This is a genomic window from Curtobacterium sp. ME-Dv--P-122a, from assembly GCF_030209645.1.
Lineage (GTDB): Bacteria > Actinomycetota > Actinomycetes > Actinomycetales > Microbacteriaceae > Curtobacterium > Curtobacterium flaccumfaciens.
The window spans coordinates 1-54,325 of the sequence record NZ_JARVRO010000019.1; the positions used below are offsets into that span (position 1 = coordinate 1).

Annotated in this window: 62 protein-coding genes; 26 read left to right on the top strand and 36 right to left on the bottom strand. The window is 72.2% G+C overall.

The features are described 5' to 3' along the window. Positions 1-250 precede the first annotated feature (250 nt). Positions 251-1,234 (bottom strand): aldo/keto reductase, encoded by a 984-nt coding sequence (locus QRN49_RS17440; protein WP_284756914.1) that lies wholly within the window; start codon positions 1,232-1,234, stop codon positions 251-253. Positions 1,235-1,325: 91 nt separating this feature from the next. On the opposite strand from QRN49_RS17440, the gene QRN49_RS17445 reads away from it, so the two are divergent. Continuing rightward, positions 1,326-1,745 (top strand): MerR family transcriptional regulator, encoded by a 420-nt coding sequence (locus QRN49_RS17445; protein ID WP_181440506.1) that lies wholly within the window; start codon positions 1,326-1,328, stop codon positions 1,743-1,745. Here the strand turns inward: QRN49_RS17445 and QRN49_RS17450 are convergent. Beyond that, positions 1,702-2,874 carry an acyltransferase family protein gene (locus QRN49_RS17450; RefSeq protein WP_284756917.1) on the bottom strand — a complete coding sequence of 391 codons (1,173 nt, stop codon included), beginning with the start codon at positions 2,872-2,874 and terminating at the stop codon, positions 1,702-1,704. The genes QRN49_RS17445 and QRN49_RS17450 overlap by 44 nt on opposite strands. Positions 2,875-2,991: 117 nt before the next feature. Between QRN49_RS17450 and QRN49_RS17455 the strand changes: the two genes are divergently transcribed. The 6 genes from QRN49_RS17455 (at position 2,992) to QRN49_RS17480 (ending at position 7,214) form a co-directional block, all read left to right on the top strand. Further along, complete coding sequence (locus QRN49_RS17455; protein WP_284756919.1) at positions 2,992-3,726, top strand: response regulator transcription factor; 735 nt, start codon at positions 2,992-2,994, stop codon at positions 3,724-3,726. Next, positions 3,675-4,838: a sensor histidine kinase gene (locus tag QRN49_RS17460; RefSeq protein WP_284756921.1), complete on the top strand. Its 1,164-nt coding sequence runs from the start codon at positions 3,675-3,677 to the stop codon at positions 4,836-4,838. Before QRN49_RS17455 ends, QRN49_RS17460 begins: the two co-directional genes overlap by 52 nt. A 10-nt stretch (positions 4,839-4,848) precedes the next feature. After that, a complete protein-coding gene (locus QRN49_RS17465) occupies positions 4,849-5,091 on the top strand; it encodes a hypothetical protein (RefSeq protein ID WP_194653868.1) in 243 nt (80 codons plus the stop codon). Positions 5,092-5,119: 28 nt separating this feature from the next. Continuing rightward, positions 5,120-5,920, top strand: a complete 801-nt coding sequence (locus QRN49_RS17470; protein ID WP_284756924.1) for a hypothetical protein — start codon at positions 5,120-5,122, stop codon at positions 5,918-5,920. 98 nt (positions 5,921-6,018) lie between these two features. Further along, entirely contained in the window at positions 6,019-6,684 is a 666-nt protein-coding gene (locus tag QRN49_RS17475) for a hypothetical protein (protein ID WP_284756926.1), read from the top strand. A 53-nt stretch (positions 6,685-6,737) separates the two neighbouring features. Beyond that, a complete protein-coding gene (locus QRN49_RS17480) occupies positions 6,738-7,214 on the top strand; it encodes a hypothetical protein (protein WP_284756927.1) in 477 nt (158 codons plus the stop codon). Positions 7,215-7,358: 144 nt separating this feature from the next. Here the strand turns inward: QRN49_RS17480 and QRN49_RS17485 are convergent, their stop codons facing one another. Then, entirely contained in the window at positions 7,359-9,530 is a 2,172-nt protein-coding gene (locus tag QRN49_RS17485) for a phosphocholine-specific phospholipase C (RefSeq protein ID WP_284756929.1), read from the bottom strand. A gap of 239 nt (positions 9,531-9,769) precedes the next feature. On the opposite strand from QRN49_RS17485, the gene QRN49_RS17490 reads away from it, so the two are divergent. Further along, entirely contained in the window at positions 9,770-10,519 is a 750-nt protein-coding gene (locus QRN49_RS17490; protein WP_284756931.1) for a GntR family transcriptional regulator, read from the top strand. A gap of 84 nt (positions 10,520-10,603) precedes the next feature. On the opposite strand, the gene QRN49_RS17495 is transcribed toward QRN49_RS17490, so the two are convergent. The 5 genes from QRN49_RS17495 to QRN49_RS17515 all read right to left on the bottom strand — a co-directional run bounded on the left by QRN49_RS17495 (position 10,604) and on the right by QRN49_RS17515 (position 15,234). Then, entirely contained in the window at positions 10,604-11,932 is a 1,329-nt protein-coding gene (locus tag QRN49_RS17495; RefSeq protein ID WP_284756933.1) for a nucleotide disphospho-sugar-binding domain-containing protein, read from the bottom strand. 221 nt (positions 11,933-12,153) lie between these two features. Continuing rightward, positions 12,154-12,906 carry an ABC transporter permease gene (locus tag QRN49_RS17500; RefSeq protein ID WP_284756935.1) on the bottom strand — a complete coding sequence of 251 codons (753 nt, stop codon included), beginning with the start codon at positions 12,904-12,906 and terminating at the stop codon, positions 12,154-12,156. A 44-nt stretch (positions 12,907-12,950) separates the two neighbouring features. Further along, complete coding sequence (locus QRN49_RS17505; protein ID WP_284756936.1) at positions 12,951-13,721, bottom strand: COG4705 family protein; 771 nt, start codon at positions 13,719-13,721, stop codon at positions 12,951-12,953. Next, positions 13,718-14,383 carry a DedA family protein gene (locus QRN49_RS17510; RefSeq protein WP_284756937.1) on the bottom strand — a complete coding sequence of 222 codons (666 nt, stop codon included), beginning with the start codon at positions 14,381-14,383 and terminating at the stop codon, positions 13,718-13,720. The genes QRN49_RS17505 and QRN49_RS17510 overlap by 4 nt, the downstream gene beginning before the upstream one ends. Before the next feature lie 56 nt (positions 14,384-14,439). Further along, entirely contained in the window at positions 14,440-15,234 is a 795-nt protein-coding gene (locus tag QRN49_RS17515) for a COG4705 family protein (RefSeq protein WP_284756939.1), read from the bottom strand. Positions 15,235-15,369: 135 nt separating this feature from the next. Between QRN49_RS17515 and QRN49_RS17520 the strand changes: the two genes are divergently transcribed. From QRN49_RS17520 to QRN49_RS17540, 5 genes are all read left to right on the top strand, one after another. Beyond that, positions 15,370-16,452, top strand: coding sequence for a sensor histidine kinase (locus QRN49_RS17520; protein WP_284756941.1), 1,083 nt, complete (start codon positions 15,370-15,372; stop codon positions 16,450-16,452). Between the two features lie 5 nt (positions 16,453-16,457). Next, positions 16,458-17,117 carry a response regulator transcription factor gene (locus tag QRN49_RS17525; protein ID WP_231495656.1) on the top strand — a complete coding sequence of 220 codons (660 nt, stop codon included), beginning with the start codon at positions 16,458-16,460 and terminating at the stop codon, positions 17,115-17,117. Between the two features lie 101 nt (positions 17,118-17,218). After that, complete coding sequence (locus tag QRN49_RS17530) at positions 17,219-17,905, top strand: hypothetical protein (RefSeq protein WP_284756945.1); 687 nt, start codon at positions 17,219-17,221, stop codon at positions 17,903-17,905. Positions 17,906-18,154: 249 nt separating this feature from the next. Beyond that, entirely contained in the window at positions 18,155-19,156 is a 1,002-nt protein-coding gene (locus tag QRN49_RS17535) for an endonuclease/exonuclease/phosphatase family protein (RefSeq protein WP_284756947.1), read from the top strand. Positions 19,157-19,305: 149 nt separating this feature from the next. Continuing rightward, entirely contained in the window at positions 19,306-20,646 is a 1,341-nt protein-coding gene (locus tag QRN49_RS17540) for a cation:dicarboxylate symporter family transporter (protein ID WP_284756949.1), read from the top strand. A gap of 26 nt (positions 20,647-20,672) precedes the next feature. Here the strand turns inward: QRN49_RS17540 and QRN49_RS17545 are convergent, their stop codons facing one another. Further along, positions 20,673-21,185 carry a hypothetical protein gene (locus tag QRN49_RS17545; protein WP_209082020.1) on the bottom strand — a complete coding sequence of 171 codons (513 nt, stop codon included), beginning with the start codon at positions 21,183-21,185 and terminating at the stop codon, positions 20,673-20,675. Positions 21,186-21,316: 131 nt separating this feature from the next. On the opposite strand from QRN49_RS17545, the gene QRN49_RS17550 reads away from it, so the two are divergent. Further along, positions 21,317-22,159: a hypothetical protein gene (locus QRN49_RS17550; protein WP_284756950.1), complete on the top strand. Its 843-nt coding sequence runs from the start codon at positions 21,317-21,319 to the stop codon at positions 22,157-22,159. A gap of 31 nt (positions 22,160-22,190) precedes the next feature. Here the strand turns inward: QRN49_RS17550 and QRN49_RS17555 are convergent, their stop codons facing one another. The 4 genes from QRN49_RS17555 to QRN49_RS17570 form a co-directional block, all read right to left on the bottom strand. Further along, positions 22,191-23,408 carry a glycosyltransferase gene (locus tag QRN49_RS17555; RefSeq protein WP_284756951.1) on the bottom strand — a complete coding sequence of 406 codons (1,218 nt, stop codon included), beginning with the start codon at positions 23,406-23,408 and terminating at the stop codon, positions 22,191-22,193. A 122-nt stretch (positions 23,409-23,530) separates the two neighbouring features. Beyond that, a complete protein-coding gene (locus tag QRN49_RS17560; RefSeq protein ID WP_284756952.1) occupies positions 23,531-24,868 on the bottom strand; it encodes an ABC transporter substrate-binding protein in 1,338 nt (445 codons plus the stop codon). A gap of 56 nt (positions 24,869-24,924) precedes the next feature. Further along, a complete protein-coding gene (locus tag QRN49_RS17565) occupies positions 24,925-25,755 on the bottom strand; it encodes a carbohydrate ABC transporter permease (RefSeq protein WP_284756953.1) in 831 nt (276 codons plus the stop codon). Further along, positions 25,755-26,600, bottom strand: a complete 846-nt coding sequence (locus QRN49_RS17570) for a carbohydrate ABC transporter permease (RefSeq protein ID WP_231495659.1) — start codon at positions 26,598-26,600, stop codon at positions 25,755-25,757. The genes QRN49_RS17565 and QRN49_RS17570 overlap by 1 nt, the downstream gene beginning before the upstream one ends. Before the next feature lie 382 nt (positions 26,601-26,982). Here QRN49_RS17570 and QRN49_RS17575 point away from each other — a divergent pair, with 382 nt between their 5' ends. Further along, a complete protein-coding gene (locus tag QRN49_RS17575; RefSeq protein ID WP_284756955.1) occupies positions 26,983-27,837 on the top strand; it encodes an inositol monophosphatase family protein in 855 nt (284 codons plus the stop codon). An 83-nt stretch (positions 27,838-27,920) separates the two neighbouring features. On the opposite strand, the gene QRN49_RS17580 is transcribed toward QRN49_RS17575, so the two are convergent. The 6 genes from QRN49_RS17580 to QRN49_RS17605 form a co-directional block, all read right to left on the bottom strand. Continuing rightward, a complete protein-coding gene (locus tag QRN49_RS17580) occupies positions 27,921-28,940 on the bottom strand; it encodes a LacI family DNA-binding transcriptional regulator (RefSeq protein WP_284756958.1) in 1,020 nt (339 codons plus the stop codon). Positions 28,941-28,942: 2 nt separating this feature from the next. Next, positions 28,943-29,593 (bottom strand): 2'-5' RNA ligase family protein, encoded by a 651-nt coding sequence (locus QRN49_RS17585; protein WP_071244405.1) that lies wholly within the window; start codon positions 29,591-29,593, stop codon positions 28,943-28,945. A 167-nt stretch (positions 29,594-29,760) separates the two neighbouring features. Further along, positions 29,761-30,780, bottom strand: a complete 1,020-nt coding sequence (locus tag QRN49_RS17590) for a LacI family DNA-binding transcriptional regulator (RefSeq protein WP_284756959.1) — start codon at positions 30,778-30,780, stop codon at positions 29,761-29,763. Positions 30,781-30,918: 138 nt separating this feature from the next. Continuing rightward, the gene (locus QRN49_RS17595) at positions 30,919-32,025 is read right to left on the bottom strand and encodes a tyrosine-protein phosphatase (RefSeq protein ID WP_284756961.1); all 1,107 of its coding nucleotides are present in this window, start codon (positions 32,023-32,025) and stop codon (positions 30,919-30,921) included. A 169-nt stretch (positions 32,026-32,194) separates the two neighbouring features. Then, the gene (locus tag QRN49_RS17600; protein ID WP_284756962.1) at positions 32,195-33,004 is read right to left on the bottom strand and encodes a trypsin-like serine protease; all 810 of its coding nucleotides are present in this window, start codon (positions 33,002-33,004) and stop codon (positions 32,195-32,197) included. A 3-nt stretch (positions 33,005-33,007) separates the two neighbouring features. Next, positions 33,008-33,505, bottom strand: a complete 498-nt coding sequence (locus QRN49_RS17605; RefSeq protein WP_284756963.1) for a hypothetical protein — start codon at positions 33,503-33,505, stop codon at positions 33,008-33,010. 188 nt (positions 33,506-33,693) lie between these two features. Between QRN49_RS17605 and QRN49_RS17610 the strand changes: the two genes are divergently transcribed. Further along, positions 33,694-34,347, top strand: coding sequence for a TetR family transcriptional regulator (locus QRN49_RS17610; RefSeq protein WP_111054644.1), 654 nt, complete (start codon positions 33,694-33,696; stop codon positions 34,345-34,347). A gap of 45 nt (positions 34,348-34,392) precedes the next feature. Here the strand turns inward: QRN49_RS17610 and QRN49_RS17615 are convergent, their stop codons facing one another. From QRN49_RS17615 to QRN49_RS17645, 7 genes are all read right to left on the bottom strand, one after another. Continuing rightward, the gene (locus tag QRN49_RS17615) at positions 34,393-34,920 is read right to left on the bottom strand and encodes a COG4315 family predicted lipoprotein (protein ID WP_284756965.1); all 528 of its coding nucleotides are present in this window, start codon (positions 34,918-34,920) and stop codon (positions 34,393-34,395) included. Positions 34,921-35,051: 131 nt separating this feature from the next. Continuing rightward, positions 35,052-35,564, bottom strand: coding sequence for a hypothetical protein (locus tag QRN49_RS17620; RefSeq protein WP_284756967.1), 513 nt, complete (start codon positions 35,562-35,564; stop codon positions 35,052-35,054). A 138-nt stretch (positions 35,565-35,702) separates the two neighbouring features. Further along, the gene (gene arr / locus QRN49_RS17625; protein WP_284756968.1) at positions 35,703-36,125 is read right to left on the bottom strand and encodes an NAD(+)--rifampin ADP-ribosyltransferase; all 423 of its coding nucleotides are present in this window, start codon (positions 36,123-36,125) and stop codon (positions 35,703-35,705) included. 20 nt (positions 36,126-36,145) lie between these two features. Next, complete coding sequence (locus QRN49_RS17630; protein ID WP_284756969.1) at positions 36,146-36,538, bottom strand: hypothetical protein; 393 nt, start codon at positions 36,536-36,538, stop codon at positions 36,146-36,148. Further along, positions 36,535-37,107: a TetR/AcrR family transcriptional regulator gene (locus QRN49_RS17635; RefSeq protein ID WP_284756970.1), complete on the bottom strand. Its 573-nt coding sequence runs from the start codon at positions 37,105-37,107 to the stop codon at positions 36,535-36,537. Before QRN49_RS17635 ends, QRN49_RS17630 begins: the two co-directional genes overlap by 4 nt. Beyond that, positions 37,100-37,948, bottom strand: coding sequence for an alpha/beta fold hydrolase (locus QRN49_RS17640; protein ID WP_284756972.1), 849 nt, complete (start codon positions 37,946-37,948; stop codon positions 37,100-37,102). Before QRN49_RS17640 ends, QRN49_RS17635 begins: the two co-directional genes overlap by 8 nt. A 73-nt stretch (positions 37,949-38,021) precedes the next feature. Beyond that, on the bottom strand, positions 38,022-38,864 hold the full coding sequence (locus QRN49_RS17645) for an SDR family NAD(P)-dependent oxidoreductase (protein WP_284756973.1): 843 nt from the start codon (positions 38,862-38,864) through the stop codon (positions 38,022-38,024). A 124-nt stretch (positions 38,865-38,988) separates the two neighbouring features. Between QRN49_RS17645 and QRN49_RS17650 the strand changes: the two genes are divergently transcribed. Beyond that, complete coding sequence (locus tag QRN49_RS17650) at positions 38,989-40,188, top strand: MFS transporter (protein ID WP_259476238.1); 1,200 nt, start codon at positions 38,989-38,991, stop codon at positions 40,186-40,188. A gap of 47 nt (positions 40,189-40,235) precedes the next feature. Further along, positions 40,236-40,811 carry a GrpB family protein gene (locus tag QRN49_RS17655; protein ID WP_284756975.1) on the top strand — a complete coding sequence of 192 codons (576 nt, stop codon included), beginning with the start codon at positions 40,236-40,238 and terminating at the stop codon, positions 40,809-40,811. Positions 40,812-40,836: 25 nt separating this feature from the next. Here QRN49_RS17655 and QRN49_RS17660 read toward each other — a convergent pair whose 3' ends face one another. Together QRN49_RS17660 and QRN49_RS17665 are read right to left on the bottom strand one after the other, a co-directional pair. Continuing rightward, complete coding sequence (locus QRN49_RS17660; protein ID WP_194622095.1) at positions 40,837-41,787, bottom strand: nuclear transport factor 2 family protein; 951 nt, start codon at positions 41,785-41,787, stop codon at positions 40,837-40,839. A 240-nt stretch (positions 41,788-42,027) separates the two neighbouring features. Then, positions 42,028-42,498, bottom strand: a complete 471-nt coding sequence (locus tag QRN49_RS17665) for a MarR family winged helix-turn-helix transcriptional regulator (protein WP_209050138.1) — start codon at positions 42,496-42,498, stop codon at positions 42,028-42,030. 63 nt (positions 42,499-42,561) lie between these two features. Between QRN49_RS17665 and QRN49_RS17670 the strand changes: the two genes are divergently transcribed. Together QRN49_RS17670 and QRN49_RS17675 are read left to right on the top strand one after the other, a co-directional pair. After that, the gene (locus tag QRN49_RS17670; protein WP_017885669.1) at positions 42,562-43,089 is read left to right on the top strand and encodes a phenolic acid decarboxylase; all 528 of its coding nucleotides are present in this window, start codon (positions 42,562-42,564) and stop codon (positions 43,087-43,089) included. A gap of 2 nt (positions 43,090-43,091) precedes the next feature. Then, positions 43,092-43,892: an alpha/beta hydrolase gene (locus QRN49_RS17675; protein ID WP_259476242.1), complete on the top strand. Its 801-nt coding sequence runs from the start codon at positions 43,092-43,094 to the stop codon at positions 43,890-43,892. Here QRN49_RS17675 and QRN49_RS17680 read toward each other — a convergent pair. Beyond that, complete coding sequence (locus QRN49_RS17680) at positions 43,870-44,262, bottom strand: arsenate reductase ArsC (protein ID WP_111030197.1); 393 nt, start codon at positions 44,260-44,262, stop codon at positions 43,870-43,872. The two genes, QRN49_RS17675 and QRN49_RS17680, sit on opposite strands and share 23 nt — an antisense overlap. Before the next feature lie 14 nt (positions 44,263-44,276). Further along, positions 44,277-45,482 carry a chromate efflux transporter gene (chrA, locus tag QRN49_RS17685; RefSeq protein WP_284756976.1) on the bottom strand — a complete coding sequence of 402 codons (1,206 nt, stop codon included), beginning with the start codon at positions 45,480-45,482 and terminating at the stop codon, positions 44,277-44,279. Between the two features lie 45 nt (positions 45,483-45,527). Between chrA and QRN49_RS17690 the strand changes: the two genes are divergently transcribed. Beyond that, complete coding sequence (locus QRN49_RS17690) at positions 45,528-46,196, top strand: arsenate reductase/protein-tyrosine-phosphatase family protein (RefSeq protein WP_284756977.1); 669 nt, start codon at positions 45,528-45,530, stop codon at positions 46,194-46,196. Positions 46,197-46,369: 173 nt separating this feature from the next. Here QRN49_RS17690 and QRN49_RS17695 read toward each other — a convergent pair whose 3' ends face one another. Beyond that, positions 46,370-47,527: a glycosyltransferase family 4 protein gene (locus QRN49_RS17695; RefSeq protein WP_284756978.1), complete on the bottom strand. Its 1,158-nt coding sequence runs from the start codon at positions 47,525-47,527 to the stop codon at positions 46,370-46,372. Positions 47,528-48,030: 503 nt separating this feature from the next. On the opposite strand from QRN49_RS17695, the gene QRN49_RS17700 reads away from it, so the two are divergent. After that, positions 48,031-48,378 carry a hypothetical protein gene (locus QRN49_RS17700; protein ID WP_259492415.1) on the top strand — a complete coding sequence of 116 codons (348 nt, stop codon included), beginning with the start codon at positions 48,031-48,033 and terminating at the stop codon, positions 48,376-48,378. A 25-nt stretch (positions 48,379-48,403) separates the two neighbouring features. Here QRN49_RS17700 and QRN49_RS17705 read toward each other — a convergent pair whose 3' ends face one another. Beyond that, the gene (locus QRN49_RS17705) at positions 48,404-48,901 is read right to left on the bottom strand and encodes a hypothetical protein (protein ID WP_284756979.1); all 498 of its coding nucleotides are present in this window, start codon (positions 48,899-48,901) and stop codon (positions 48,404-48,406) included. Positions 48,902-49,055: 154 nt separating this feature from the next. Beyond that, complete coding sequence (locus QRN49_RS17710; RefSeq protein WP_111100596.1) at positions 49,056-49,889, bottom strand: SDR family oxidoreductase; 834 nt, start codon at positions 49,887-49,889, stop codon at positions 49,056-49,058. 189 nt (positions 49,890-50,078) lie between these two features. Here QRN49_RS17710 and QRN49_RS17715 point away from each other — a divergent pair, with 189 nt between their 5' ends. Then, on the top strand, positions 50,079-50,393 hold the full coding sequence (locus QRN49_RS17715) for a hypothetical protein (protein ID WP_284756982.1): 315 nt from the start codon (positions 50,079-50,081) through the stop codon (positions 50,391-50,393). A gap of 24 nt (positions 50,394-50,417) precedes the next feature. Here the strand turns inward: QRN49_RS17715 and QRN49_RS17720 are convergent, their stop codons facing one another. After that, positions 50,418-50,747, bottom strand: coding sequence for a hypothetical protein (locus QRN49_RS17720; RefSeq protein ID WP_128779785.1), 330 nt, complete (start codon positions 50,745-50,747; stop codon positions 50,418-50,420). Positions 50,748-50,853: 106 nt separating this feature from the next. Between QRN49_RS17720 and QRN49_RS17725 the strand changes: the two genes are divergently transcribed. The 3 genes from QRN49_RS17725 (at position 50,854) to QRN49_RS17735 (ending at position 53,136) form a co-directional block, all read left to right on the top strand. Then, entirely contained in the window at positions 50,854-51,810 is a 957-nt protein-coding gene (locus tag QRN49_RS17725) for an AraC family transcriptional regulator (protein WP_181440501.1), read from the top strand. A gap of 118 nt (positions 51,811-51,928) precedes the next feature. Further along, on the top strand, positions 51,929-52,543 hold the full coding sequence (locus QRN49_RS17730; protein ID WP_284756984.1) for a DapH/DapD/GlmU-related protein: 615 nt from the start codon (positions 51,929-51,931) through the stop codon (positions 52,541-52,543). Positions 52,544-52,719: 176 nt separating this feature from the next. Beyond that, the gene (locus QRN49_RS17735) at positions 52,720-53,136 is read left to right on the top strand and encodes a VOC family protein (protein WP_110863892.1); all 417 of its coding nucleotides are present in this window, start codon (positions 52,720-52,722) and stop codon (positions 53,134-53,136) included. On the opposite strand, the gene QRN49_RS17740 is transcribed toward QRN49_RS17735, so the two are convergent. Together QRN49_RS17740 and QRN49_RS17745 are read right to left on the bottom strand one after the other, a co-directional pair. Beyond that, positions 53,117-54,064 carry a methyltransferase family protein gene (locus QRN49_RS17740; RefSeq protein ID WP_284756986.1) on the bottom strand — a complete coding sequence of 316 codons (948 nt, stop codon included), beginning with the start codon at positions 54,062-54,064 and terminating at the stop codon, positions 53,117-53,119. The genes QRN49_RS17735 and QRN49_RS17740 overlap by 20 nt on opposite strands. Before the next feature lie 66 nt (positions 54,065-54,130). Then, positions 54,131-54,277, bottom strand: a complete 147-nt coding sequence (locus QRN49_RS17745; RefSeq protein ID WP_259570423.1) for a hypothetical protein — start codon at positions 54,275-54,277, stop codon at positions 54,131-54,133. Between the last annotated feature and the right edge of the window lie 48 nt (positions 54,278-54,325).

Consider the following 54,325-nt stretch of genomic DNA (forward strand, 5'->3'; position numbering starts at 1 on the left):
GCACCCCGGCCGCGTCAACAAGATCCCACCACTCGTCCACACCGCCAGCGTAGGAGCCGGCACGCGGAACCTCGAGACGCGGTGTCCGGCAGCGGATCGCTACCGGCCGCCGGAACGACGCGCTGCTCGGGCTCGCCGTCGCTCATTCACGCCGTGCACGCCACTCGGCGTCCTGCTGATCCTGCAGTGGGCTCCGGCCCGTGCTTCCGCGAGCGGCGAGGAAGACGAGCACGACGACGACAACCCTCGGTCAGCCGCGGTCTCGCGCCATCCCGACCTCGGTGTTGCGGGCGCCGACGACGACACCGTGCGGTGCGGCCGCCTCGATGCGATCCAGGTCGCCGGCGGTGAGCACCACGTCGGCAGCGGCGACGTTCTCCTCGACACGCGATGCCCTCGTGGTGCCGGGGATCGGCACGGTACCGGCCTGGATCAGCCACGCGAGGGCGAGCTGCGCCGTGGTGACGCCCTTCTCGTCTGCGATGACCTTGAGCGCGTCGACGATGCGGAGGTTCGCGTCGATGGCTTCGTCGGAGAACCGGGGGAGGTTCCGTCGGGCGTCGCCGGCGGGCAGGCCGTCCTTCCGGGTGATGTTGCCGGACAGGAACCCCCGACCGAGCGGCGAGAAGGGCACGAACCCGATGCCGAGCTCCCTGGCGGTGTCGAGGACGCCGTTGTGTTCGGCGTCACGCTCGAACAGGCTGTACTCCGACTGGATCGCGGTGATCGGGAACGTCGCGTGCGCACGGCGGAGGGTCTCGGCGGAGGTCTCCGAGACGCCGATGGCACGGGCCTTGCCCGCGGCGACCGCTTCACCCATCGCGCCGATGGTCTCCTCGATCGGCACGTTCGGGTCGGCGCGGTGCAGGTACCAGAGGTCGACGTGGTCGGTGCCGAGGTGGCTGAGGGAGCGGTCGATCGCGCGGCGTGCGTGCTCCGGGGACCCGTCGAGTCCGATCGGGGTGCCGTCGTCGGCGAAGTCGGTGGCGAACTTCGAGGCGACGACCACGCGGCCCCGGTCGGCGCCGAGGGCCCGGCCGAGCAGCTCTTCGTTCGCGAACGGCCCGTACGCCTCTGCCGTGTCGAACAGGGTGATCCCGGTGTCGAGTGCGCGGCGGATGGTATCGACGGACCCGGCTTCGGTGGCACCACCGTAGAAGGCGCTCATCCCCATGCACCCGAGCCCGAGTGCGGACGTGACGAGGCCTTGCGAGCCGAGGGGGAGTTGCTGCACGGGAGTTCTCCGTTCTTCTCCGGGGAGGACCCGGGCGAGGACGACGATCCACCCTGGTGCGCACACCATGTCAAGTGCGAGACTGCGCCCTGTGCTGCTTCCCGAGGTCCACGTCGTCGAACCGGTGACGATCGGCGTCGCGGCGGACGTGCTGGGCATCACCATCGACACGATCCGCTACTACGAGAAGGAAGGCATCGCGCCCGCGCCCGACCGTGGTCCGGATGGCTGGCGGCGGTACGACACGGCGGCGCTGCGCTGGCTCGCCGGGACGGTGATGCTCCGCGGTACGGGGATGAACGTGCAGGAGATGCGTGAGTACGCGGCCGCGTACCGAGCCGGTGCCGATGACGCCGAACGACTCGCGCTCCTCGAGCGCCACCACGCGGTCGTGCTGGAGCGACAGGGGGAACTGCTCCGTCACCTGGCCGCATTGGAACGGAAGATCGACGCCTACCGCCAGTCGATCACCGACGGGAACGTGCGACCGTCGGGCGGATCGGCTGCCTGAAGACCTCGTCCGGTCGCCGGGCCTCCGGCCCAGGCCGAACAGCGGGCCGCAGGCCGCGGAGCAGGAGTCGGCGGACCGGAACCTCGACCGCGTCGTGCAGGACGGTCGCGACGGCCATCGCGACCACCAACGCGAGCAGGGCCAGGAGTGTGCTGGTGACGGCTCCGGCGGCCGCGCCCCGGGGTCGGAAGGCCAGCACGGCGTCGATCGTCAGGAGATGGACGAGGTAGAACGCGAACGACCTGGTCCCCAGTCGCACCAGCAGTGGAGACGACAGACCGGTGGAGCGTCCTTCGGCGTCCGCCCTGGCGAGCGCGGGCAGCAGCAGGGAGAACCCCACGACCGTGCAACCGCTCAGTGCGAACCCCGAGCTGGGGTGCAGGTCTGCGGAGAGGAGTCCTGCGACCGTCAGCAGGACGGGGACCGCGAGTCGTGGTCCCCGCCAGGCGCCCGAGCGCACCAGGGCAGCGCTCAGGACGCCGAGCAGGAACTCCGGGAACCGTGCCGGTGGCCAGCTCGCCGGGACGGGAGAACCGGGCAGGTGCGGCACGAGCACCGGTGCGACCAGGACGAGGACGGCTGCGAGCACGGCGAGGGCCGTGAGCACGGCAGGGTGAGCGCGTCGGATCGGTCGGATGAGGAACGGGAACGTCAGGTAGAAGAACGCTTCGCAGGCGAGGGACCACGACACCGGGTTCCCGGCTTGCCACCACGGGGCGTGCCAGGCGTTGACGAGCAGGACGTTCGCCACGAGGGCTGCCGGCGACGCCGTCCGGATGCTCGGCATCAGTGTCGCTCCCACGACGATCGCGGCGAGGACGGCGACCAGGTGCAGCGGCCAGATCCGCGCGGCACGGCGGTACCAGAAGTGCAGTGCCGCTCGCAGTGGTCCTGCGCGCTCCCCGTCGGTGCGGTCCGACCAGGCCAGCACGAAGCCGGAGAGCATGAAGAACAGCGAGACGCCGGTGTCGCCGCTGCCGACCACGGTGCTCAGGGTGCTCTGCGCGTTCCCGTCGAAGTACCCGAGGTTCCGCACGTGGTAGGCGAAGACCCCGAACGCAGCGACCCAGCGCAGGCCGGTCAACGACGGCAGGACAGGGTTCTCGAGCGCGGGGTCGGTTCTGGACATGCCCACATCGGAACAGTCGGCACGTCAGCCGAGCGTCTGGTCGAGCGCATACGCTCCGCATACATCCGATCTGCTGTGCTGACCGGGTCCGGATCGGCCGGGGCAGCGAGGAGCGACGTGCGGGTACTGGTGGTGGAGGACGAGCCGTTCCTGGCGGAGGCGATCCGCGCGGGCCTGCGGCTCGAAGCGATCGCCGCCGACACGGTGGGCGAGGGCTTCGCCGCGCTCGATCAGCTGGCCGTCCACGCGTACGACGTGGTCGTGCTCGACCGGGACATCCCCGGTCTGCACGGCGACGAGGTCTGTGCCCGGATCGTTGCTGATCCGGAAGCGCCGAGCGTCCTCATGTTGACGGCGTCGACGACACTCGCGGAGCGGGTCCACGGCCTCCAGCTCGGGGCCGACGACTACCTGGGGAAGCCCTTCGACTTCGAGGAGCTCGTGGCACGGCTCCGCGCGCTCAACCGGCGAGCACGTCGCGCGGTCACCCCGGTCCTCGAGACGGCTGGCCTCCGGCTCGACCCCTTCCGACGCGAGGCCTACCGCGACGGTCGCTACCTGCGCCTGGGGCGGAAGGAGTTCGCGGTCCTCGAGGTCCTGCTGCGAGCCGACGGTGGCGTCGTGAGTGCCGAGCAGCTGCTCGAGCAGGTGTGGGACGAGCACGCTGACCCGTTCACCAACGCGGTCCGGCTGACCATCTCGACCCTGCGGAAGAAGCTCGGCAGTCCCGACGCCATCCGGACGCTGCCCGGTGTCGGGTACGCGATCGCACAGGGTCCTGTCCGCGAGGGTCACGACGCATGGGGATCCCTGCGCTGCACCGTCCGTCGATCCGGGCGCGGCTCACCCTGACCTACACGGCCCTGATCCTGCTCACCGGCGCCGTCATGCTCGCGGTCGTCTTCGCAGTCCTCGCCATCGTCCCCGGCTACGCGTTCACGGCAGGCCCGTTCCCCTACGGGTCGACGCACGACGTGTACGAGATCACCGGCCGCGACGACGTCCTCCGCCTCTTCGTCATCGTCTCGATCCCGGCGCTGCTCGTGGTCGGGGGCATCGGTGGTGTCGTCAGCTGGCTCGTCGCGGGCAGACTCCTCCGCCCGCTGCGCGACATCATCACGACCGCCGACCGGCTCGGTGCCGGGACGCTGGACGCCCGGGTGGACGTCTCTGGTCCACCGGACGAGATCCGCGACGTCGGTGCGACGCTGAACCGGATGCTCGGCCGCCTGGAGACCGCCTTCGTCAGTCGGTCGCGGTTCGCGGCGAACGCCTCGCACGAACTCCGGACCCCGCTCGCCACGATGAAGACGATGCTCCAGGTCGCCCTCCGCACACCCGACGGGCCGGACCGGACGCAGACCCTCGAACGGCTGCTCGTCACCACGGACCAGATGATCCGGATGACGACGGCGCTGCTCGACCTGGCACGGGGGGACGAACCCATCGACGCGCGCCCGGTGTCGCTCCGCGACGAGGTCGCGGCCGCGCTGCTGGCAGTGGACGCGGAACGCCTCGCCCGGCGGATCGTCGTGTCGGTCCAACTCGACGACGTCGTCGTGCTGGGCAACCGACCGCTGCTCGGGCAACTCGTCGGCAACCTGATCCGGAACGCCGTGGTCCACAACGTCTCCGGCGGGAGCCTGCGGGTGGTCCTCGACGATCGGTCGTCCGAGCTCCGGGTCGAGAACGACGGCGAGGTGATCCCGGCCGACGAGGCGCACGAGCTGACGGAGCCGTTCCGCCGCCGCCACCGCACGCGGACGAACGGGAGCGGGCACGGACTCGGCCTGCCGCTCGTGGCGATGATCGCGACCGTGCACGGTGCGGAGCTGAGCCTGACGCCGCGCGCTGCCGGCGGGTTGACCGCTTCGGCCCGCTTTCCGGAACGGCAGCCACCAGATCCGGAAGGATCTGACCGATCGTCGCCCCGGGTCCTCGGCGATCACCCTGGCGTCCGGTAGCGTCAGCGCCATGACCGAGATGCAGCGACGCAGTCTGCTCGAACGGCTGATCGGCCGGCCCCTGCCGTGGCTCGTCTGGGTGTGGGCGGTCATCGCGCTGGTCTGGCTCGTCCTGGCCGTCGTCGAACCGTCCCGGTTCCACACGCAGATGGCGGTCATCTGGATCATCCTCGCCGCCGTGCAGATCGGCTCCGTGCTCGTTGCCCGTGCGCACAGCCGCAAGCGTGCTCGGGGCGCAAGCAGGGACTCGTGACCGCTCCAGGGCCGGGGCGACCAGTGCGATGAACCCGACCGAGGACGCCGACGCCGAACGGGCACGGTTGGAACGCATCGCCTGGGGAGCCGCGTCCACGTCGGCCGACGCGGCCGACGCGCGGAGTGCCCTCGCCGCCCGCTCCGGGCCCGATCCGCACAACGCCGATTCGCACGACGCCGACCCGCACCGCGTCGACAGCGCACCCGCAGCCGACGCGCACGGAACGCGAGCCGCCGACCGCGGAACGGATGCGGACGACCGCGGCAGGGGCCTCCTGGCCGGCGTCCGCCAGCGAGCCGGTCGCATCCGACGCTCCGGCCACCGCGTCCTCTGGACCCTCGGCGCAGCCGCTGTCGTGATCGGTTTCGTCGCGGGGACCGGGGTCGGACTGTCGCTGGGGGCGCGCCCCGTCGACCCCACGACCACCGTCACGCCGCCAGCCGGAACGGTGACGATCGACCGGCGGCTCGAGCAGCCGCAGACCGTCGCGGACCGGCCGCCAGCGGGGATCGCGACGCCGATGGAACCCTCGAGCACCCGTCTGGTGTTCACGAACCGATCGCTGTCGGGCGACGACGCGGCGACACCGTGGAACGTCTGGGCCGGGGTCGGTCGGGACGGTTCGACGATCTGCCTCGTCGCGTCGGCCGACCAGCTCGAGGGCACGAGCGCCTGCTGGCCGCGCGGGGCGGCGCTGCACGGACGGGTGTCGCTGTCGGCGACGGCGCTCAGCGGGACGCTGACGGTCCGTCTGGTCGGCGGCGGGGTGCGGGCATCGGTGACGACCGGCGCCGAACCGATGTACACCGCCGGTCCGGTCGGCTGATACGCGAGCCCGAGCGGCGCGCCGCTGCCGGGACCCGTAGGCTCCGATTCGGACCGACCGGTGCACGGGGCGCACGGCGGGATCCGAGGGGGAACCACATGTCCATCACATCCAGGATGACCACGGCGGGGACGGCGACCGTGATCGCCGTGCTCGCACTCTCCGGCTGCGCCGGGACCGGCACCACGGCACCGGGGACGGAGCGGGCCACACCGCGGTCGTCGGCACCGACACAAGCGCCGACCCAGGCACCGACGGAGACGCCGACCGCGCCGGCCACCGTCGACTCGGCCACGAAGGACCTCACGTTCGAAGACGGCGACGCGCTCTCGGCGAGCACGCTGCCCGCGTTCGGGCTCGAGGTCTCGGCACTCGACGGCTGGGAGCAGACCGGTGAGGACCCGACCACCGGGTCGCGTGAGTACACGAACGCCGACGGCTCCGTGGCGACCATCACGCAGCAGCGGCTGACCGACCTCGACCCGACGATCGGGGACCGTGCCGCCACCGAGCAGCTGTTCACGGCCGCGGGGCTGCCGGCCGACCGACTCGAGGAGCAGCTGCTGCCGACGATCACCGGCGGCACCGCGCAGTTCCTGTCGATCGCCGGGCACAACACGGACGGGTCGTGGTCGGCGACGGTCGCGCGCGCCTTCGCGAAGCCGGGAGCGGCGCTCATCGTGAAGGTCCGGACGACCTCACAGGATGCGCTCCGTCCCGACCTGCACGACATCCTGGTCAACGCGCAGGTGGTCGTCGCCTAGCGAGTCGAGCCGGTGCGTCGGGGCGCCGCGTCGGGTCTCTATGCTGAGTCCTCGTGCGCCGCTCCGTCCGTCTCCTGACCGTCCTCGTGATCGTCGCCCTGTTCGCCGTCGGGGTCCTGGCAGCGGTGGTCTTCATCCAGCGTGTGCTGGCGGATCCGGCAAGCGACGTCGCCTGGGTCGGCATCGTCCGGGCGATGGGGTTCATCGTCATCGGGGTCATGCTGACACTGCTCGGACGGCGAGGGCTGCCCGCGGCCGTCGACGCGATCAACCTGCTCGCCGACGCCGGTCCGGTGCGGCCGCTCACGGTCGTGGTGTGGGTCGTCCTCGGCGCCACCATCTACTCGATCCTGCGCGGCTGGACGGTGAACGTCCCCGTCGCGGCCGTCGTCGGTGCGATCGTGGTGGCGTTGCCGTTCGTCGAACGCCTCCTGGACGCGGCGCTGGCCCGGCAGGCTGCGCGAGCCGACGCCGACGCCGCGAGCCCGGTCACACCGGTGGCACCCGCCGGGACCGCCGCCGACGCGTGAGACGGCAAGCGAGACGGCACGCGGGACGGACGTGAGACGGTCACGAGACGAGACGGGAGGCCCGGTGCCAGCTGGCACCGGGCCTCCCGTTTCGTCGTCGACGCGGCCTGACCGCCCCTGCCGACCCACGTGGGTCGGCCCGCCTCAGCGCTCCGCGCGCCCGGCGAAGCGGTACCGGAACCCGGGCACACCGTCCGCGGTGACGACCACGTCGTAGTACCCCCACTCGTCGAGCGGCCAGTGCATCGTCTTGTGCCCGGAACCGCGGACGTGCGCGGTCTCGCGGTGCTCCACGAAGTCGTTGGCCACGAGCACGAAGCGGAGCTCTGCCCCGCCGGTGTTCTCGAGCAGGAGCTGCAGGGTGCGCCGACCGCGGGTGTCCCGGACGACCGAGACGTGCGGGACCCCGCCGGTCGACCGACCACCGACCGCGACGGTGCCGGCGAAGCGCCGGAGGAACCGGTCGGGTCCGTAGACGCTGACGTCGTAGGCGCCGTCGGTCGTCGTGGTGTCCCACGCCCAGTCGGCGGTCGCACCCACGGGGACGGTCTTCGGGTGCGCGGCGAACGGCATCGCGGTGTTCGGGTACACGAGGAAGTTGACCCCCTGGCGACCGTCGTTCGCGAGCGTCACGGTGACCCGACCGGTGCTCCGGTCGACGGTCGCGTCCGCGTGCTGCCGGTAGGGCAGGCTCCGACGGCGGACGGTGCCGGGCTCCTGGACGGGCACGGTCTGCGCGCCGATCGCGGGTTCCTCGATGGGCGGCTTCGCCTGGTCGGCGTCGGCGGCCGCGACCAGCGCGCGGGTCTGCTCGATGCCGGGGACCACGTCGGCGCCGGGGATGCTCGCGTCGGGGGTGCTGAAGTCGAAGCAGCTCGTCAGGTCCCCGGAGACGGTCCGTCGCCAGTCGGAGATGTTCGGCTCGCGGACGCCCGTGACGTGTTCGAGGAACTGGATCACGGACGTGTGGTCCGCCACCTGCGAGTTGACCCACCCGCCACGGCTCCACGGGGACACCACGGTCATCGGCACGCGGGCGCCCATGCCGATGGGCAGGCCGTCGACGTACTCGTCGGGGGTGCCGGGTTCGGCGAACGGGGGGACGACGTGGTCGAAGTACCCGTCGTTCTCGTCGTAGTTGACGAGCAGGACGGTGGAGGCCCAGGTGTCCGGGTTGCTGAAGAGCGCCTGCACCACGGCGTTCGTGTAGTGGGCGCCGTAGTCCGGGCTGGCGGCCGGGTGTTCGCTCCAGCCGTAGGGGGCGACGACGTACGACACGGTCGGCAGGCTGTTGGTCGCGCAGTCCTGCCCGAACTGGCTGAGCAGGTGGGTGACGTCGAGGCCCTTGCCGGAGTTCGGCTTCCACCCGTCGTGCAGCCCGGCACGCGCGGCGAGTTCCTGCTGGGCGGGGTCGGAGGACGCGAGCGCGCGGTGGTACTGCTCGAACAGCCAGAGCGGGTTGTCGCCGTAGTCGCCGACGTACGGGTCGGCGGAGCTGTCGCCGACCTCGTCGTTGGCGTAGGTCTTCCAGGTGACCCCGGCCGCCTGCAGTCGTTCGGCGTAGGTGGTCCAGGCGAACACCGGTTCGTAGTCCGCCGGGTTGTCGGTCGCCGGTCCGCCCTGGGCGCCGCGGGGGTCGATGGTGCCGGACCACTGGTACAGGCGGTTCGGCGTCGTCGGACCGTTGAGCGAGCAGTGGTAGTCGTCACAGACCGTGAACGCTCCGGCGAGTGCGCGCTGGTACGGGATGTCCTCGCTCGTGAAGTAGCCCATCGTCTGGGCGCTCTTCGCGTCGACCCACCGGTTCCAGGCCCCGCCGTTCCACGCGGTGTGCCCACCGCCCCAGGAGTGGTCGAGGCCGTCGGCGTTCTGCGCGTTGAACCGGGTGGTGTCGAGCCGGAACGGCAGCATCGCGCCTCCGTCGGTGCGGGCCGCCGCCGGCTGGTGGAAGACGTCGTGTCCGGTCGGCAGCTCGAGCGCCTGCTTGTCCGAGAACCCGCGGACCCCGGGCATCGTGCCGTAGTAGTGGTCGAACGACCGGTTCTCCTGCATGAGCACGACGACGTGCTTCACGTCGGCGATCGTGCCGGTGGGGACGGCACGGGCGGTCGCGGCGCTGGCGCGGTCGGCCGCGCCCGGTCCGAACGCGGACCCTGCCGCGACGCCGGCCATGATCGCTGCTGCGCCGCCGACCAGGACCGTCCGGCGGCTCAGGCCGGGGCGGACCGCTGCGGTGTACGCCGCGTCCGGGGTCAGCGGTGGTGCGGCGTCCAGGCTGACGTCGGGTGCGCCGTGTTCGGGCTTCCTCGTGCTCATCGCAGGCCTTCCAGGTCGTGGGAGTGCGGGCGCTGCGGGGGAGGAGCGCCCGTCAGCATGACAACGAGGTGCGCTGAACCGTGCCTTGCCCGGCCGTGGCGGCGGGGTGAACGCGTCCGGTGGAGTCGGGATCGACCTGTCCAGGTGCGCCGTGGCTCGGCCCTGCGGTTCCGGTGTCGATCCCAGGAGGACTCCCACACACCTGGACAGCTCGAGCCGCGGCGGGGGAGGATCACCGGGTGCGACCACTGTTCCGCGACATCGCCGAGGACCTCGCCGACCGGGTGCTCCGCGGTGAGTTCGACGCCACGGGCGTCCTGCCGGCCGAGCACGACCTGGCGGCCGACTACGCCGTCGCGCGGGGCACCGTGCGGAACGCGCTCGAGATGCTCCGCGAGCGGCAGGTCCTGACGGCACGTGCCGGCTCCCGCTGGCGCGTGCGCACCACGACGCTCGGTCACGACGCGGGTGTGCTCGAGTCCTTCGGTCAACTGGCCAGGGCCCGGGGGCACGAGCCCGGCGGGCGGGTCGTGGCGGTCGAGGAACGGCCGGCCACCGTGCGCGAGCGGCGCCTGTTCCGCGCCGCGCACGACGAGCCCGTCCTGCACGTCGTGCGGGTGCGCTCCCTCGACGGTGTCGACGTCATGCTCGAGCGCACCGCCTACGCGCCGTGGGTCGCCGCCGTCATCCGGACGATCCCCGGCGGGCAGACGTCGGTGTCGGCGACCCTGGAGGACCGGTTCGGCATCCGGGTCGGTGCCGCCGTCACCACCGTGGACGCGCTGCTGGCCGACGACGCCGACGCCGCGCTCCTCGGGGTCCGGCCCGGCGCGGCGCTCCTGCAGGTGCGCCGGTCCAGCACCGCCGAGGACGGCCGCCCGCTCGAGGCGGGCGACGACCGGTACGTCGCCGGGACCGTGCCGCTCCGGATCCGGACGGCGTCCGCGACGGCACCGCGGACCGGCACCGGGCACGACGACCCGGGATGAGCCGGACGGGAGGCCCGGTGCCAGCTGGCACCGGGCCTCCCGTCCGTCTCATCTCGACCCCACGACGTGGGCCGGCAGGCGGGGTCAGCGTCGCGGGGTGCCGTCCGCGGCGACGGCCGCCGCCAGCCCGGCCTCGATGTCGTCGACGGGGTCCGGCAGGGCCGCGATCGACGCCGCGACCTGACGGCTGCGGGCGCGGTGGGTCGGCGTCGCCAGGACCTCGCGGACCGCCCGACGGATCGCCGCCGGTCGTGGCGTCCCGGAACGCAGGTTCTGCCCGCACCCGGCCCACGCGACCCGGGTGGCGACCTCCGGCTTGTCCTCGGTCGACCCGGCGACCACGAGCGGCACGCCGTGTGCGAGGGCACGCTGCACGCCGCCGAACCCGCCGTTCGTGACGACGACGCTGCACCGCGGCAGGAGCTGGTCGTAGGGCAGGAAGGTCGCCACCCGGGCGTTGGCGGGCAGTGCCGTGCCGAGCGCGCGGAGAACCTGGTCGACGGGGCGGCCACCGGTGGTCGCGACGACGAGGACGTCCTCGTCCGCCAGGGCGCGGAGCGTCGGCGCGATGAGCCGGCCGAGGTCGACGGTGTCGATCGTGCCCTGGGTCACGAGCACCACCGGGGTGTCGGTGTCCAGGTCGTCCCACCACGCGGGCAGGTCGGCCCCGGGCGTCGGTGCCGCGCGGGCCCCGACCGGACCGAGGAACCGGACCGAGTCGGGGAGCTCCCGGCGCGGGTACTCGAGCTCCGCGACGCTCAGCTGGAACAGGGTGTCGAACGCGCGGTACGCGAAGTCGAAGGTGTCGATCGTCGACGGCGGTGCCCCCACCTCGGCGAGCACGGCGTCCACCGCTCGACGCAGCGGCCGGGTGAGCAGGGGGTGGATCGCGGCGGTGAGCAGTCGGTTGCGCGCGCGAGCCACCGGCCCGCGTCCCGGGGAGAGCGCAGTGCCGAAGGGTGCCGCGTCGACGCTGGTGAGCGTCACCGGGGTGGTCGCGATCCCGAGCACGGGCAGACGCTCCGCGGACGGCAGGGCCAGGTACGGCGCGAGCCCGGTGAACGACGCCTCGCCGAGCACCGCGTCGAAGCGCCCCGCTGACAGCAGCGCCGTCAGCGCGCGGTACTGGGACGGGATCGCGCGGACGAACATGGCGATGATGCCCTCGCGGACGACGGCGATCCCGCGTGCCGCACTGGCGTCGGCGAGCCGCTCCTGCAGATCGGCGTCGTCGAAGTCGACGTCGGCGGGCAGCGGCACGAACCGGAGCCCGGCGCCGACGACGAGCTCGCGGTACTTGGACCCCGTCAGCACGGTGATCTCGTGGCCGCGTTCGGCGAGGTCGCGGCCCACGTCGACGAGCGGCGCGAGGTGGCCGTAGACGGGCGGGGCGCAGAGCAGGTACGAGGACACGGGGGCCGCTTCCGTCGGGGGATGGCCGGACGTTCGGAGCGTAGGCGCGGCGAGCAGGCGCGTGGCGCGGCACGGACTGGGAGTGGGTGAGAGTCCTCGAGCACACGACGGCACACACGTCGGCGCCTGGCTCACGTACTGCGTCCGCAGTAGTCGGGGCGCTCCCGCTGCAGTACCGCTCGCGCTCCGGATCGGCGCACGCTGCCGGCCTCGCGAAGCGGTCAGCGGGTCGTCTCGACGGCCGGCCTGGTCCGTACCGGGGCGAGCCAACGGGTCAGCAGCACGGCGGTGATGCTGCCGGTCGCCATGATCGCGGCGAGCACCACGATCTGGAAGCGCCCGGCCTCGAGCGGGGACACGCCACCGAACACGGCCCCCACGAATGCGCCGGGCAGGGTGACGAGCCCGGTCGTCCTCGTCTGGTCGACCGTCGGCACCAGGGCGGCACTCACGGCGCGTCGGACCAGGTCCGCGGTGGCGCGGCCGGGTGTCGCTCCGAGCGCGAGCCACCCCTCGATCTCGTCCCACCGATCGTCGACGAGTTCGCGGAAGCGACGACCGGCGATGGTCGCGATCGACATCGCGTTGCCGATGACGATGCCGCCGAGCGCGAGTGCGTAGCGGGGCGAGAGTGCGATGGCTCCGCTCCCGAAGACGACGACCGCGCTGACCAGGATGCCGGACGCCATGGCTCCGGCGACCGGCAGCACCATCGTCCGGAGGTCCCCGAGCCGACGGGCCGACGTGCACGTCGCCACGATGAACATCACCCCGAGCGCAAGACTGATCAGGACGGGCGATCGGATGACACCGGTGAGCACGAGGCTGACGGCAGCGAGTTGCAGGACACCTCGCGCGATCGCCGCTGCCGGAGCCCAGGGTGCCGACGCGCGAGCAGCGAGCAGGACGACGGTCGCCGTCGCGACGAGCGCAAGGACGCCGAGCACCGTGCGCACCAGGACGTCTTCGGTCATGTCAGCTGCTCGGTCATCTGGTGCACTGTACGGCCGGAACGGTGTCAGCCGTCAGACGCCGTGCGTGGACCGGAGCGTCGGCGGTCGCTCGTGATCGCGATGACGACGAGGATCGCGAGCAACGCGATCACGCTGACCATGCCGGCGCCGTAGCCGAGTCCACCTCGGAGCGGGGAGACGGCCAGCCAGTCCGCGACCGATGCGCCGAGCGGTCTGGTCAGGACGTACGCGGTCCAGAACGCCGCGACCGGGCCGAGGGTCCTCGTCCGCCGCAGCACGACGACCACCGCCATCCCGCCCAGGAAGACGCCGGCACCGAGCAGGTACCCGAGGTGCAGCGTCGAGGCGATGAGGTCACCCGCCGCAGTGCCCATGGCGAACGTCACGATCACGGTTGCCCAGTAGAACTCCTGACGTCGGGTGGTGGTGACGGTGTGCACGTCGAGGGTCCCCTCGGTTCGTCGCCACGCGGCGAACACGATGACGAGGACTGCGAGGAACACCGGTGTGGAGACGAGGTAGGGAATCCCTGCCACCACGTGCGCGACATCGGCGATCATGGTGCCGAAGACTGCGACCATCGCCACCGCCGACCAGTACTTCCACGGCGAGAAGCGGCGAGACCGGAACTGGACAGCGAGCACCACGACGAACACGACCCCGGTGATCAGGACCGTGGGGGCCGGGGCGAAGCGGGTCACGAGCCGATCCGACAGCGCCTCACCCATCCCCGTGGTGAGGATCTTGATCACCCAGAACGACCCGGACGGTTCGGCGACCCGGTTCGGGAGTGTCCGGGTGCCGGTCACGCTCATCGGTCGCTCGCCACGGGCTGCTCGTCCGGGCGGCTCCGGTCGGTCCGGCTGCGCGCTCGCTTCCGGACCACCCCGATCAGGATGGGCAGGATCGAGACGATGACGACGACGATCATGAGGACGTCGATGTTGTGCGCCACGAACGGGATCCCGCCGAGCAGCACCCCGACCACCGTGAGTCCGCAGGCCCAGCCCACCGCACCGACGACGTTCCACAGGATGAACCTGCGGTAGTGCATGTCCGCTGTTCCCGCCGCGACCGGGACGTAGGTCCGGACCACCGGAACGAACCGACCGAGGACCAGGGAGAGCCCGCCCCACCTGGTGAAGAACGCTTCGGCCTCGTCCAACCGAGCGGTCGTGAGTACCCGTGCACCCGCACGGAAGAGCCGGCGGCCGAAGCGTCGACCGGCCCAGTAGCCGACCTGGTCCCCGGCGACGGCAGCGATCGACGCGACGACCGCGACCTGCCATGGCGCGATGCCCAGTGCAGCACTCGTGATCGCTGCGGTGACCAGGAGCGAATCACCGGGCAGGAACGGGAACAGCACCCCGGACTCGATGAAGATGAGGACTGCGATCCCCGCAAGGACGGCGGGGCCGAACGCGTGCAGGACGGATCCGGCGTCGAACAGGTGGACGGCGAGCGGGACGGTGAGCATCGTGGCCTTTCCGGCTGGGTGCGGGCGAAGTGGACTCGGTCAGCGGGACCGGGCGATCACGACGACAGCTGCTCGTGGGCGCCGGTCCGCACGCGTTCGTGGAGGCCGACGGAGATCCATGCGATGAGCGCTGCGATGACGGCGAGGAAGACGATGCTCGTGGTGATGGTCCCGATGCCGAGCCCGCCGTCGTGTGTCGGCTGGGAGAGCAGGTCCCCGGTCGACGCACCGAGCGGACGGGTGAGGATGTACGCGATCCAGAAGCAGGTGACGGCACCGCGACGGCCGATGAACCAGACGGCCGTGACCGCGGCGATCGCTGCGGCGAACAACAGCAGGGACGGCAGGTAGCCGAGGCCGGTCTGCTCGGCGATGAGGTCACCGGCCGCGGTGCCGAGCGCGAAGGTGAACAGGATCGCCAGCCAGTAGAACGCTTCCCGCCTGGTGGTGTCGATCTCGTGGATCGAGAGCGTGCGCTCGGTCCGGTACCAGGCGATGAACACCACGGCGAGAGCGACCGCGAACACGGTCGTGCTCACACCCAGTGGAACGCCGAGCCCGTCGGTGAGGTTGTCGGTGATGCAGGTCCCGACGATGCTGATCAGCACGACCGTGACCCAGTAGGTGACCGGCCGGTAGGCCCGCGTCCGGAACTGCAGCACCAGGAACACGACGAGCACTGCGGCCATCACGGCCGTCGTCAGCGGGAGACCGAACCCGAGGGTGTCGCTGAGCAGATCGGCTGCGGTTTCACCGACGGTCGTGGCGAGGACCTTGATGATCCAGAACGACGGGGTCGGGTCGGGGACCTTGTTGCGCAGCGGGCGGGGCCTGGCGGTCAGATGGGTCATGGCGTGCTCCTCGTCGTGCCGTGGGCCTGCTGCCCGGTTCGGTTTGACGACGGTACGAAGGGGCCTGCAAGACTTCACCAAGAAATCCCGGTGGACCGATCTGGTCGGCTTCGCGGGAAGGGACGGAGCGACCGCATGATCGGCACCACATGGCATCGACTCGTCGATGCCGTTGCACGTTGGTCGCTCCGTCGCGAGCCGGACCAGGACGCGGATCGCCTCGCCTCTCGACGCTCGGTCATCGGGATCGCCGTGCGCGTCGCGGCAGTGTCAGCCGCGTTGGTCGTCGGGATCATCGCCCTGGTCGTCGCGTACGTGGTCTGGCAGCTCACCCCCGGCCAGCAGCGGGAGCAGGCCGGCCCGCTCGACGTGCACATCACCCTGGACACCGTCGATCTCACGGTCGCGATCGCAGGGGTCGGCGGGCTCGCGATCGTCTTCGCGGGAGTCGCGTCCTGGTTGATCGCGCGCCGCGCGGTCCGCCCGCTGACCGAGGCGCTGCGTGTGCAGCGGACCTTCGTCGCGGACGCCAGTCACGAACTGCGCACACCGCTCGCCGTCCTCCATGCCCGCGTGCAACGACTCCGCATGCAGACACCCGCCGACGATCCGCGCCGCGGCATCGTGGACGAGGTCACCGGCGACACGCGGATCCTGATCGACATCGTCGACGACCTCCTCGGAGCCGCTGCCGGGACACCCACCGAACCGGGCGTCACACGTCTGGAGGACGGGTTGGCGGTGCTCCGCCGCGACATGAGCGTGCTGGCCGCCGAACGGCAGGTGCGCCTCCGCGTGGCCGACCACAGCGCCACCGTGGCCCTGACGCCGACACAGCTGCACCGGTGTCTCGTCGCCCTCACCGACAACGCCATCGGCCACACCCCACCGGGCGGCACCGTCACCGTGACCACCACATCGGAGCCCGACCGAGTGTGCGTCCGCGTGCAGGACGACGGCACGGGCATCACCGGGATCGCGCCGGCGCGGGTGTTCGAACGTTTCGCGCACGGCACCGGGCCCGGCCCGGAACGCGCCGCGACGCGCACGGGGTACGGCATCGGGCTCGCGCTGGTCCGGGAGATCGCGGTCCGCGCCGGAGGAGCCGTCACCGTCGAGTCCACCGGCGATCAGGGAACGGTCTTCGCCCTCCGGATCCCGACACACCGCACACCGACGGACATCCCGACCACGACACGGACGATCGCGGAAGGATGAATGCCATGGGACAGCGGCTGCTCCTCGTCGAGGACGACCCCAGGCTCGGGCCGCTCGTCGCCGAGGTGCTCCGCGACGACTGGGACGTGGTCCTCGCGCCGGACGGTGAGCAGGCGCTCGTCGCGGCGGTGGAGCAGTACTTCGACGTCATGGTCGTCGATCGCCGGCTCCCCGGCATGGACGGCACCGAGTTCGTCGGCGCGATCCGGAGCCGACGGATCAGTACCCCGGTCCTCATGCTCACCGCACTCGGCGAACTCCGCGACCGCGTTTCCGGTCTGGACGCCGGAGCGAACGACTACCTCGTGAAGCCGTTCGAGTTCGACGAACTCGCCGCCAGACTCCGAGCCCTCACCCGGGACTACACCGGCACAGGGACGGGGGTGGAGATCGGAGGCTGGACCTTCTACCCCGACGACCACAGCATCCACTCGCCGTACTCCGGGCGGATCCTGCTCACCGAGAAGGAGAGCGCCCTCCTCCGGTTCCTCGCGGCGGAGCCAGCGCGCGCGTTCTCGCGGAAGCACCTGCTCTCCGCCGTGTTCGAGAACGGCGAGCAGGAGAACACCGTCGACACGTACGTGCACTACATCCGGCGGAAGACCGACCGGGACCTCATCACGACGATCCGCGGCACCGGCTACCAGCTCGGCACTCCGACCTGATCCTCCCGCCTCCGCTCCCAGCGGGGGGCACGAGCGAGTCGACGAACGATCGGCTCGCTGCGGGTCCTCGAGCATCGGCACCCGGGCACTAGGGTCGCTGCATGACCACACCCGCGGGGGCGAGTTCGGGCAACGGCTACTGGCGCGGCCAGATCGGGGCGACGGCCCTGTTCGGCGTCGGCATGGTGGTGTGCAGCGTGGTGCTCTTCCGGGTGGACCCCGACGAGCCGGGCCGGGCGGTCCTGCTCGCGTTCGGGGGCCTGCTCTTCCTCACCACGCTCGGCTGGGCGGTCGACGCCGCGACCCGCTCGGACCCCCGACAGCGCGCGCTCTTCGCGTGGGCCATCGCCCAGCACGAGGCTGCGGGGCACGGCAACGACGCGCTCGCGCTGGCCGATGCGGCCCGTGCCCGCGACGGTGGGCTCGACGCCGAACGGATCCGGGCGCTGCAGGCGCTCCGCCCCGACAACCCGTACCCGGGCGGCCCGCTCGACGACGGCGCCGACAGCGTGGGCGGCGAGCCGGACGACGCCGGGGCGAACCGGCTCGGCATCGCCCTGCTCGCGCTGTTCCTCGCGTTGACCGGCCTGTACTGCAGCTGCTGGCCGTCGGTGTTCGTGCTCGGGTGGCCGTTCCAGTTCGTCGCGTCGATCCTCGCGGTGGTCGCGATCGTGCGGCCCGGTCGCGGACGCCGACTCGGCGTCGTCGCGGCGATCGTCTCGGTGCTCGGCACCCTCGTGACGGTCGGCATGCTCGTGTGGCACGTGGTCGCGGCGAACGGCAGCTAGCTGCCCGCGGTCGCGCGTGCGGCTCGCGACGTGGGCGGGTGACGGACTGGAGGCTCGGTGCCAGCTGGCACCGATCCTCCAGTCCGGCGTCGTGACGCCCCACGGCGTGGGCTGGTCCCCGGCGCCGCTGCGGGTGCGGTGGTGCCCCGCGCCGCTGCGGGCGCGGCGGGTGCTGGGACCCAGCAGGATCCTCAGCGCGAGGTCGCCGTTCACCGGCGGCTGCAGGCTGCCGTCCACGATGATCCGAGGGTGCCTCGTCGTCGTGCTGCCGTCCGGACCGCCGTGGCGGTCGTGATCGTGCTGCTGGTCGGTGCCGTCCTGGGTGCCGTCTTCGTCGCTGCTCCGTGGCTCGGTGTGGGGCGGGCTCCGGTGCTCGCCGCCGTGCTGCCGGCCCGGTCTCTCGTGACCGCGGGACTGGTCGCTGCCGGTCTCGCCCTGGTGCTCGTCGCCGTCGTCCTGCGACGCACGCGACTCGTGCGGCTGGTTGCAGCGTCGCTCGGTGGGCTCCTGCTCGTCGTCGCCGTGGCGAACTCGGCGGTGCTCAGCGTGCGGGGGTGGGACGTGCGGCCGGTCGACGGTGTCCGGGGTGCGCTCCGGGTGTTCGAGTGGAACACCAACGGCGGACTCGTCGGTCCGCAGGGAATCGCCCGTGCGGCACTGACCGCACGGGCGGACGTCGTCGTGCTCCCCGACGTGGGCGACCGACGGGCCGCCGCCGCTGTGGCGCGGGCGATGGGGCAGCACGGTCGGCCGGTGCGGCTGTTCATGGGTGGTGCCGGCACGCAGGTGGCGGTGCTCGTCGGGGCCGATCGCGCGTCCGGCGCCTCGATGTCGTCCGGCGTCGATCCGGTGAAGACGATGACGGTGTCCGGGCCGTCGATCCCGACGATCGTCGCCCTACACGCTCCGCAACCGATCGGGCGTGGCCTGGCGGGCTGGCGGACCGATCTGCGGTGGGTCGGCGAACAGTGCGGCCGCGGCGCTGACGTGGTCGTATCGGGGGACTTCAACGGATCGGTCGACAGCTTCGATGACGGGGGTCTCGGTTCGTGCCGGGACGCCGCGTCGACCGTGCACGCCGCGGCGCTCGGCACGTGGCCGACGTGGCTCGATCCGCGGCTGGCGATGCCGATCGACCACACCCTGGTCGGTCCGTCGGCCGGTGTCGTCCGGTCGTGGAGCGTGCTGACGAGCCAGGACGAGTCCGGTGCTCGGCACCGGCCGACCCTGACGGTCGTCGGCGGCAGCTGACCCCTGTTCCGGTGGGCGTGCGGCCCTGTTTCGGTGGGCGTGCGGCCCTGTTTCGGTGGGCGTGCGGCCCTGTTTCGGTGGACGTGCGGCGCGGCAGGTGGGAACAGACTCGCAACGTCGTCGAAACACGCGCGCGGTGGGGTGGATGCATGGACGTCACCACCACGGATCGTGCTCCCGCCCGCTGGTACCACTCGCTGTTCGTGCAGATCGCGATCGGGGTGGCCCTCGGCATCGCCGTCGGGGTCTGCTTCCCCGCGGCCGCGCCGGTGCTCAACGTGGTGGGGCAGGGGTTCATCCGGCTGATCGAGATGGTGATCGCACCGCTCGTGTTCATCGTCGTGGTGACGGGCATCGTGCACGTCGGCGACCTGCGGTCCGTGGGCCGGATCGCCGGCAAGGCGATGATCTACTTCCTGCTCGCGTCGTCGTGCGCGCTCGTGTTCGGGCTGCTGGTGGGCAATCTCGTGCGCCCCGGGGCCGGCCTGCGGATCGACCCGTCGTCGCTCGACGCCTCGGCCGTGGCGGCGAAGACCGCGGGTGGCACGGCTCCGGACGCGGGGACCTTCATCCTCGACCTCATCCCGTCGAGCGTCGTGAACGCGTTCGCGACGAACGACATCCTGCAGGTGCTCGTCTTCGCGGTGTTCGTCGGCGCGGCGATCGCCGCGATCGGCAGTGACCGTGCGCGGCCGCTCGTGCGGGGCCTCGACCTGTGCCTCGAGGTCGTCTACCGCATCCTGGGCTGGGTGATGCGTCTGTCGCCGCTCGGTGCGTTCGGGGCGATGGCGTACGTGGTCGGGCAGTACGGCATCGACACCCTGGGGTCGTACGGGCTGCTGATCGGGGCCTGCTACGGCGCAGCGGCGGTGTTCATCGTGGCGCTGCTCGTCGGCGGGCGGCTGCTGTCCGGGGTGCCGATCTGGCGGTTCGTCTGGCACACCCGCGCCGAGTTCGGGCTGGCCCTGGGCACCGCGTCGACCGAGGCCGTCCTGCCGCGGATGATCACCCGGCTCACCGATGTCGGCGTCTCACGGAGCGTCGCCGGGCTCGTCGTGCCGACGGGGTACTCGTTCAACCTCGACGGGGCGGCGATCTACCTGTCGATCTCGCTGCTGTTCCTGACCCAGGCGTTCGGGGTGCCGCTCACGCTCGAGCAGCAGGTCGCGGCACTCGGGGTGCTGCTGCTGACGTCGAAGGGCATGGCCGGGGTGCCGGGGTCGTCGTTCCTGGCGCTGTCCGCGACGGCGACGAGTCTCGGGCTGTTCCCGGTCGCGGGCGTCGCGCTGCTGCTCGGTGCCGACCGGATCATGGACGCGATGCGGGTGAGCGTCAACCTGCTCGGCAACTGCGTCGCGACGCTCGTGGTGGCGCGGTGGCAGGGCGAGCTCGACCGTGAGCGGGTGGAGGCGGTGCTCCGGCCTGGTCGAGGGGTGCGGCCGTCGTCGGAGCCGTCGCCCGCAGCGGCGGTGTCGGCGCCGGTTCGCTGAGGGGTCGGGGCGCGCTCGCGGCGCGGTCAGCGTTCGAGGACGGCGCGCTGCTGGTCGTACTGCTGGCGGGTCCGGTGTCCGCCCATCTTGCGGACGACGGCGCCCGAGGGGTCACGAGTGATCCGCCACCAGATCGCGGTGCAGAGCGCGTCGACCGGCAGGGCCGTGCCGAGTCCGACCAGGAGCTGCCTGCCGAGGTCCGTCCGCCACGGCAGACCCGAGACCTCGAGCGCGGTCACGACGAGCAGACACACCACGATGGTGATCGGGCTGAGCCAGAGCTTCCGCACGGTGCGTTGACGTGCCACGTCGATCTCCGCCAGCTGCGCCAACGGCAGCGTCGAACCGACGTGCTCGCGCGGCTCGCCACCGACGATGACGGCGGCAGGGCCGGGGGTGGTCGCTGTGTCGTCCGCGTCCGTGGCGGGTCGCCACACCACGTCGTCCAGGTGTTCCACGTCGTCGTCGATGCGGAACCAGCCGCCTTCGAAGCCGTCGGCAGCGGCGTCGGGATCGGCGCGAGGCGTGGTCGTGGTCACGTCGGTCATCTTGGCAGCAACAGGCACCGCTGGAACACCACCGCTTCGGGGGTGGGGCGGAGGCGTCGCTCGCGGCCCGGGGCGCGTTCTGCTGGCAGGATGGTCCCGACACCACGGGGGCGGGGGCCGGCATGGGAACGGAACAGCAGGACTGGCGTGACCAGGGGACGGGCCCGGCGCCGGGGCGAGGGAACGCGATCGCCATCGCGCTCGTGCTGCCGGTGCTGCTCGTCGTGAGCTGGGCGGTCCAGATCGGGGCGTACCTGGCGCGTGACTTCGGGTCGATGGACGACCGGCTCGGCCCAGGGGGCGTGCTGACCCGGCTGGTGATCGGGGCCGCGCTGGCCGTGGGGATCCCGGCGGTGGTGCTCGTCGTGCAGGTCCGGGCTCGCCGGCGCGAACGGCGGCACTCGCTGGCCGCCGTGGTCGCGGCGATCGTCGTGCTGGTCATCGCCGTGCCGTGGAACGGCCTGGTCCTGACGTCACAGGTGCGGAGCATGGTCGCCGATGCCCGACAGTGGGCGCAGCCCCCGACCGCCGCCGAGCGGCACTTCGCCGACGGTGACGCCCGGGCCACGCTCGAGCGGATCGGGGACCGCACGGTGCGGATCCTCGGCGGCGACCGGACGTCCGCCTACCGCGATGGCAAGCGAGCCGGTGGTGCGTACAGCGAGGAGTGCCAGCTGTCGAACGCGCACCAGGGGGTCAGGTGGCGGTACTGGTACCACCCGGACAACTACTCGGACGCCGACGGCAAGGAACTCCTGCCCGAGGACCACACGTTGATCGAGGGTGCGAACCGCGACGTGGACCTCGTTCGCGCGTACTGGGAGTCCGAGGGCATCGACGCACGGTCGGAGGCGGACATGGTCCCCGACCAGATCTCGCCGACCGCAGACTGGCTCGAGAGCACCTCGTCGTACACGCGGCCCGGTCCGGACGTCGACTTGAGCACGATCTGCCTGGTGCGCTGACCCGAGTGAGTTCGGGTCGCCTGGTCGCCGCTCAGCGTTCGTCAGTACGGGTCGGGGGCCGGCCGACCAGGCGCTCGACGGCGGCGAGGACGACGGCCGGGGGTTCACCTGTCGCGATCTCGGTCCGGACCCGTCCGGCTGCGACGCGGAACGACGGCTCGGTCAGGAGTCGCGACGCAGTGGTGCGGATGTCCTCCGGGGTCGCCGTCGCGGCGTCGAGGACGAGCCCGGCGCCCAGGGTCTCGACGCAGCTGCCGTTCGGCAACTGGTCCGCACCGAGCGGCAGGACCAGCAGGGGCACCCCGTGCGCGAGCGCCCCGGTCACCGATCCGGACCCGCCGTGGTTCACCACGAGGTCCACGAGCCCGAGCACCGAGTCCTGCGGGACGTACTGCTCGATCCGGATCGCTCCCGGGCCCGCCGGCACCGGGAAGGCCGTCGGGTCGACCCAGGGTCCGGTCGTCACGAGGATCCGCGCCGGCAGGGCGGCGAGCCCGTCGATGAGCCGAGCGAACAGGTCGCCGGACTTCGTGTTGAACTCGGTGCCGAGCGTGACGTAGACGCGAGGTCCGTCGCCGGCGGCCAACCACGCCGCGGCATCCGACGGTGGTGACGACCAGGCGTCCGGTCGCATCCGGATCACCGGACCATGCAGCTCGTGCCCGGATCGCATCGACGCCGGGAACGGGACGACGGTGAGCGCGCCGCCGAGCATGTGCTGCTGCGGGTCGGGCCCGAGTCCCGCGCGTCGGCGGAGCGCCTCGAGCGGCTCCCGCACCGCGTCGCGCCAGGTCCCCCCGGCCGACGCGAAGGCCAGGACCACCACGCACGGCACCCCGGCTCGTTCGGCGGCGGTCATCGCGCCGAAGTCGAACTCCCCGCAGACCACGAGGTCCGCCGTCCACCGTGTGACCAGCCGTCCGACGTCGATGACGGCCCCGGCCGCCGGGTCCGCCAGGAACACCTGGGGGACGCGGGTGAGCACCGTGCTCGGGTCGATCGGGGTCAGGGTGCCGGTGCCCGGCCTGCTCGCCGGCAGCTCCACGTCCCGCGGCTGCCGGTGCGAGAACCCGGTCTGTTCGAGGACGGCCTCGCGTGCGCCGCTCAGTGCAGTCCGGTGTCCGGCAGCGCTGGCCGCGCGGGCGAGCGGCAGCATCGGCGCGAGGTGCCCCCGCCCCCGTGGGAACGAGAACACGATGCGCAGGGGTTCCGGATCCCCGTAGCCGGGCCGGCCGTTCGCAGCAGACACCACAGGGCTCCGATCGTCGCGCGGGCTGCCTGCCCGCTTCGTCAGACAACCGTATGGCGAACGACGGTCGTGCTCCATGAACCCTTGGTCAGCCTCGCGGGGCACTCACGCACGGACCGTGCTCACTTGCCGGCGGCCTCGTTGTACGACTCGATCTGCTTGCCGGCCTGCTGCTCCGCGTCCTGCATCGTCGACTCGACGTCGGCACCCTCGACGATCCGGTTGAAGGCGCCGATGACGGTGGCGCGCACCGTCGGGAACGCGCCGGTGATGCAGCCGGCCGCGGCGACGCTCGTGGGGTCGTCGGCGAGCTGCTGGTACATCGTGGCGATGTTCGGGTCGGACAGGGAGCGCTTGCCCACGGTGGTGTCCTGGGCGTCCGTGTTCATCGCGACGTAGCCGGTCGCCTTCGCCCACTCGGCCTGCACCTCCGGCGTCTGGAGCCACTTGGCGAACGTGTACGAGGCCTGCTGCTCGGCGGACGAGTGGCCCTTGCCGGAGATCCACAGCGCGTTGCCGCCGATGACCTGGCCGGCGTCGTCGGAGGCCGACGTGGTGGGGAACCGGGCGACGACGGACTTCGAGCCGTCCGGGTCGACCGTCGTGTAGGCGCCGGACGAGGTCAGCAGCATCCCGACCTTGTTGCTCGAGAACGCCGAGTTCTGGACGGTCGAGTCGGTGCCGGGGTTCAGGGCGGCGCCGTCCTGGTAGAGCTTCTGCAGTGTGGTCATGAACTGCACCTGGGTGTCCGAGGTGAGCGAGACGCCGGTGACGGGCTTGCCCTTCCGGCCGTTGTCCGGCGTGCAGAAGGGCTGGCCGCCCGAGGCGCTGAGTTCCTCGAGCATCCACGAGTCGCCCATGTTCATGCTCATGCCGTAGCCACCGGTCGCGGCGTGGATCTTCTCGGCCCAGGTCGCGACCTGCGCCAGCGTCTTCGGCGGCTTCGTGGCGTCGAGGCCGGCCTTCGCGACGAGTGCCTTGTTCAGGTAGAGCACGGGCATCGAGACCGAGAACGGCATCGCCGCGAGTTGCTTGCCGTCGCTGTAGTACGTGGCGGCGGCCGGGGCGATCGTGTCGGTGCCTGACGTCGATCCGCTGATCTTCGCGGGGGACACCGTCTGGCCGGAGTCGATCATGAAGCCGGTCGACACGTCGTTCATCATGAGCAGGTCCGGTGTCGAGCCGGACTGCACCGCCGCCGTGTACTTCGTCTGGACGGCCGCGTAGTCGCCCTGGAACGACGACTTCACGGTGATGTGCTGGTCGTTCTCCTTGTTGAAGCGGGCGACGAGCGCGTCGAGCTCGGTCGCGGGCGGCCCGGACATGGCGTGCCAGAAGTCGACGGTGACGGGGCCGGAGCTGTCCGACGCGGAGTTCGACGTGGAGCACCCGGTCAGGGCGAGGACCGCGACGGCCCCGGTGGCGAGTGCGGTGAGGGCGGTGGAACGACGTGCGGGCATGGTGCGTCCTTCGGGTGTGGGGCGGGCGGGGGTCGGGGAGGGGCGGGAACGTGTCGTCACTTGAGCGCCCCGGCGGTGAGGCCGCCGGCGAGGAACCGCTGGGCGACGAGGACGAGGACCAGGACGGGGAGGGTCACCATGGCGGCGCCGGCGAGGACCACGCCGATGTCGGCGGCCTCGGCGTCGGACAGCTGGGCGATGCCGACCTGCACGGTGCGGTGTTCCGGCGAGTTGGTGACGAGGAGCGGCCAGAAGAACCCGTTCCAGGCGGCCGTCGCGCTCACCAGGGTGACCGAGACGAGCGTCGGGCGGGTGAGCGGCAGGAGCATGGACCGGATGAACCGGAAGTGTCCTGCGCCGTCGAGCACCGCGGCTTCGCGCAGCTCGTCGGGGAAGCTCAGGAACGCCTGGCGGAACAGGAAGATCGTCAGCGCCGAGGCCACGAACGGCAGGAAGACGACCAGGAGCGTGTCGATGAGGTGCCAGGACGCGACGGTCAGGTAGTTCGCGATCAGGGTCGTCTCGCCGGGGATCATCATGCTGGCGAGCAGGACGAGGAACAGGGCACGGGCGCCCCGGAGCTGACAGAACACCAGGGCGTAGGCGGTGATGATGCCGATGACGACCTGCAGCACCGTCTGGGCGAGGGTGACGACGACGCTGTTCAGGAACTGCTGCCCGAGCGGGACGACCTGCGTGGCGCGGACGATGTTGTCGAGCGTCAGGTGGATCGGCACGAGGCCGGCGAGGCCCTGGTCCAGGTACCGGGTCGGGGTGAGCGCGCCCTCGAAGACGTAGTAGAGCGGGAAGCAGACGACGACGACCGCGATGACGAGCCAGGCGTAGACGAAGACGCTCCGGAGCCGGCGTGCGGTGACGGGGCGCATCAGTAGTTCACCCGCTTCTCGAGCACGCCGAACTGCACGAGCGACAGCCCGAGGACCAGCAGGAACAGGACGACCCCGAGCGCGGCGGCGAGGCCGAAGTTCGCGCTGCCGGACCCGAAGGCCTGCTGGTAGATCGCGTAGACGAGGGTCTTCGAGGAGTCGGCCGGACCGCCGCCCGTGAGGATCTGGATCTGCCCGAAGGTCGTGAGTGCCTCGACGGTTCCGGTCACGACGACGAAGAAGAGCGTCGGCGTGACGAGCGGCAGGGAGATCGACCAGAGCGTCCGCACGGGCCCGGCGCCGTCCAGGTGCGCCGCCTCGATGACGTCCTGGTCGATGGCGCCGAACGCTCCGAGCAGGAGCAGCACGGTGAACCCGAGCGACCCCCAGATCGTCACGACGATGACGCTCGCCAGGGCCCACTGGGTGCTCGTGAGGAACGGCACGGGCGCGCCGCCGAACTGGGTGATCACCGTGTTCAGCAGCCCGTTGCCGGGTGCGAGCATCGCCGCGAACGCGACGGACCCCGCTGACACGGACACGACCATGGGTGCCGTCAGGAGTGCGCGGAAGACCGGCAGGCCGCGGAGCTTCACGGTCAGGGGGATCACGACGAGCAGACCGAACACGATGCGGCCGACGACCACGCCGACGCAGAAGACCGCGGTGGTCAGCATCGTCCGCCCGAACGCGGGGTCGGTGAACGTGCGGACGTAGTTCTGCAGCCCCACCGAGCCCGCCGGCTGACCGAAGATGTCGGTGCCCTGGGTGCTGAGGACGAGGACGCGGCCGAGCGGGTAGAAGACGAAGACCGCGAACGCGAGCAGCGCCGGTGCGAGGAGCACCAGACCGAGCCGTCGGTCCGAGCGCAACGAGGACCGCGTCGTCCGGGTCGCCCGGGGCGGACGCCGCGCTTGCGGCGACCGCGGCGACCCTGCGGTACGCGGGGGACCGGCGACCAGGCCGGACCTGACGGGGACCGTCATGGGGCGGACTCCTCCGAGTAGGGAACGTTCCCTAACCGGGAACGACTCCACTGTGCGGCGGGGGTCGGAGACCGGTCAAGGCACGTCGACCACCCGCCGTCACCCGTTCACGCCGCGTTCAACCCCTCCGCCGATCGGGTGCCTGCGTTCACCGTCGCACGCCGCGCGTTCACCTCGGGTTCGGCCCGTCGACCGGCGTGGTTCGCCGTCCAGGGGCCTCGACGTCGTAGAACCGGGGACCATGCGAACCGTTCCTGCTCCCCAGACACTCCGGGCGATCGCCGAGGAGGCCGCGCGCACCGTCGCGCCCGACCTGCTCGCCGTGTTCCGCGCCCCGATGACGATCAGCACGAAGCGCGATGCGCACGACGTGGTGACCCTGCACGACCGCGCGGCGGAGGAGGCGATCACGACGGTGCTCACCGCGGCCGTGCCGGGCTCCGTCGTGCTCGGCGAAGAAGGCGGCACCACCGGTGACACCGGCAGCACCGGCAGCACCGCGGACCCCGTGGTCCGGTGGATCGTGGACCCGATCGACGGCACCGCGAACTTCGCCCGCGGACTCGCGTACTGGTGCATCTCGATCGCGGCCGAGGTCGACGGCGAGGTCGTCGCCGGTGTGGTGTTCGACCCGGTCGCCGACCACGTGTTCGCGGCGGACGACGACGGCGCCTGGCTCGACGGCGCCCCGATGCACTCGTCGTCGGGGCCGGACGACGCCGCGACGGTCCTGACGAGCTTCCCCGTGCAGCAGGACCTGGACCTGCTCGGCGAAGCAGCGGCGTTCGACCTGCTCCGGGACCTGACGCTCCGGTACCGCCACCACCACAGCCTCGGCAGCGGTGCCCTCAACCTGGTGCACGTCGCCGCCGGGTGGTCGGACGTCACGATGGGCTTCGCCACGCACCCGTGGGACGTCGCCGCCGGGGCACTGGTGCTCGAGCGCGCCGGCGGGTGGTTCCGGGGCTTCCGTCGGGGCGAGGCCGTCGACCGCGCCCACCTGGCCGACGACTACGTCGCCGCCGGCGCCGGGGGATCGCACGCCGAGCTGGTGCGCCGGGTGCAGGAGCTGTCGGCCACGACCGCCGCCGACTGAGCCGCCGACCGGGCCGCCAGCTGGCCCGCCGACTGAGCCGCAGACCGGCCCGCCGACCGATTCGACGTGGGCGCCGCGAGCGGTCAGCCGAGCGGGTGCCCGGCGACCGCCCTCGCGGTGGACCCGCGCGGCAGCAGGTGCGTCGGGAGCACCTCGTGCCGGTCGCCGCGGCGACCCCGGAGCCGCTCGACCACGAGCTCGACCGCCCGCGCACCCATCCGGACGCGTGGCTGGTCGACACTCGTCAGGTCGAGTCGTTCGCCGAGACCGGTGCCGTCGAACCCGGTCACCGCCGCCATCCGGGGGAGCGCGAGCCCCGCGCCGTCGGCGATCGCCACGAGCCGCGCCGCGGTCGCGTCGTCCGTCGCGACGAACGCCGTCACCCCGTCACCCAGGTGCCGGGCGATCCGCGCCGGGTCCGCCGCCAGGGCCTCGACGTCGTCGACGCGGTGGTCGCCCGGTGCGCCGAGCTGTGCGGTGACCGCGGCGTGCGCGACGGCACGACGCGTCGTCGAGGGGTGGTCGGACTCCGCCACGAAGCACGTGCGCCGGTGCCCGAGTGCGGCGAGGTGGAGCACCAGCGCGCGCATGCCCGCCTCCTCGTCGGCGCGCACGGTGTCGAGTCCGAGACCGGCGAGTGCCGACCCGCTCGATCCGAGGACCGCGACCGGCAGGTCGCGCGCGGCCGCAGCCAGCCGTGCCGGGGCGAGCCGACTGCTCAGGACCGCGACCCCGAGGACACCGTCGGCCGATCCGTGGGAGGCGTGCAGGGCCTCCAGGCCGTCGGCCAACCGGGCAGGGTCACGGAACCCGTCCACGACCCGGAGCGCGAACCCCAGGGTCTGCGCGGTCGCGCGTGCGCTCCGGAGCGCTTCGTCGTGGAACGGGTTCGCAGCTTCTGTGACGACCACCCCGAGTACGAGCGGCGCGCCCTGCGCGCGTCGCCTGGCGAGCGAACCGACCGGGAGGCCCAGCTCGTCCGCCGTCCGCACCGCGAGTTCCCGACGTGGCCGGGACACACCGTCGTCGCCCCGCAGGGCGAGTGACACGAGCGATCGCGAGATGGCGCATCGCTCTGCGACGTCGCGGAGGGTCGCGGCCACGGTCAGGCGAGCTTCCAGGTGTGGACGTGTTCCCACGTCATCGTCTGCCACCAGCGACCGGACCAGTCCGGGCTCGCGGTGCGGTAGAGCACGACGGTGTCGCCGCGGAAGCCAGTCGGGACGTCGACGTCGAGCTCGCGGATGAACGCGCCGACCTCGTCGTGCAGGTCCGGTCGGCCGTACAGGTCGTGCGAGGCGAGGGAGAGGTGCGCGCGGTACTGCTCCGGGTCGTAGTCGTTCGCCAGCGGGACCTGCATCGGCTGCCGGAACGGTGCGACCACGGCCTCGATGTCGGCGGCGAGCCGGACGAAGTCGTCGTTGTGCGAGCCGTCCGGTCGGGTCGCGACGTCGTAGACGAACCCGATGCCCTGTTCACGGACGCCGGCGTTGTGGACGTCGAACGCCGGTCGGCCGTCGAGCAGTGCCGTGACGGCCGCGACGACCTGGTCCTCGTGGCTGCCGAACGGCTGGCTGCCGACGAGCGTGGCGTGCGGCGGGAAGGCACCGGCCGACAGCAGGCCGTACTGCGCGCGGAGCTGGTCGGTGACGACCGTGACGGCCCGGCAGGTGCGGGCGTCCGGGCGCAGGTAGATGCCGTGGCGGTACGGGTCGCTCGGGTCGCGCGGCAGCTTGGCGGTGACGTTCTGGGGCATGGGTCCGTCCGGGATCGGGGATGGGGAACGTTCCCGATGGTCGGGAACGTTCCCCATGATCAACCGGACGGGACCGGATCTCACCCGTCGGTCCGTGACGGAACGGTGAACGATGGGTGTCGGCGGCGCGGGGTCGGCCGTTCTCGTCCGTCCGTGTCGCTCGGCGCTCAGACCCGGGCGGCGGTCCGACCCGGTACCAGGGCACCGTCGACCGCGTTGTGGGTGACGCCCGTCGAGCGACCGTCGATCTGGTCGACCACGTCGTCCACGGACAGGCGGCCGATCAGGCCGAGCGGCTGTCGCCACGAGGTGATTCCGAGCAGCTCCGTGGCGAGTGGGGCGACCCCGTCGTAGCCCGTGACCGACAGGTCGTCCGGTGCACGGAGGCCGCGGCGGCGCATCGACTCGAGCACTCCGACGGCCCAGCGGTCGCTCGGTGCCATGATCGCCGTCACACCGCCGGCCCGGAGCACCTGCTCGACGAACGAGTCGAGGTCCTCGGGGTTTGCGCCGTGGTCCTCGGAGCGGATCCGGAGCACCTCGGCGCCGCGCGCACGGAGTCGACGCACCATCGCGTCGGTGCGTGCCGACTGTGTCAGCGACCCGGACGGTGTGACCGTCAGCACCGCGACGCGACGGTGTCCGAGGTCGGCGACGTGGTCGGCGAGGCCGCGTCCGCCACCGCGCTCGTCGCAGTACGCGCTGCTCACCGCGTCGTTCGTCTCGGGGCGCCCGGAGACCACGGTCGGGATGCGTCGGGCGAACGGCAGCACGTCGGCGATCGGCAGGGCCCCGCTGCAGACGATGAGCCCCTCGACGCGCAGGGAGACCAGGGTCTCGAGCGCCCGGCGTTCCTCGCTGACCGGGAACGACCCCGCACCCGTGGCGGTGACGACGCGGTACCCGCGCGCCGCGGCCTGCAGCTGGAACGCGGTCAGCAGGTGCCCGTAGAAGGGGGTGGAGGCATCGCGGACGAACACCCCGAGCGTGTGCGTGCGGTGTGCCGACATGCCCCGGGCGTTCGCGTTCGCGACGTAGCCGAGGTCGAGCGCGGCCCGCTTGACCCGCTCGGTCGTCGACGGAGCCACGCCGTACGCGCCGGCGAGGGCACGGGAGACGACCGACTTCGACACACCGGCCAGGGCGGCGACGTCGTGGATGGTCGGGACGGCGGGGTGTCCGGTCACCGCGGGCGCCGTTGTCTGGAGGACTGCACGAGTGTCACGGTAGCCGGAGGGACGCCCGGGCCGGGCGACGGTCGTGGTGAACAGTTGGTCACGCCGACCGCCCGGCGCGGGCCGCGGGCGGTCGGCGTGGGTGCCGGGCTAGCGCTTCGTGGCCGGGCGGCGGACCGTCAGGCGGTACTCCTTCGTCGTGGTGCCGTCCTGGGCGGTGACCGTGATGCGTGCCGTCCGGCCGGACACGTGCACTGCGGCGACCGCGTTCGGGTTCGTCGTGTGCACGTGGACGTCGGCGGCCCGCAGCGTCCGGACCGGGGCGGTCACCGTCGCGCCGTGCGACGAGGCAGCGGCGGGCAGGTGGACACGCACGCCCGCGACCGCGATCGAGGAGACGGTGTCGTCGTTCGACACGAGGAAACGCTCGCGCAGAGCGGCGGCCTCGTGCTCGGTCACGCCGATCGTGTCGGTCAGGTACGAGCCCATGCCGCCGTACTCGGTCGCGATGTCCTGCTCGAAGGTGCCCTGCAGCAGCTGCGGTGTCGCCCAGGTCACCCCGAGCTGCGTGTTCGAGAGCAGGTAGTCGTGCAGGATGTCCGCGCTGTCGACGCCGAGCACCCGGTCGAGCAGGTCCACGACGGTGCCGGTGCGGTCCATGCCGTGGGAGCAGTGGATCAGGACCGTGCCGCTGGTGTGCGTGGCGAGGATCCGCAGCACGCGGCGGTACGCGGTGATCATCGACCCGGGTGTCGCCTGGTCGACCCGGCCCTTGTCGACCAGGTCGTGGTACATCGCGGTGTCGTCGCTGTAGTCGCCGTCCGCGCCGAACATCGAGATGTCGACGTGGCGCGCACCCGGGATCGCGACGTCCGGCTTCGCGGCGATCTGGGACGGGGTGCGCAGGTCGACGACGAGGTCGACGTGGTACTCGTCGGCCAGGGTCGTGGCCCCGGCGGCGGTGATCTTGTCGAGTGACTCGGAGCGGATCAGGCGCGGGGCGTTCACGGTCTGCCCCGACCGTCCGTGGACCGCGGCGAGTTCGCGGCCGTTGACCAGACCGGGGACGTCGGTGATCGGGTGGTCGGCGGCGGTGAACGCCGGCTGCAGGGTGTCGTCGGCGTGGGCGGCGGTGACGGAGAACGCGGCGGACGCGACGACGGCCAGGCCGGCGAGGGCGGTCGCGGCGACGCGGGTGGTGCGCGGAGAGTGGGTGCGCGGGGAGCGGGTGCGCGGGGAGTGGCGGAGCGGGGACACGGGGCAACCTCGATCTGATCAGGACCCGGGGGTCGTGGGGAGCCGGACGTGGTGGCGTCCGGCTCCCCGCAGGATCGCGGCGCGGGTCGTCGGCGGTGTGGCGTCGAGGTTGCCGGGGCGTGTCCGGGTCATGAGGCAGCGCTCAGTCGCCCACCCGGCGGCCAGCGCCTCAGGACGCCGGGGCCAGCCGGTACCGGAACAGCTCGGTGAGGACCTGCCGGGCGGGCGTGTAGAGCAGCACCGTCGAACCCGTCGTGCTCGTCGTCGAACTGCCCGAGACGATCCCGTACAACCGGTTCGTCGTGCTGATCACCGGTCCGCCGGCGTCGCCCGGCTCGATGCCGGCGCCGGCGCGCGCGGCGGCGAGGTGCTGCGCGCCGGGATGGCTCGCTGCCGGCACGCGTGTGGCCGTCCAGGAGCAGAGCAGCCCGCTCGCCGCACCGCTGGTGCAGAAGGGATCGGCATCTGGCTTGCCGATGCCGGTGACGGCGGCGCGTGCCAGGCCCCCGTCCACCCGGTTGAACACACGGCCCGACGCCCGGGGCGTCCACGTTGCGACGGACTGGTCGCACGAGCCGGTCGCCGCCCGGGCCCGGGTGCACGCCAGGGGCGGGACGACGGCGAGTTCGAGGTCCGACTCCGGGGACTGCCAGACCACGTTGCCGACGGTCGCGCCGTCGAGCTGCACGGGTGCCTGGAGCGGCGCGCAGTGCTTCGCGAGCACGACCCACCGGGTGGCTCGCTGGTACTGCTTGCGCTGGCTCCGGAACCCCTTGGCTGTCAGCACGGCACCGACCGTGCAGGTGCCGCCGGGGACCCCGACCTCGGTGCCGGCGATGATCGGCGCTGCGACCCGGTTGGAGTCGCTCGTGGCGGCCGAGGCCGACGGAGCCCAGGTGAGAGCGGCCCCGACGACGGCCGCCAGGGACACGGCGACGGCCAGGGAGCGGGCGAGCGCCGGTTGCGCGTGGCGGGTCACGGGTCAGCCGAGCGTACGGGTGCCGTTGACGCGTCCGATCACCGACAGGGTGTCCGGGTCGGCGAGCCGGGCGTGCCAGTGCAGCGTCGTGCTGCCGCGCGGCAGGTCCGGGAACGCTGCGGTGAACCGGTAGTGGCCGCTGGCGCTGACGACGTCGTCCCCCGAGGTGACCTCGGCGATGTGCTTGTTGAACAGGCCCCGCGGCTTGCCTGGTGCGTCGTAGTAGACGATGACCAGGGTGCCGGGCTTCCCGGTCCCGGCGAAGGTGATGCCGGTGAAGCTCTTCCGGTCGGGCCCGCCGTGGGTCTTGGCGGTGAACGCCACGGACGCAGCCCGGGTCGAGGTGTGTGTTGCGTGCGCCGTGTGGGAGATCGTGGCGGCTCCGGCCTGCGCGGGAACCAGGACGCCGGCGGCGAGCGCACCGCCGAGGGTGACGCAGGTCGCGAGCACGGTCAGTCGGCGGACCGACGGGGAGCGGTGGGTGGACGGGGTCGAACGCATGGGGACTCCTCTGGTTCGTGGGGGACGGGCCGGGGTGGACCGGTGTGCGTGAACGCTAACAACGGGCTAGACGATCGTCTAGCGAAATCCTGAAGCTGAGGAGATCAGAGGCATTGCGCCCGGCGTGACCGCTGACGACTCCTGGTCAGACGTTCGTATGATGAACAAAGACCCGACCGAGGAGTGCGATGAACCAGCGGCAGCAGGCGAAGACCCGGACCCGCGAGCAGATCATCGAGGCTGCGGCGGCCGTGTTCGCGAGCCACGGCTACGCGGGGACCTCGTTCGCACGGGTCGCCGCCGCGATGGACCGCCCGAAGTCGGCGATCGGCTACCACGTGTTCTCGTCCAAGCACGAGCTCGCCTTCGCGGTCATCGAGCGGCAGCAGGCTCGCTGGGCGGCGATCGACTCGCTGATCCGCCAGCCCGAGGGGCTCGAACACCTGCTCGTCATGCTCACGTCCGCCTGTTCCGACGCCATACGGTGTCCGGTGGCTGCCGGGGCGATCCGCCTGAGTCACGAACTCCGCGGTGCGGGGGAGGTGATCCCACGGGTCTTCACGTGGGACGACTACGTCCGTCGGCACCTGTCGGCTTCGAGCGGTGGCACCGGACCGGCCACCGACCCCGAGTGGGCACGTGCGGCGGACCTCGTGCTCACGTCGACCTTCGGGGTGATGTGGGCCCGGACGAGTGCTCGTCTGACGCGGGACACCGAAGGGCAGCTCCGGGACCTGTGGGCGGCGCTCTTCACCGGGCTCGGACTGCCGGGCGTGCACGCGCTGCTCGAGCAGGTGGAGCCCGTGCGGGTGGGCGGGCACCCGGCCGAGGCCGAGGGCTGACCCCGGCGGGCGTGGCATCCCTGCCGTCCCGCCGGGGTGCCTGCCCTACTTCTTCTGCTCGGAGCCGTCCGGGTTCACGACGTACCAGACGCCCTTGTCGCCCTGACCCGTCACGTCACCGGCCTTCTTGTCCCCGACGAAGGTGTAGATCGGTCGGCCGTCGATCGTGATCTGCCGTCCGCCGTCCACGCCCGTGATGGTGCCGACCTTGCCGGTGATGCCGGACACCTTCGGCGTCGTGGTTGTCGCCTCGATCGCGGGCCACGCGGTCGCGCAGCCACCGGTGCAGGTGCTCTTGCCGGAGTCCTTGACGTCGGCGTCGAAGTAGTACGCGGTCATGCCCTTGCCGTCGACGACGACCTTGCCGAGTGTCGTCGCGGCGACGGTCACGTCGACCGACGGTGACGAGTCGGTCGTCGCGGGAGCGTCGCCCTGCGCAGCGGGGGACGGTGATGGCGAGGGTGCTGCGGATCCGGCCGTGGAACAGCCGGCGAGGCCGATGGTCAGGAGCAGCGCGGCCCCGAGTGCGATGGACGCGGGTCGGGATGACGGGGTGCGGTGGGGTGTCGACACGGGGGCTCCTCGAGGTCAGGTCTCGCCGCTGACTGCTGGCCAGACGTTCGTCTAGCGAACGTAACCGCAGGACGGAACGGGAGCCAGCACCCTGGGCGCCCTCTCATCGAGCGGGGCCGCGGAGCCGGGGGTCAGGGGGCCGTCTGCTCGACGAGGTGGACGCCCTCGACGCGGCCGATGACGTCGAGTGACTCCGGGTCGATCAGGCGGGCGCTCCAGGACGCTCCGTCGGCGTCGCGGGGCAGCTCGGGCAGCGCCGCTGTGAAGGCGAACCGGCCGGTCGAGCCGACGGCGCTGCTGCCCGGCTCGACCTCCGCGACGCGCTCGTTCCCGGAGTCGTCCCCGGGGCTGCCGTAGTGGACGACGACGACGGCACCGGGGGTGCCCAGTCCGGCGAACCGCACCCTGACCACTCCGCTGGTGCCGACCGTCCGTGGCGGGCGGATCGCGAACCGGTGCGCGCCGCTCGTCACCGGCGGTGCCCCGAGTGCGGCGCCGAGTGCGCCGGATGCGCCGAGGCCGATCGTCTCGGGTCCCGGCGTGGTCGGTGACGGCGCGGGCAGGGCGATGGCGACGGCGAGCGCAGCGATCCCCACGGCGAGGACGATCGGAGACGCCCGGACCCGATCGGTGCTCCGCGGCATGGTCGGCCCCTTCGTGGACGGTGTGCGGCAGACGCCGCCACCCCACACGCTACCGGTTCGCCAGACGATCGTCTGCGCTGGCCGGCGTCCTGATTCGGATACCGGGTCGCCCCGAACGCCATCGCGCGCGGATGCCGGTCAGTTGACGATCTCGCCGCGTTCCTCGGGCGGGAGCGCGACGAGCCGTTCCCGCCACTGGCGCAACGCCTCCGGGGTGAGCCGTGTCCACCCGGTCTCCTCGCCGACCACGCGGAGCGGGAAGGCACTGCGGTACGACCGGGTCGGGTTGCCCGGGAACTTCTTGTCCGTCACGTTCGGGTCGTCCTCGAAGGGGCCGGTCGGCTCGACACGGTACACACGCGGCTCGCGGTCGCCGGGCACGAGCTCGGCCGCGAGTTCGGCCGCGAGCCCTGCTCCGTCGCGGGTCGCCGTGAAGTAGACGTGGTTCATCACGACGTCGGGGCGGTAGTTCGAATGGAAGCCGGGGGAGAGGAACTCCCCGGGCTGCAGGGCCGCCACGGTGCCGTGCCAGAACGGACCGGTCTCGTCTGCTGCTGCCATGGCGTCAGCCTACGAACGGCTCAGCGCCCGCGTCCGACCAGCGCGCGCCACCGCGGCTGTTCCGAGACGACGACGGCGACGCACAGGGCGGTGACGACGATCGCGACCGCCGTCGGCCACAGGACCCAGGCTGCAGCGACCGCCCCCACGAGGTGCGCGAGGACCGACGCGATGGTGACCGCTCCCGGTGCCGCGACCGGCGGGTCGCCGCCGGGGCGGTCGCCCGGGGTCCCGAACACCGCCGGCGGCAAGACGAGGACCAGGACGGCGGCGATCGCGAGCACCGGCGAGTGGGGCCAGAGCGCCCAGGGAACGGCCACCCACGCGACGAGCTCCGCCAGGAACCGCAGGCCGCCACGAAGCAGGTCGTGACCGACGGGCCTCGACGGACGCGCCGCCGTGGACACGGTCACCGTGTCGTCGCGGCACGGAAGCCGCGATCCAGGAAGTCGACCATCCACGCAGCACTCGCATCGACGTCCGTGTCCATCTGGAACCCGCCGGACGCCTCGATCGTGGCGAACCCGTGCAGGACGCTGCGGAGCACCCGGAGCGCATGGACCTCGTCGGCCGGGTCGAGCGGGTAGTCGCGGAGCGCCGCGGCGAAGGACGCCAAGGTGCGGCCGAGTGCGACCGCCAGGGGGTCATCGGCACCGGTCGGCCGGACGCCGACGGCTGCCTGGTACCGCGCCGGGTGCTCCTGGACGCTCCGGCGCACGGTCTGCACCGCCGCCTCGAGCGCACTCCGACCGCTGCGGCCCTGCATGGCGTCGCGGAGTGCGTCACCGAGCTCGTTCGCACCGAGGATCGCGATCCTGCGCGTGAGGTCGCCGAGTCCGTCGACGTGCTTGTACAGCGACGGTGCCTTCACCCCGAGGCGGTCGGCGACGACGCTCATGCTCAGCTGGGCCAGGCCGATCTCGTCGGCCAGCGTCGCCGCGGCCTCGGTGACGGTCGCCGGGTCGAGCCCCGCCCTAGGCAACGGGACCTGCGACGGGCAGCGTGCGGGCGAGGAACGGCAGCAGCAGGGCGAGGAGCGCCGCCGGCGTCTCGGTGTGGGGGTAGTGGCCGGCGCCGTCGATCACGGCGAGTTCCCCGAGGCCGTCCGGCAGGTCGGCGAGGATCCGCTCGCCCTCGGCACGGGGCACGGCCCAGTCCGGGTCGGCACTGCCCTCGACGACGAGCACGGGGCACCGGACGGCACCCAGCTGCTCGCCGGCGTCGGCGGGCGACGTGCGGGTCATGGCGCGGAGGGCCGCCATCCGCTCCGGTTGCCGCAGGGTCGTCTCGATGCGGCTGCGTTCCGTCGCCCAGTCGGCGGGCTTGGTGGGCACCGCGATGTCGAGGTACGCGAGCCAGCCGGGCAGGCTGCCGCTCGTCATGACCCGCGCAAGCTGGACGGTGCCGGCGCGGTGTCGGCGGTTGCGCAGGAGTCCGCCCAGGTCGACGGACTGCTTGCGCGTGAACGGCGCCAGTTCGACGATGCCCGCGACCAGGTCCGGTGCGGTGGCCGCGGCGATGGTCGCCGCGCCCCCGCTGATGGACTGCCCGACGACCACGGCCGGGCCACCGAGGTGGCGGGCCACGGCGACGAGGTCACGTGCGATGTCGGTGCGCTGGTAGCCGTCCCACCCGGTGCTCGAGTCGCCGCAGCCGCGGAGGTCGACGTTCGCCACCCGGTAGCCGGCCGCGACGAGCTCCGGTACGACGAAACGGTAGGCGTGCCGGCTGTCGCCCATGCCGTGGGCGAGGACCACGAGCGGGCCTGTTCCGGAGAGGTTGTAGGCGATCGTGCCGCCCTCGGTGTCCAAGTGTTCGAGCATGACGTGGCTCCTTCGGCTACGGGTAGTAACTCAGAGGCTATTACCCGTAGCCAAACTTGGCAAGGGGCAGTCGTCACGCATCCAGGTCGAGCGTCGTCGACAGCTCGGGGGACGCCTGCGCCTGGTCGACGAGCTGCTGTCCCTTCTGCACGATCCCCGCCACGCTGTCCGCGCCGGCGGCGAACCGCAGCGGCGGCTCGGGCATCGCGATCAGCGTCAGCAGCACCTGCGCGAGCTTCGCGGGGTCGCCGGACTGGTTGCCCCGCATGCCGCGGAAGAACTCCTTCGACCCGGCCGAGAGCGGGGCGTAGTCGTCGATCGCGACGTCGCCCCAGAAGGTCGAGTCGCCCTCGGCCAGCAGGTCGGTGCGGAAGAAGCCGGGCTCGACCACGGTGGTGTGGATGCCGAAGGGCGCCACCTCGTCGTGCAGGGCCTCCATCCAGCCCTCGAGCGCGAACTTCGACGCCGAGTAGGCGCTCCCACCGGCGCCGGCGACGATGCCAGCGGTGGAGCTGATGCTGATGACGTGCCCGGAGCGCTGCCGTCGCATGACCGGGAGCACGGCACGCGTCACCGCGAGCGCCCCGAAGAAGTTCGTCTCCATCTGCGCGCGGAACTGCTCGGCCGAGATCTCCTCGAAGTACCCGGCCTGGAAGCTCCCGGCGTTGTTCACCAGGACGTCGACTCCGCCGAAGTGGTCGGTCGCGGCGTCGACTGCGGCTCGGACCGACTCCGGGTCGGTCACGTCGAGCGCGACGGCGAGCAGGCGCTCGTGGTCGCCGAGGACGGCGCGGACCCGCTCGGGGTCGCGTCCGGTCGCCACGACCCGGTGCCCGGCGTCGAGGGCGGTCCGGGCGAAGTCGGTGCCCATCCCGCGGCTCGTGCCGGTGATGAGGAAGGTGCTGGTTCCGGTCATGGGGTTCCCTTCGGTCGTCGACACCACCATCGAAGCCCCACCACCACCCGCCCAGTGAGGCTCCGGCGAAACGGGGTCCAGCCGAACCTCCCTCTGCGCCGGACGATGCCCCTACCGTCGGTCCGTGACCACGACGACCTCCGACCTCCCCACGACCGACCGGGCCACCGACGGCCGACTGCCCTGGTTCCCGCTCGCCCTGCTCGCCGCGATCGGGTTCCTCCTGGTCGCCATGGAGACGATGCCGGCCGGGCTGCTGCCGGCGATCGCCGACGGGATGGGCACGAGCGAGGGCACGGTCGGCCTGTTCGTCAGCGCGTACGCGATGGGGACGGTCATCGCCACGGTCCCGGCGATCGCCCTGACCCGCGGGTTCCGCCGCAAGCCGCTCATCGTCGCCGCCATCGCCGTGCTCCTCGTCGCGAACACCCTGACCGCGTTCGCCCCGAACGTCGCGGTCGCACTGGTCACGCGGTTCGTCGCCGGCGCGATGTCGGGGACGATCTGGGGCATGTTCGCCACCTACGCGCGGCGAATCAGCCCGGCCCGCTTCGCCGGGGTGTCGCTCGCGATCGTCTCGACGGGCGCGCCGGTGGGGTTCGCGCTGGGCACCCCGCTCGGGTCCTTCATCGGCAACGCCCTGGGCTGGCGGTCGTCGTTCATCGGGCTGAGCCTGGTCGGCGTGGTGGTCCTGGCGCTGATCGCGCTGTTCGTGCCGGACGCCCCGGGGCAGACGAGCGCCGCGAAGCTGTCCGTCGTGAAGGTGTTCCGGATCCGCGGCATCGCGGTCATCCTCGCGGTGATCGCGACGTGGATGGTGGCGCACAACACGATCTACACGTACATCTCGCCGTACCTGCGGGCGACCGGCACCGACCTGAGCGCCGGGCTGGTGCTGCTCGTCTACGGGATCGCCGCGATCCTCGGCGTCGTCGTGACGGGCGCGCTGCTCGACCGGCACCCCCGACCCCTGCTGCACGGCAGCGTCGGCCTGTTCGTCCTGGCGGGCGTGGTGCTGCTCGTCGGGCACACGTCGCCGGTCGCGGTCCTGGTGGCCGCGGGCCTGTGGGGCATCGGCTTCGGCGGTTCCTCCACGCAGCTGCAGGCCGCCCTGACGACCGCCGGCGGCGAGGACGCCGACGTCGCGAGCGCGTTCCTGCCGGTCGCGTTCAACATCGCGATCTTCGCGGCCGGCCTGTTCGGCGCCGCCCTGCTGACGGCCTTCGACGGGCTGGTGCTCGCCGTGGTGATGATCGTGTTCGGGGCGGTCGCGGCGCTCCTCACCGTCATCGGCCGCGGATCGGCGTTCCCCGCGAAGCTCTGACGCGATCGACGCCGGCGACCACGACCACGGGCTGCGATCATGTCCGGGTGCACCACGACGAGGACCACACCCGCCCGGACGTCACGACCGTCGAGATCATCGGCGGCCCGGAACCGGTCACCGTGACCCTGCACCCCGCCGACAGCGGGTGGGCTGCGGTCTTCGCCGACCACCGGCGACGCATCCTGGAGGCCCTCCCCGGCTCCGGCGCGGACGCCCCGGTCGTCGAGCACATCGGCTCCACGGCCGTCCCCGGCCTGGCAGCGAAACCCATCGTCGACATCGTGGTCGTCGTCGCCGACGTCACCGCCGAGGCCACGTACCTCGACCAGCTCCTCGCCGCCGGGTACGAGCTGCGCGTCCGCGAGCCGGGCCACCGCCTGGTCCGGACGCCGGCCCGCGACGTCCACGTGCACGTCTACGAGCGGGGTGCGACGGCGGTCGACGAGTACCTGCTCCTCCGTGACCACCTGCGCGCCGACGCCGACGACCGGGCGCTGTACGAACGGACCAAGCGGGAGCTGCTCGACCGGAGCTGGGACGACATGAACGCCTACGCCGAGGCGAAGACGGCCGTCATCACCGCGATCAAGGAGCGGGCGCGACGGAGCCGCGCGTCCTGAGACGCGCGGCTCCGTCGGCCGAGCCTCAGCTCGTCGGGACGACGTCCCAGTGCTCGCGGATCAGGTTGTCGTCGACCCGGAACAGGTCGGCCGCGCCGAACGGGGCGTCGGCCTTCGCCCCGACCGGCTTCGAGAACGTCCACACCAGGTCGCCGTCGGCGAGCGAGATGACGGACTCCTGCTTCGGCAGGCTCTGCGCGGCGCTGCCGGCGAAGAACTGCTTGAGCGCGGCGGTGCCGTTTGCGGCGACCGAGTTGTGCTGCAGGTACGCCGGGTCGAACTTCTCGTCCAGCACGGACACGTCGTGGTCGCGGAACAGCCGGTTGTACGCGGTCACCGCGAGCACCCGGTTGTGCTCCTCCTGCCGCTCGGTCAGGTGGTGGTCACGCTTCGCGGCCGGGTACAGGTCGCTGAACATGCTGTTCGTGTTGCCGCTGGCCGGCGTGCCCGTCGGGACCGTCTGACGGAGTGCCCACCACTCGCTGATGCGCCCGTTGCGCATGCGGAACAGGTCGACGGCAGCGTCACCGGTGCGTTCGTCCTTCGGCTTCGCGGTGATCTGCCAGTGCACGGCCACCAGGTCCGCGTCACCGGCGATGTGCTTGATCACGGCGTGGGCGCCGGGCACCCGGGAGCGGTCGGCGGTGAACTCGGCGAGCAACGCGGACGGACCCGAGGCGCTCGTCGCACCGTGGGCGACGGCACCGGTCGCGACGGCGGTCCGCGCAGCCGCACGGGCCTTCGCGGACGTGGGGGACCGGAACGCGCACCGGAACAGGTGGCGGACCGTGGCCTCGTTGCGCTGCTCGGCGCGACGGTCGAGCCGTGAGACCGCCGTGCCACCCGAGGTCGTCCGCGCCGCACGGTCCACCGTGTGGTGCGCGGAGGTGGAGGTGTCGGAGGTGGAGGTGTGGAGGGGTGCCGCCACGGCCGGGCCGGCCACGAGCGACACGGCGATGGCGACCGGAGCTGCCACCGCACACGCCTTGGCGATGATGGGGAGAAGTGATGTCGTCTGCACGGCAGAACGATGGAACCGGTCCCTGGGGGCCGCCGTGCGCCCTGGAGCCGCCACACGCTGCGACCGTGACCGGCTTCTCAGTCGCGGTGCGCGCCTCCAGGGTGGCCTGTGCGCGCGCTGCCAGGGTGACCCGCTCTCGCTGGTGATCGACGAGCCGGACCTGTGCGACGGCTCACGCGCACTGTCAGCCGATCCCTACGCGCCGGACTCGTCGATGGCCAGACGGAGCTCGGCGAGCACGGGCAGCGCGGCGCGCAGCGCGTCGACCCCGTCCGGGCCCAGGCGTTCGAGCGCGCCGACCAGGACGTGCTCGGCCGAGGCGTCGTAGACCCGGAGCCGCTCGGACGCGAGCTCGGTCAGGGCGATCTCGGTGCTGCGGCCGTCACCGGTGGCGAGCCGCCGGTGGACGAGTCCGCCGCGTTCCATCGCGGTGACGAGGTTGCTGACCGTGGAGCGGGCGAGGCCGAGGGTCCGGCCGAGCGCCGTCGGCGTGAGCCACCCGGCCTCGTCGAGTCGTCGCAGGACCTCGATCTGCGCGTCGGGCAGTTCCGGCAGTGCACCGTCACGGCGTGATGCGTTCAGCAGGGTGCGGCGGAACGGGCCGACCTGGTCGCTGAGCCGCCGGGCGATGTCCCGGAGTCCTGCGGTGTCGTGCTCGCTGCCCATGTCCTCAGCTTAGGTCCTCGAAAAAGGTTTGCAACAAAACTATGTTTGGCGCAGGATGGGTGCATGACGATCACCACCTCAGTCGCACAGCCCGTCCCGTCGCAGGACCTCTCCGGCATCGTCGGACACCGGTTCATCTACACGTACGCCAACGGCTGGCAGTACGAGATGTACGTCAAGAACGCCACCACCATCGACTACCGCATCCACTCCGGCATGGTCGGCGGGCGCTGGGTCAAGGACCAGCAGGTCGACCTCGTGGTGCTCACCGCCGGCGTCTACAAGGTGTCGTGGAACGAGCCGACCGGCACGAGCGTCGTCGTGACCGTGGTGCCGGGGGAGCGCGTGCTGCACGGCACGATCTTCTTCCCGCACTGGGTCGAGGAGGACGGCAGCAAGACCGTGCTGTTCCAGAACGACCACCTGGACCGGATGCGCGAGTACCGCGACGCCGGCCCCACCTACCCGATCTACGTCGTCCCCGAGTTCGCCCACATCACCCTGTTCGAGTTCGTCGGCCAGGACGACGAGACCGTCGTCGACACTGCGCCCGCCGACCTGCCGGCCGGGTTCGCCGACCGGAGCAACTGAGCATGACCGCGGAACGTCCGCTGGAGCGTGCCCTGACGAGCATCCGGCTCGAGCACCGGGGCGGGGCGCTCCGGGGGTGGGAGTACCGCCCGGCGTCGGCGCCCTCGGCTGCCGGCGGCGCGGTGCTGTTCGTGCACGGGTTCGGTGACTCGTCGATCGGTCCGCGCCAGCTCTTCGTGCAGGCCGCGACCGCCCTGACCGACACCGGTCTGACGGCCCGCTCCTACGACCGTCTCGGACACGGCACGAGCGACGGACGGTTCGCGGACATCTCGATCGGCGACGAGGTCGAGCAGGTCGTCACGATGATCCGGGCGTTCTCGGCCGACCAGGGGGCACCGATCGACGTCGTCGCCCACAGCCTGGGCGCTGTCGAGTCGGCGATGGCGGCGGCGAGGGTCCCCGACCTGGTCCGGAGCCTGACCCTGTGGTCGCCGGCCGGGGTCGTGGTCGACGACATCGCCGTGCACGACACCATCCAGGGGCAGCCGCTCGCGCCCGTCCGTGACCGCGGCTGGTTCGACTTCGGTGGGACCGCCCTCGGGCGCGGGTTCGTCGACGAGGTCCGGGACGGACTCGACGTCTACGCCCAGGCACGCGGGTACGACGGGCCGGTCGACGTCCTGCACGGGACCGCCGACGAGATCGTCCCGGTCGAGTACGGCCGGCGCTACGGCGAACTGCTCAGCGGGGCGACGTTCACCGCGGTCGAGGGTGCGGACCACGTCTGGTCGTCGGTCCCGTGGCGTGAGCAGCTCGTCGACCGCCTGCTCGACCGCGTCAGGGAGCGGTCCGGGCGATGAGGTCCTGCACCCGCGCGCGCACGTCGTCGCGGATCGGCCGGACGGCGTCCAGGTCGAGCCCCGCGGGGTCGGTGAGCTCCCAGTCCTCGTAGCGCTTGCCCGGGAACACCGGGCAGGCGTCCCCGCACCCCATCGTGATGACGACGTCGGCGGCGCGGACGGCATCGGTGCTGAGCAAGGCGGGCTGCTCGTTCCGGATGTCGATGCCCTCCTCGAGCATCGCCGCGACGACCACCGGGTTGAGCTGGTCGGCCGGTTCGGAGCCGGCGCTCCGGACGTCGACGCGGCCACCCGCCAGGTGCTGCAGGAAGCCGGCGGCCATCTGGGAGCGGCCGGCGTTGTGGACGCAGACGAACAGGACGGTGGGCATGCGAGGTGCTCCGATCAGAGGACGACGGCGCCGAGCAGGCCGGCTCCGATGACGACGGCCCACGGGGGAGCGGACCAGCGGGTGAGGGCGGTGAGGGCGGCCACGGCGAGCGCCAGTGCGGGTGCCGAGCGGACCCCCTCGGTGATGACCGGGTCCCAGAGCGCCGCGGCGAGGAGCCCGACGACCCCCGCGTTCACGCCGGCCAGCACGCGCCGGGCCCACGGCAGGGTGCGGAGGACGTGCCAGAACGGCAGGGCGCCGATGACCAGGAGTGCCGCCGGCAGGAAGATCGCGACGAGTGCCACCGCCGCGCCGACGAGCCCGCTCGGACTGCCGTCGGCGACGGCGCCGAGGTACGCGGCGAAGGTGAACAGCGGCCCGGGCACGGCCTGTGCGGCGCCGTACCCGGCCAGGAAGTCCGCGTGGCCCACCAGGTGCGTGGCCACGGTCTGTGACTCGAGCAGCGGCAGGACGACGTGGCCGCCGCCGAAGACGAGCGAGCCCGCCTGCGCGAAGACCCCGAACAGGCGCACGGCACCGGTGCCGCTCGCGGCCACGGGTGCCGCGACGAGCAGGGCGGCGAACGCGACGAGCGCCGACACGGCGACCCAGCGGGGGAGACGCACGGCGACCTCGGCGTCGGCGACGTCCTCGGGTGGCGCGACGACGCCGCGGAGCCACACCGCGCCGACCACACCGCACACCGCGATGACCGCGACCTGCGCCGCCGGGCCGGGGATGAGCAGCACCACGATCGCGGCGGCGGCCGCGATGGTCGCCCGACGGCGGTCCGGTGTGAGCGAGCGCGCCATGCCGAGCACCGCCTGCGCCACCACAGCGGCTGCGGCGGCCTGCAGCCCGAGCAGCCACCCGGCGCCGGCCAGGTCGGGCGTGCCGGACACGAGCAGGGCGAACGCGACGAGCAGCACCGCGGACGGCAGGGTGAACCCGCACCACGCGGCGAGGAGCCCGAGCAGTCCGGCGCGCTGCAGCCCGAGCGCCATGCCGACCTGGCTCGACGCCGGTCCGGGCAGGAACTGGCACAGCGCGACGAGGTCGGCGTAGGCGTCGTCCCGCAGCCAACGGCGACGCACCACGAAGGCTTCACGGAAGTACCCGAGGTGTGCGACCGGCCCGCCGAACGAGGTCAGCCCGAGCCGCAGGAACACCAGGAACACCGATGCCGCGGACGACCGCAGGGGCTCGGGGCTCGTCGTCACCCGCTCATCTTGACGACGGCGAATGGTTCAGTCAACATTGAACCGATGAACACCGGGCGGCAGGACCTCGAGCGGCGTGCGGCGCAGCACGCGGCCCTCGGTGACGTCGCCCGCCTGGCGATCGTCGACCTGCTCGCCGCGTCTGACGCCAGCCCGAGCGAGGTGCGGGCCGCCCTCGGGATCTCCGGGCCGCTCCTGGCGCACCACCTGCGCGTCCTCGAGCAGGCCGGTCTGGTCACGCGACGCCGCTCCGACGGCGACGGGCGCCGCAGCTACCTGCACCTCGAACCGAGCGGTGTCCCGCACGGTTCGGCAGCGGTGCGGCGACCGGTGTCCCGCGTGCTGTTCGTCTGCACCGGCAACTCCGCGCGCTCCCCGCTGGCCGCCGGCGTCTGGGCGCAGGTCAGCGAGATCGGCTCGCTGTCCGGCGGCACCCGTCCCGCGGCCGCCATCGCCCCCGGGGCGGTCGCCGTCGGGGAACGCCACGGCCTGGCCCTCGGCGACCACGTCCCGCGTGCATTCCGCGACCTCGTCGCCGAGGGCGACCTGGTCGTCACGGTCTGCGACCGCGCGCACGAGTCGATCGACGACGGCGACAGCCTGCACTGGTCGCTGCCGAACCCCTCGCGCGTCGGCACGCCGGACGCGTACGAGGCCACCTACGCGGACCTCCGGTCCCGCGCCACCGCGCTCGCTGCGCGCCTCGCCGCCTGACGCGGCCCCACGAACGGAACGCCCCGATGAGATCCCCCCTCCTCATCGGGGCGTTCTCCTTGCCGTGGTCCGGACGCACTGCCGGACTGGAGGCCCGGGGCGGGCCCGAACCGTGCCTCCCGTCCGTCCCGTGGTGCGCCCAGGGCGGCGCGCGCTCGCGGGGGAGCCGTCACTCAGGGCCGGCAGCTGCCGGCGACCAGCCGGAGGACCTGATCGGTGTGCCGCTCCGCCGTCGCGACCCGCGCGTGCTCGATCGCGGCGGCGGTGTGAGGCCGCAGCAGCGTCCGGTCCGAGGCGAGTTCGATGATCGTCGTGGCGAGCCCGAACGCGGTCTCGTCGTCGGTCAGGACGGCGGCGGAGCCGAACTCGCTCGCCAGGCGGATGTCGGACACGATGACCGGACGGTGGTCCCGGAACGCCTCGAGCGCGGTCATCGGCTGGCCGTCGTGCTCGAGTGAGCAGACCACCGCCGCGTGCCCGCACAGCAGCAGGTCGTGGACGGCCTGCGACGACAGGCGGCCGTGGACACGGACCGACACCGGCGTGCGGGTCGGGGGAACGGTCCCGCCGGCGACGTCGACCCGTACGGCGTGTGCCCCGAGCCGGATCTCCACCAGCCGGATCGCGTTGAGGAGGACGTCGAGGCGCTTGTCCGGGGTGAACCGCGACGCCCAGACGAGCCGGAGTGGGCCGAGCTCCGGCGCCGGCGGCGGTTCGACCGGCCGGCGGCCGAGGGCGTTGGGCACGACGTGGACCGGGCCGACGCCGGCCTCGCGGAGGACACGGGCCTGCCGCGTCGTCGGGGTGACGACGACGTCGGCCGCCCCGGAGACGGCCACGGCCATGTTGCGGCGCGCGTCGTCCATGGGGTGCCCCGTGAAGCGGTGCCGTGTGGGCCGGATGCCGGTCACCACACGGTGCGCGTGCCGTGCGAGGGGCGCCATCGCCGCCGCGGTCCGGCCCCGGACCGGCGCCGAGCCGTGCACGGTGTGGATCGTCGGCAGCTCGAGGGAGCGCGCCGTGGTCAGCGCCGCCGCGGCGAGGCCGAAGTCCGAGTGGGTGACGACGAGGTCGATCCGTTCCTCGAGCATCAGCGTGCCGAGGCACCGGCGGACGCGGACCGAGTTGCGGACCACCGGCAGGTCGCTCTCCGGGGCGCTGATCGACGGTTCGACCTCGAACAGGCGGACGCCGTGCTTCCGCAGCTCCGCGGTCTCGCTCGAGCGCGGAGTCGCCACCCAGACGACGTGACCGGACTCGGCGAAGGCCTTCGCCTGCTCGACCAGCGCGGCGCGTTCACCCCGCATCGCCGACAGGGGGAAGTCGCTCACGAGCAGGACCGTCGCCTTCGCCGCCACCATGTCAGCGGCCGGTCTCGAGCACGGTGGTCTGGCGGGGGCTGCGCATGCGGTCTCTCACGGTTCGGGAGCGGAACGGGGTGCTGGGAACCGTAGGCGTTCAGAAGACGATCGTCTAGTGAACCGCCGTGCTGCTGAGCGGGCCTTCACGACTCCCCGGGCCGACGCTCAGCCGGGCGCGCGGCGGACGGTCGGGCACTGTCCGGTTCCTGCGGAACATGGACACGTCTGAGCCGTGGTCGACGTACAGTCTCCGGAAGCTACCCCGCCGGACCCTACCGGCGGGTGCCCGACCCCCCGTTCCCGGGCTGGCCTCGTCATGACCACCGCGTCGAACCCGACGGCGTCGTAGCGCGAGGACGTCTGCTCCTGACCCGAACTCGTGGCAGACGTCCTCGCACCTTCCCGCTGTCGTCGAGGAACCGCCGGTCCCCGATCTCGGGGCGAGCAGCGGCCAGGGGACCACGGGGGACACCATGCAGCACCAGCGCGCCATCACCGCACTCGCGACGCTCACCGCGACGATCGCCCTGGCGGTGACGCTCAGCGGGTGCACGGTGTCGACGTCGTCGTCGGCGTCACGGACCGTGACGCCGGACGCCTTCGAACGCGTCGTCGTCGACGCGTTGGCCGACGTCTCGGACGCGACGCCCGAGGTCGACTGCGGTGCGGACGACATCGCGATCGAGGACGGCGCCGAGGTGCACTGCGACGTGAACACGGCGGGCTACGACGTGGTCTACGACTCGGTGTCCACGATCAGCACCGACGGCGGCGACGACTACCACGTGGACGTGGAAGTGGCCGACCAGCCCAAGGACTGATCGGCCACTGCGCGGTGTCCGACGACTAGCGGTCGGACGCCTCGACGACGCAGCTCTCGACCTGCTCGGCGGCCTTCGAGTCGTCGGCGAACGGCGTCGGTGCATCCGAGGTGGTGGTCGTCTCGTCGGCGACGGCCTGCTTGGCGACGTCGTTCACGGCGTACAGCGGACCGTCGAAGTCGTCGGCCGTGGGGTCGGCGGTGGTCGCCCAGATGGTGACCTCGTCGTCGTTCGAGTCGTTGCTGTCCGCGGGGACGATCGCGGCACCGAGGTACCAGCCGCCGTCACCCTTCTGGATGTTCGCGAACTCGGTGGTGTCGTGCGACCCGACCGCCTTGTCGATCATGTCGACGGCGGAGCTGGCGGCCACGTCGCACTGGGCCGACTGGGACTTCTCCTCGGAGCCGGGGACCTTGCCGACGGGGTTGATGTTCTGCGCTCCGCCGGGGTCGCAGGCGGTGAGCAGGAGGGCTACGGTGGCGGCGCCGAACAGCGCCGTGACGGTCTTCGCTCGCGTGGACATGGCCCTGAACGTAGGCCGGCCCCGGTGGGCGGCGGTTCAGCCAGGAGCGTCCCCAGACGACGGACGGGAGGCCGGCGCACGTCGTGCCCCGGGCCTCCCGTCCGTCACCTGGTCCCGTTGCCGGACCGTGTCCGGTTGCCGGACCGGCGTCCCGTCACAGGATCGGGGTGCCGCCGGTCACGGCGACCCGCGCCCCGGAGACGTAGCTGCCGTCGTCACTGGCGAGCAGCACGTAGACGGGTGCGAGCTCGGCCGGCTGGCCGGGACGGCCGAGCGGCGACTGCTTGCCGAACTGCTCGACCTGCTCCGGCGGCATCGTCGACGGGATCAGCGGCGTCCAGATCGGACCGGGTGCGACGCTGTTCACGCGGATGCCGCGTTCCCCGAGCAGCTGCGCCAGCGCGGCCGACAGGTTCGCGACGCCCGCCTTGGTGACGTCGTAGGGCGCCAGGTTCGGCTTCGGGTTGTCGGAGTTCACCGAGCTCGAGCCGATGATCGACGACCCCGGGCCGAGGTGCGGCAGCGCGGCCTTGACGAGGTGGAAGTAGGCGCTGAGGTTCGTCGCGAGGGTGTGGTCCCACTCCTCGTCGCTGATCTCCTCGATCGTCTCGTGGGTCATCTGGTAGGCGGCGTTGTTCACGAGGACGTCGAGCCCGCCGAGCTCCGAGACCGCCCGGTCGATGACGGATCGGCAGTACGCGGGATCGCTCACGTCGCCCGGGAACAGCACGGCCTTCCGACCGGCCTCCTCGATCCAGCGCTTCGTGTCCTGCGCGTCGTCCTCCTCTTCCGGCAGGTAGCTGATCAGGACGTCGGCACCCTCGCGCGCGAACGCGATCGCGACGGCCTTCCCGATGCCGCTGTCCCCACCGGTGATGACGGCCCGCTTGCCGGTGAGCTTGCCGGAGCCGCGGTACGACTCCTCACCGTGGTCGGCCTTCGGGGTGAGTTCCTGGTCGCTCCCCGGGGGCTGCTGCTGCTCGGTCATGTCTCTCCCTGTGGTCGGTTTCCCTGGACGTCCCCGATGCTGGGCGGGCGCCACTGAACGCCTGTCCAGGGTCACGGCGTACCCCGTTCGGTGCTCGAAGATGTGTACCCGGCACGTCGGCCGCCTACCGTGGCACCGGATCAGGGAACCGTCACCGCGACGGAAGCTCCTCTTCACCAGGGAGCAACGTTGAAGTACGTGAACTACGCGGGCACCGTCCGTGTCCTGACGAGCGACTCGATCGCCGACGCGGTGATCCGGTACGCCGCCGCTCTGCACCAGAGTCGGCTGAGCGACGTCGTGTCGATCCCGACGGCCGACGACTTCGGGGTGGCGAGCACCGTCGAGGTGCTGCTGGCCCCGTCCGTCGCGGTGGCCGTGGAGCCAGCCCCTGATGACGACCTCGAGCCCGAGGGCGACGCGTTCCTGCTCGAGATCGCACGGCGCACCGAGGCCGTGCTCGCCGTCGACCCCAACGCGACGCCGCCGGACCTCGGGCGCTGAGCGGTCGCTCCGCGGGGGCGCTGCTTACGCCACCGGCCCCTCGGTCAGGTCCGTCCGGGTGTCCGCGTGGATCACCTCGTCGTGCTCGAACGTCAGTGCGGCGGCACGCAGCCGTGCCACGAACACCGCGTCCTCGCGCTCGAGTTCGTCCTCGTCGGCGTCCTCGACCACGAGCTGACTCGACGGACCGATGAGGACCTTGGTGGTCGTCATGGTGCCGTCCGTCGCCACCGAGGGGATCGCGACGGTGTCCGCCCGGTTGCCACCGGCCAGGGCCGCGGCGTACTCGATCACGGCATCGGCCACGTCGTCGCTCGTCAAGATCGTCGAACGGTCGTACTGGATCTGCTTCATGTCCGGGCCTCCATCTGCACAGCAAACAGGGCTTCGGCTGGCCGCCGTACAGGAACACGGCGCGTCGCTCGTTGCGCCGACGCCGACTTGTCGTCAGGATCGTCACGTGCCCGAGACCATGCACCGCCTGCTGCGGGAGATCCAGACCGCCGAGCCGTCGGTCGCGGCCGAGGCGATGGCCCGGACGCACATCACCCACGGACTGTCGGTCGAACCGACGGACGCCGAGTTCGTGTTCGAGGAGCGCGTGCGCGGAACGGCGCTGCTGTCGCTCGAGTCGACCCGCTGCACCGGGGTCCTGAGCGGCACGATCGAGCCCGGCGACGCGATGATGATCTTCTGGATGAAGTCCGGCGTCGCGCAGCTCGACGAGAACACCGTGAAGATCGGCCGCCCGACGCTCTTCCGTCAGGGGCCCCAACGCTTCCGCTGGATCGCCTGCAACAAGGACGTCCTGCGGATCGACCGCTCGATCGTCGAACAGGTCGCGGCCGAGCGCGGCGACTGGGCCCCGGGTCCCATCGAGTTCCGTCCGCGGCACGTCCCCGAGGGCGCCCCGCTCGCTGCCTGGTGGCTCATGGTGCGGTCCATCGCACAAGAGGTCCTGGCCGGACCGGACGCCGTCCCGATCGAACGCGAGCGGGAGCTCGCGCGCTTCGCCGCCGGCGGTCTGCTCACCGCGATCCCGCACTGGCCGGTCGGGCAGCACGAGCCGGTCATGGCCTCCACCGCCCGCTTCGCCCGCGCCGAGACCTTCCTGCTCGAGCACGCCACCGAGCAGATCACCGTCGACGACGTCGCCGAGGCCGCCGGCCTGAGCGTGCGCGGCGTGCAGGCGGCGTTCCAGCGGCACCACGGCATCACCCCGACCATGTACCTGCGTCGCATCCGGCTGCTGCTCGCGCGCGAACAGCTCGAGTCGGGCGACGGCCGGAGCATCGCCGAGATCGCCCGGGCCACCGGGTTCGCGCACCTCGGCCGGTTCGCGGGGAGCTACCGCGAGGAGTTCGGCGAGCTGCCCCGGCAGACGGCGTCCACTGCGCGCGACGGCGCCCGCGCGTAGCGAGCAGCCGCGCGGCCCCGCAAGAATCCCGCAACCGCCCGCCGTCCGGCCGATCGCCGACGATCGTCGCCCTACGTTTGCGCTGCACGGACACGCAGCCACGACGACTGGAGACCCCATGGCCGGCTCAGCAGCACCACCCGTCCCGACTGCGGCCGTCCCGCCGACGACCGATCCGTCGACGTTCGGCCGCCGGCTCGTCGAGGACGCCTCCTACGCCCGTGAACACTTCGTCTTCACGGCACTGCTCGGATCCCCGCTGCTGCCCCGGATCGTCCGGCGGCTGCTGCTCCGTGCCGCCGGGGCACACGCCGAGTCCGGTGTGGGCACCGGGTTCTCGCTGACGGGCGACCCGAAGCACCTCACGATCGGGCGGGGCGTCTTCTGCAACCGCAACGTGACCGTCGAGGCCGTCGCCCCCGTGACCATCGGGGCGAACACCGCGATCGGGATGCAGGTGCTCATCATGACGAGCCACCACGAGATCGACGCCGAGGGCCGGTGGAGCGACGTCGCGACCGGCCGACCGGTGGTCGTCGAGGAACACGTCTGGATCGGCGGCCGCGCCACGATCCTGCCGGGCGCCCACATCGAGCACGATGTGGTGGTCGCCGCCGGCGCCGTGGTCGTCGGCCGCCTGGCGGCGCACGGCGTCTACGCCGGCGTCCCCGCCAAGCGCATCCGCGAGCTCGCCCCGTCCGCGCGACCGCCGGTGGTGGACCCCGCCGCGTGACGGCCTGTGGTGGACCCCGCCGGGTGACGGCCTCGAGGCCCGTGGCGGCGCCGCCACGCGCCTCCCGTCCGGCGCGGCCCAGCACCCGTGCGCCTGCCGCTTCCGCGGGGACGCGCACTCTGCCAACATGACCACGACGCGGGCGACGACGCCCGCGCAGGACGAGGGAGACCGTCATGACCGTTCGCCTCAACCCCTACCTCGGGTTCCGGAGCGGCGCCCGCGAAGCGCTCGAGTTCTACCACTCGGTCTTCGGCGGCACGCTCACCATCGGCACGTTCGGTGAAGCCGGCATGAGCCAGGACCCCGCCGACGCCGACAAGGTGATGCACGGCCAGCTCGACGGCGACCAGGGCCTGCTCCTGATGGCCTCGGACGCACCGTCCGGCATGCCGACGCCGGCCGAGAGCAGCATCTCGCTGTCGCTCAGCGGTGACGACCACGAGCTGCTGACGCGCTGGTGGAACGGCCTCGCGCAGGGCGCGACGATCATCGAACCACTCACCACCGCGCCGTGGGGCGACACCTTCGGCATGCTGACCGACCGCCACGGGGTGTCGTGGCTCGTCAACATCAGCGGCGCGACGAGCTGAGCGGCAGCGAACCCACGCGTGCCGGCACCGGCCACCGCGGCACCCAGCACCGGACCTGCTCGGCGTAGCGACGGAAGTCGTCGCCGAACCGTTCCGCCAGGTCGGATTCCTCGAGCGGGCGGACGATGCAGTTCCAGACCACGGAACCGGCGATCGCGTAGACGACGACCAGCCACGACGACAGCAGCAGGCCGACGGCGACGCCCTGCGTGATGCCGGCCAGTGCCATCGGGTTCCGCACCGACCGGTACGGCCCGGCGACCACCAGGCGGTTCGCGGTGGCCGAGGGCAGCGGCGTGCCCTCGCCCTTCGTCGACATCGCCGCTGCCGACGCGATGCCGAGCGCGCTGGCCAGCAGGAGCACGACCACACCGACGACGGTGAGGGCCGTGACGAAGGGTGCGGGCAGGTCCGGGTGCAGGCCCCAGCGGTGCTCGGCGAACGCGATGAGCAGGGGGAACACCCCGAGGAACAGGCCCCAGAAGACGACGATCTGCAGCACGGTCGCGGTGACGTGCCGGGAGCGCGGGGCGCTGGCGTCAGCGGTGCGGATCCGCAGCGGACCGCTCGTCACCCACTCCGTCGGGATGCGTCCGAGCAGCACCAGGGCGAGGGCGAGGGCCGAGCCGATCGTGGCGGCGAGCATGACGAGCACGCCCCAGCCGGCCTCGCCGGTCACGGTGGCCCAGACGCTCAGCGCGACGAGCACCAGGGCGGTCCACACCGTCGTGCCCACCGCGGCGGCTCGGACACCGGCGGCGGCGAACGCCGAGGCGACGACGAACAGCGGGACGTCGAACACGGCGACGAGCACCGGGTCGAGCGAGCCGAGCGTGGTCGTGCGGATCCACGGCAGCGTCGCGACGGCGATCCACCAGGCTGCTCCGCCGACGGCTTGCAGCGCGTAGTACCGCCGGCCCCAGGACATGGGTGCACGGTAGCAGTGCGCGGCGAGGGGCCGGGCCGGGGGCGCCCTCGCTCCCGCTGGGGGGGGTCAGCTGGTGTGGTTGATCTGTCCGAGCCAGCGACCGAAGGACGGGGTGCGCTCGTCGTGCAGGCTGGGCAGGACGGGCTTCGGCAGGCAGGCGCGCTCGTCGGTGACGGTTCCGGCGCCGGTGCTCTTGTGGAGGTCGAGGCTCATGGTGGGCTCCTTCGTGGTCGGTGGAGTGTTCGACACCGGGCGGGGCCG

Excerpts from the sequence above, each read along its gene's own strand:
- QRN49_RS17550 (WP_284756950.1), top strand. The coding sequence starts at position 21,317 with ATGGGAACGGAACAGCAGGACTGGCGTGACCAGGGGACGGGCCCGGCG.
- QRN49_RS17540 (WP_284756949.1), top strand. The coding sequence starts at position 19,306 with ATGGACGTCACCACCACGGATCGTGCTCCCGCCCGCTGGTACCACTCG.
- QRN49_RS17670 (WP_017885669.1), top strand. The coding sequence starts at position 42,562 with ATGACGATCACCACCTCAGTCGCACAGCCCGTCCCGTCGCAGGACCTC.
- QRN49_RS17665 (WP_209050138.1), bottom strand. The coding sequence starts at position 42,498 with ATGGGCAGCGAGCACGACACCGCAGGACTCCGGGACATCGCCCGGCGG.
- QRN49_RS17675 (WP_259476242.1), top strand. The coding sequence starts at position 43,092 with ATGACCGCGGAACGTCCGCTGGAGCGTGCCCTGACGAGCATCCGGCTC.
- QRN49_RS17520 (WP_284756941.1), top strand. The coding sequence starts at position 15,370 with ATGATCGGCACCACATGGCATCGACTCGTCGATGCCGTTGCACGTTGG.
- QRN49_RS17485 (WP_284756929.1), bottom strand. The coding sequence starts at position 9,530 with ATGAGCACGAGGAAGCCCGAACACGGCGCACCCGACGTCAGCCTGGAC.
- QRN49_RS17735 (WP_110863892.1), top strand. The coding sequence starts at position 52,720 with ATGACCGTTCGCCTCAACCCCTACCTCGGGTTCCGGAGCGGCGCCCGC.
- QRN49_RS17610 (WP_111054644.1), top strand. The coding sequence starts at position 33,694 with ATGAACCAGCGGCAGCAGGCGAAGACCCGGACCCGCGAGCAGATCATC.
- QRN49_RS17450 (WP_284756917.1), bottom strand. The coding sequence starts at position 2,874 with ATGTCCAGAACCGACCCCGCGCTCGAGAACCCTGTCCTGCCGTCGTTG.
- QRN49_RS17475 (WP_284756926.1), top strand. The coding sequence starts at position 6,019 with ATGTCCATCACATCCAGGATGACCACGGCGGGGACGGCGACCGTGATC.
- QRN49_RS17525 (WP_231495656.1), top strand. The coding sequence starts at position 16,458 with ATGGGACAGCGGCTGCTCCTCGTCGAGGACGACCCCAGGCTCGGGCCG.
- QRN49_RS17465 (WP_194653868.1), top strand. The coding sequence starts at position 4,849 with ATGACCGAGATGCAGCGACGCAGTCTGCTCGAACGGCTGATCGGCCGG.
- QRN49_RS17575 (WP_284756955.1), top strand. The coding sequence starts at position 26,983 with ATGCGAACCGTTCCTGCTCCCCAGACACTCCGGGCGATCGCCGAGGAG.
- QRN49_RS17500 (WP_284756935.1), bottom strand. The coding sequence starts at position 12,906 with ATGACCGAAGACGTCCTGGTGCGCACGGTGCTCGGCGTCCTTGCGCTC.
- QRN49_RS17620 (WP_284756967.1), bottom strand. The coding sequence starts at position 35,564 with ATGCCGCGGAGCACCGATCGGGTCCGGGCGTCTCCGATCGTCCTCGCC.
- QRN49_RS17640 (WP_284756972.1), bottom strand. The coding sequence starts at position 37,948 with ATGCTCGAACACTTGGACACCGAGGGCGGCACGATCGCCTACAACCTC.
- QRN49_RS17530 (WP_284756945.1), top strand. The coding sequence starts at position 17,219 with ATGACCACACCCGCGGGGGCGAGTTCGGGCAACGGCTACTGGCGCGGC.
- QRN49_RS17645 (WP_284756973.1), bottom strand. The coding sequence starts at position 38,864 with ATGACCGGAACCAGCACCTTCCTCATCACCGGCACGAGCCGCGGGATG.
- QRN49_RS17710 (WP_111100596.1), bottom strand. The coding sequence starts at position 49,889 with ATGACCGAGCAGCAGCAGCCCCCGGGGAGCGACCAGGAACTCACCCCG.
- QRN49_RS17690 (WP_284756977.1), top strand. The coding sequence starts at position 45,528 with ATGAACACCGGGCGGCAGGACCTCGAGCGGCGTGCGGCGCAGCACGCG.
- QRN49_RS17565 (WP_284756953.1), bottom strand. The coding sequence starts at position 25,755 with ATGCGCCCCGTCACCGCACGCCGGCTCCGGAGCGTCTTCGTCTACGCC.
- QRN49_RS17720 (WP_128779785.1), bottom strand. The coding sequence starts at position 50,747 with ATGAAGCAGATCCAGTACGACCGTTCGACGATCTTGACGAGCGACGAC.
- QRN49_RS17560 (WP_284756952.1), bottom strand. The coding sequence starts at position 24,868 with ATGCCCGCACGTCGTTCCACCGCCCTCACCGCACTCGCCACCGGGGCC.
- QRN49_RS17460 (WP_284756921.1), top strand. The coding sequence starts at position 3,675 with ATGGGGATCCCTGCGCTGCACCGTCCGTCGATCCGGGCGCGGCTCACC.
- arr (WP_284756968.1), bottom strand. The coding sequence starts at position 36,125 with ATGGCAGCAGCAGACGAGACCGGTCCGTTCTGGCACGGCACCGTGGCG.
- QRN49_RS17585 (WP_071244405.1), bottom strand. The coding sequence starts at position 29,593 with ATGCCCCAGAACGTCACCGCCAAGCTGCCGCGCGACCCGAGCGACCCG.
- QRN49_RS17510 (WP_284756937.1), bottom strand. The coding sequence starts at position 14,383 with ATGCTCACCGTCCCGCTCGCCGTCCACCTGTTCGACGCCGGATCCGTC.
- QRN49_RS17730 (WP_284756984.1), top strand. The coding sequence starts at position 51,929 with ATGGCCGGCTCAGCAGCACCACCCGTCCCGACTGCGGCCGTCCCGCCG.
- QRN49_RS17470 (WP_284756924.1), top strand. The coding sequence starts at position 5,120 with ATGAACCCGACCGAGGACGCCGACGCCGAACGGGCACGGTTGGAACGC.
- QRN49_RS17700 (WP_259492415.1), top strand. The coding sequence starts at position 48,031 with ATGCAGCACCAGCGCGCCATCACCGCACTCGCGACGCTCACCGCGACG.
- QRN49_RS17515 (WP_284756939.1), bottom strand. The coding sequence starts at position 15,234 with ATGACCCATCTGACCGCCAGGCCCCGCCCGCTGCGCAACAAGGTCCCC.
- QRN49_RS17680 (WP_111030197.1), bottom strand. The coding sequence starts at position 44,262 with ATGCCCACCGTCCTGTTCGTCTGCGTCCACAACGCCGGCCGCTCCCAG.
- QRN49_RS17605 (WP_284756963.1), bottom strand. The coding sequence starts at position 33,505 with ATGCGTTCGACCCCGTCCACCCACCGCTCCCCGTCGGTCCGCCGACTG.
- QRN49_RS17745 (WP_259570423.1), bottom strand. The coding sequence starts at position 54,277 with ATGAGCCTCGACCTCCACAAGAGCACCGGCGCCGGAACCGTCACCGAC.
- QRN49_RS17705 (WP_284756979.1), bottom strand. The coding sequence starts at position 48,901 with ATGTCCACGCGAGCGAAGACCGTCACGGCGCTGTTCGGCGCCGCCACC.
- QRN49_RS17740 (WP_284756986.1), bottom strand. The coding sequence starts at position 54,064 with ATGTCCTGGGGCCGGCGGTACTACGCGCTGCAAGCCGTCGGCGGAGCA.
- QRN49_RS17505 (WP_284756936.1), bottom strand. The coding sequence starts at position 13,721 with ATGAGCGTGACCGGCACCCGGACACTCCCGAACCGGGTCGCCGAACCG.